Origin of the sequence: Asaia prunellae JCM 25354 (genome assembly GCF_000613885.1) — a bacterium.
In the GTDB taxonomy this organism is placed as follows: Bacteria; Pseudomonadota; Alphaproteobacteria; order Acetobacterales; family Acetobacteraceae; genus Asaia; species Asaia prunellae.
Window position 1 is genome coordinate 57,672 of record NZ_BAJV01000004.1, and the last position, 56,914, is coordinate 114,585.

General features: G+C 54.2%; 57 protein-coding genes and 3 pseudogenes (2 of these 60 only partly in view). 38 read left to right on the forward strand and 22 right to left on the reverse strand.

Features of this window, described 5'->3' with window-relative positions; translation table 11 throughout:
• The 3 genes from JCM25354_RS19910 to JCM25354_RS04380 all read left to right on the forward strand — a co-directional run.
• Window positions 1-813, forward strand: the 3' portion of a protein-coding gene (locus tag JCM25354_RS19910) for a hypothetical protein (protein WP_025885104.1). Its footprint begins 507 nt before the window's first position; only the last 813 of its 1,320 coding nucleotides appear in the window; the start codon falls outside the window, past its left edge; it ends in the stop codon at window positions 811-813.
• A 99-nt stretch (window positions 814-912) separates the two neighbouring features.
• Window positions 913-1,215, forward strand: a complete 303-nt coding sequence (gene mobC / locus JCM25354_RS04375; RefSeq protein WP_025885105.1) for a plasmid mobilization relaxosome protein MobC — start codon at window positions 913-915, stop codon at window positions 1,213-1,215.
• Window positions 1,212-3,104 (forward strand): relaxase/mobilization nuclease domain-containing protein, encoded by a 1,893-nt coding sequence (locus JCM25354_RS04380; protein WP_025885106.1) that lies wholly within the window; start codon window positions 1,212-1,214, stop codon window positions 3,102-3,104. Before mobC ends, JCM25354_RS04380 begins: the two co-directional genes overlap by 4 nt.
• Window positions 3,105-3,147: 43 nt before the next feature.
• Here JCM25354_RS04380 and JCM25354_RS04385 read toward each other — a convergent pair whose 3' ends face one another.
• The 3 genes from JCM25354_RS04385 to JCM25354_RS04395 form a co-directional block, all read right to left on the reverse strand.
• Window positions 3,148-4,008, reverse strand: a complete 861-nt coding sequence (locus JCM25354_RS04385; RefSeq protein ID WP_025885107.1) for a hypothetical protein — start codon at window positions 4,006-4,008, stop codon at window positions 3,148-3,150.
• Window positions 4,005-4,397: a hypothetical protein gene (locus JCM25354_RS04390; protein ID WP_025885108.1), complete on the reverse strand. Its 393-nt coding sequence runs from the start codon at window positions 4,395-4,397 to the stop codon at window positions 4,005-4,007. The genes JCM25354_RS04385 and JCM25354_RS04390 overlap by 4 nt, the downstream gene beginning before the upstream one ends.
• A gap of 70 nt (window positions 4,398-4,467) precedes the next feature.
• Window positions 4,468-5,106: a hypothetical protein gene (locus JCM25354_RS04395; RefSeq protein WP_025885109.1), complete on the reverse strand. Its 639-nt coding sequence runs from the start codon at window positions 5,104-5,106 to the stop codon at window positions 4,468-4,470.
• 199 nt (window positions 5,107-5,305) lie between these two features.
• On the opposite strand from JCM25354_RS04395, the gene JCM25354_RS04400 reads away from it, so the two are divergent.
• Entirely contained in the window at window positions 5,306-5,866 is a 561-nt protein-coding gene (locus JCM25354_RS04400) for a recombinase family protein (protein ID WP_025885110.1), read from the forward strand.
• A 118-nt stretch (window positions 5,867-5,984) separates the two neighbouring features.
• Here JCM25354_RS04400 and JCM25354_RS04405 read toward each other — a convergent pair whose 3' ends face one another.
• Both JCM25354_RS04405 and JCM25354_RS04410 read right to left on the reverse strand, forming a co-directional pair.
• Complete coding sequence (locus tag JCM25354_RS04405) at window positions 5,985-6,821, reverse strand: macro domain-containing protein (RefSeq protein WP_025885111.1); 837 nt, start codon at window positions 6,819-6,821, stop codon at window positions 5,985-5,987.
• Window positions 6,822-6,831: 10 nt separating this feature from the next.
• A complete protein-coding gene (locus JCM25354_RS04410) occupies window positions 6,832-7,398 on the reverse strand; it encodes a TIR domain-containing protein (protein WP_025885112.1) in 567 nt (188 codons plus the stop codon).
• Window positions 7,399-7,614: 216 nt separating this feature from the next.
• On the opposite strand from JCM25354_RS04410, the gene JCM25354_RS04415 reads away from it, so the two are divergent.
• From JCM25354_RS04415 to JCM25354_RS16610, 8 genes and pseudogenes are all read left to right on the forward strand, one after another.
• On the forward strand, window positions 7,615-8,172 hold the full coding sequence (locus tag JCM25354_RS04415) for a recombinase family protein (RefSeq protein ID WP_035446713.1): 558 nt from the start codon (window positions 7,615-7,617) through the stop codon (window positions 8,170-8,172).
• A gap of 214 nt (window positions 8,173-8,386) precedes the next feature.
• Window positions 8,387-10,030: a DUF6538 domain-containing protein gene (locus JCM25354_RS04420; protein ID WP_025885114.1), complete on the forward strand. Its 1,644-nt coding sequence runs from the start codon at window positions 8,387-8,389 to the stop codon at window positions 10,028-10,030.
• A gap of 173 nt (window positions 10,031-10,203) precedes the next feature.
• Window positions 10,204-10,335: pseudogene (locus tag JCM25354_RS20945) on the forward strand (IS3 family transposase); the annotation flags it as partial.
• A gap of 69 nt (window positions 10,336-10,404) precedes the next feature.
• Window positions 10,405-12,420, forward strand: a complete 2,016-nt coding sequence (locus JCM25354_RS04425) for a hypothetical protein (RefSeq protein WP_025885115.1) — start codon at window positions 10,405-10,407, stop codon at window positions 12,418-12,420.
• A 5-nt stretch (window positions 12,421-12,425) separates the two neighbouring features.
• The gene (locus JCM25354_RS04430; protein WP_025885116.1) at window positions 12,426-13,649 is read left to right on the forward strand and encodes a hypothetical protein; all 1,224 of its coding nucleotides are present in this window, start codon (window positions 12,426-12,428) and stop codon (window positions 13,647-13,649) included.
• A gap of 8 nt (window positions 13,650-13,657) precedes the next feature.
• The gene (locus JCM25354_RS04435; protein WP_025885117.1) at window positions 13,658-14,038 is read left to right on the forward strand and encodes a hypothetical protein; all 381 of its coding nucleotides are present in this window, start codon (window positions 13,658-13,660) and stop codon (window positions 14,036-14,038) included.
• Between the two features lies 1 nt (window position 14,039).
• Entirely contained in the window at window positions 14,040-14,399 is a 360-nt protein-coding gene (locus tag JCM25354_RS21585; protein ID WP_199899901.1) for a hypothetical protein, read from the forward strand.
• On the forward strand, window positions 14,399-15,790 hold the full coding sequence (locus JCM25354_RS16610) for an AAA domain-containing protein (RefSeq protein ID WP_199899902.1): 1,392 nt from the start codon (window positions 14,399-14,401) through the stop codon (window positions 15,788-15,790). Before JCM25354_RS21585 ends, JCM25354_RS16610 begins: the two co-directional genes overlap by 1 nt.
• 349 nt (window positions 15,791-16,139) lie before the next feature.
• Here the strand turns inward: JCM25354_RS16610 and JCM25354_RS16615 are convergent, their stop codons facing one another.
• On the reverse strand, window positions 16,140-17,837 hold the full coding sequence (locus tag JCM25354_RS16615) for an AAA family ATPase (protein WP_243443897.1): 1,698 nt from the start codon (window positions 17,835-17,837) through the stop codon (window positions 16,140-16,142).
• A 307-nt stretch (window positions 17,838-18,144) separates the two neighbouring features.
• Between JCM25354_RS16615 and JCM25354_RS16620 the strand changes: the two genes are divergently transcribed.
• Together JCM25354_RS16620 and JCM25354_RS22155 are read left to right on the forward strand one after the other, a co-directional pair.
• Entirely contained in the window at window positions 18,145-18,642 is a 498-nt protein-coding gene (locus JCM25354_RS16620) for a MobC family plasmid mobilization relaxosome protein (RefSeq protein ID WP_025885118.1), read from the forward strand.
• Window positions 18,643-18,669: 27 nt separating this feature from the next.
• Window positions 18,670-20,622, forward strand: a complete 1,953-nt coding sequence (locus JCM25354_RS22155) for a hypothetical protein (protein WP_025885119.1) — start codon at window positions 18,670-18,672, stop codon at window positions 20,620-20,622.
• Window positions 20,623-20,672: 50 nt separating this feature from the next.
• On the opposite strand, the gene JCM25354_RS04460 is transcribed toward JCM25354_RS22155, so the two are convergent.
• The 6 genes and pseudogenes from JCM25354_RS04460 to JCM25354_RS22165 form a co-directional block, all read right to left on the reverse strand.
• Window positions 20,673-21,401 (reverse strand): M48 family metallopeptidase, encoded by a 729-nt coding sequence (locus tag JCM25354_RS04460; RefSeq protein ID WP_025885120.1) that lies wholly within the window; start codon window positions 21,399-21,401, stop codon window positions 20,673-20,675.
• 2 nt (window positions 21,402-21,403) lie between these two features.
• Window positions 21,404-24,677 (reverse strand): annotated as a pseudogene (locus JCM25354_RS16630) (type I restriction endonuclease subunit R).
• A 7-nt stretch (window positions 24,678-24,684) separates the two neighbouring features.
• Window positions 24,685-25,890 (reverse strand): restriction endonuclease subunit S, encoded by a 1,206-nt coding sequence (locus JCM25354_RS04470; RefSeq protein WP_199899903.1) that lies wholly within the window; start codon window positions 25,888-25,890, stop codon window positions 24,685-24,687.
• Window positions 25,874-27,399 (reverse strand): annotated as a pseudogene (locus JCM25354_RS16635) (type I restriction-modification system subunit M). Before JCM25354_RS16635 ends, JCM25354_RS04470 begins: the two are co-directional and overlap by 17 nt.
• A 162-nt stretch (window positions 27,400-27,561) precedes the next feature.
• Window positions 27,562-27,987, reverse strand: a complete 426-nt coding sequence (locus tag JCM25354_RS22160; protein WP_243443898.1) for a Fic family protein — start codon at window positions 27,985-27,987, stop codon at window positions 27,562-27,564.
• Window positions 27,987-28,682, reverse strand: a complete 696-nt coding sequence (locus JCM25354_RS22165; protein ID WP_243443899.1) for a Fic family protein — start codon at window positions 28,680-28,682, stop codon at window positions 27,987-27,989. The genes JCM25354_RS22160 and JCM25354_RS22165 overlap by 1 nt, the downstream gene beginning before the upstream one ends.
• Before the next feature lie 383 nt (window positions 28,683-29,065).
• Here JCM25354_RS22165 and JCM25354_RS23315 point away from each other — a divergent pair, with 383 nt between their 5' ends.
• A complete protein-coding gene (locus JCM25354_RS23315; protein ID WP_369345725.1) occupies window positions 29,066-29,674 on the forward strand; it encodes a DUF6538 domain-containing protein in 609 nt (202 codons plus the stop codon).
• Here JCM25354_RS23315 and JCM25354_RS04485 read toward each other — a convergent pair.
• Together JCM25354_RS04485 and JCM25354_RS04490 are read right to left on the reverse strand one after the other, a co-directional pair.
• Entirely contained in the window at window positions 29,611-29,829 is a 219-nt protein-coding gene (locus JCM25354_RS04485; RefSeq protein ID WP_025885122.1) for a type 2 periplasmic-binding domain-containing protein, read from the reverse strand. The genes JCM25354_RS23315 and JCM25354_RS04485 overlap by 64 nt on opposite strands.
• Window positions 29,829-30,563: a LysR family transcriptional regulator gene (locus JCM25354_RS04490; RefSeq protein ID WP_025885123.1), complete on the reverse strand. Its 735-nt coding sequence runs from the start codon at window positions 30,561-30,563 to the stop codon at window positions 29,829-29,831. The genes JCM25354_RS04485 and JCM25354_RS04490 overlap by 1 nt, the downstream gene beginning before the upstream one ends.
• Window positions 30,564-30,713: 150 nt before the next feature.
• Here JCM25354_RS04490 and ltnD point away from each other — a divergent pair, with 150 nt between their 5' ends.
• The 6 genes from ltnD to JCM25354_RS04520 all read left to right on the forward strand — a co-directional run bounded on the left by ltnD (window position 30,714) and on the right by JCM25354_RS04520 (window position 36,701).
• On the forward strand, window positions 30,714-31,634 hold the full coding sequence (gene ltnD, locus JCM25354_RS04495) for an L-threonate dehydrogenase (protein WP_025885124.1): 921 nt from the start codon (window positions 30,714-30,716) through the stop codon (window positions 31,632-31,634).
• Window positions 31,631-32,923 (forward strand): 3-oxo-tetronate kinase, encoded by a 1,293-nt coding sequence (gene otnK, locus JCM25354_RS04500; RefSeq protein ID WP_025885125.1) that lies wholly within the window; start codon window positions 31,631-31,633, stop codon window positions 32,921-32,923. Before ltnD ends, otnK begins: the two co-directional genes overlap by 4 nt.
• A complete protein-coding gene (gene otnC / locus JCM25354_RS04505) occupies window positions 32,916-33,557 on the forward strand; it encodes a 3-oxo-tetronate 4-phosphate decarboxylase (RefSeq protein WP_025885126.1) in 642 nt (213 codons plus the stop codon). Before otnK ends, otnC begins: the two co-directional genes overlap by 8 nt.
• A 47-nt stretch (window positions 33,558-33,604) precedes the next feature.
• Entirely contained in the window at window positions 33,605-34,975 is a 1,371-nt protein-coding gene (locus JCM25354_RS04510; RefSeq protein WP_243443900.1) for a GntT/GntP/DsdX family permease, read from the forward strand.
• A 25-nt stretch (window positions 34,976-35,000) separates the two neighbouring features.
• Complete coding sequence (otnI, locus tag JCM25354_RS04515; RefSeq protein ID WP_025885128.1) at window positions 35,001-35,798, forward strand: 2-oxo-tetronate isomerase; 798 nt, start codon at window positions 35,001-35,003, stop codon at window positions 35,796-35,798.
• 303 nt (window positions 35,799-36,101) lie between these two features.
• Window positions 36,102-36,701, forward strand: coding sequence for a hypothetical protein (locus tag JCM25354_RS04520; protein WP_025885129.1), 600 nt, complete (start codon window positions 36,102-36,104; stop codon window positions 36,699-36,701).
• 239 nt (window positions 36,702-36,940) lie between these two features.
• On the opposite strand, the gene pcaDC is transcribed toward JCM25354_RS04520, so the two are convergent.
• From pcaDC to pcaH, 6 genes are read right to left on the reverse strand one after another with little or no spacing between them, the layout of a single operon-like run.
• Window positions 36,941-38,116, reverse strand: a complete 1,176-nt coding sequence (gene pcaDC, locus JCM25354_RS04525) for a bifunctional 3-oxoadipate enol-lactonase/4-carboxymuconolactone decarboxylase PcaDC (RefSeq protein ID WP_025885130.1) — start codon at window positions 38,114-38,116, stop codon at window positions 36,941-36,943.
• Window positions 38,117-38,119: 3 nt separating this feature from the next.
• The gene (locus JCM25354_RS20950) at window positions 38,120-38,440 is read right to left on the reverse strand and encodes a lyase family protein (protein WP_159103446.1); all 321 of its coding nucleotides are present in this window, start codon (window positions 38,438-38,440) and stop codon (window positions 38,120-38,122) included.
• Window positions 38,397-38,831, reverse strand: coding sequence for a lyase family protein (locus JCM25354_RS22940; RefSeq protein ID WP_148301377.1), 435 nt, complete (start codon window positions 38,829-38,831; stop codon window positions 38,397-38,399). The genes JCM25354_RS20950 and JCM25354_RS22940 overlap by 44 nt, the downstream gene beginning before the upstream one ends.
• Window positions 38,831-39,523, reverse strand: coding sequence for a lyase family protein (locus JCM25354_RS22945; RefSeq protein ID WP_148301378.1), 693 nt, complete (start codon window positions 39,521-39,523; stop codon window positions 38,831-38,833). Before JCM25354_RS22945 ends, JCM25354_RS22940 begins: the two co-directional genes overlap by 1 nt.
• The gene (gene pcaG / locus JCM25354_RS04535; protein WP_035446715.1) at window positions 39,498-40,097 is read right to left on the reverse strand and encodes a protocatechuate 3,4-dioxygenase subunit alpha; all 600 of its coding nucleotides are present in this window, start codon (window positions 40,095-40,097) and stop codon (window positions 39,498-39,500) included. Before pcaG ends, JCM25354_RS22945 begins: the two co-directional genes overlap by 26 nt.
• A complete protein-coding gene (gene pcaH, locus JCM25354_RS04540; protein ID WP_025885132.1) occupies window positions 40,094-40,798 on the reverse strand; it encodes a protocatechuate 3,4-dioxygenase subunit beta in 705 nt (234 codons plus the stop codon). Before pcaH ends, pcaG begins: the two co-directional genes overlap by 4 nt.
• 161 nt (window positions 40,799-40,959) lie before the next feature.
• Here pcaH and JCM25354_RS04545 point away from each other — a divergent pair, with 161 nt between their 5' ends.
• The 14 genes from JCM25354_RS04545 to JCM25354_RS04600 all read left to right on the forward strand — a co-directional run bounded on the left by JCM25354_RS04545 (window position 40,960) and on the right by JCM25354_RS04600 (window position 53,564).
• Window positions 40,960-41,796 (forward strand): AraC family ligand binding domain-containing protein, encoded by an 837-nt coding sequence (locus tag JCM25354_RS04545; RefSeq protein ID WP_025885133.1) that lies wholly within the window; start codon window positions 40,960-40,962, stop codon window positions 41,794-41,796.
• A gap of 149 nt (window positions 41,797-41,945) precedes the next feature.
• A complete protein-coding gene (locus JCM25354_RS16650) occupies window positions 41,946-42,737 on the forward strand; it encodes an IclR family transcriptional regulator domain-containing protein (protein WP_159103447.1) in 792 nt (263 codons plus the stop codon).
• Window positions 42,738-43,029: 292 nt separating this feature from the next.
• Window positions 43,030-43,665 (forward strand): 3-oxoacid CoA-transferase subunit A, encoded by a 636-nt coding sequence (locus tag JCM25354_RS16655; protein ID WP_148301379.1) that lies wholly within the window; start codon window positions 43,030-43,032, stop codon window positions 43,663-43,665.
• 70 nt (window positions 43,666-43,735) lie between these two features.
• On the forward strand, window positions 43,736-44,329 hold the full coding sequence (locus JCM25354_RS16660; protein WP_456303680.1) for a 3-oxoacid CoA-transferase subunit B: 594 nt from the start codon (window positions 43,736-43,738) through the stop codon (window positions 44,327-44,329).
• Window positions 44,322-45,287, forward strand: coding sequence for an acetyl-CoA C-acyltransferase (locus JCM25354_RS16665; protein WP_456303681.1), 966 nt, complete (start codon window positions 44,322-44,324; stop codon window positions 45,285-45,287). Before JCM25354_RS16660 ends, JCM25354_RS16665 begins: the two co-directional genes overlap by 8 nt.
• Window positions 45,203-45,526, forward strand: a complete 324-nt coding sequence (locus JCM25354_RS23800) for a hypothetical protein (RefSeq protein WP_456303682.1) — start codon at window positions 45,203-45,205, stop codon at window positions 45,524-45,526. Before JCM25354_RS16665 ends, JCM25354_RS23800 begins: the two co-directional genes overlap by 85 nt.
• A 106-nt stretch (window positions 45,527-45,632) precedes the next feature.
• Complete coding sequence (locus JCM25354_RS21300; RefSeq protein ID WP_159103448.1) at window positions 45,633-45,938, forward strand: hypothetical protein; 306 nt, start codon at window positions 45,633-45,635, stop codon at window positions 45,936-45,938.
• Complete coding sequence (locus tag JCM25354_RS16670) at window positions 45,823-47,022, forward strand: MFS transporter (RefSeq protein ID WP_051537220.1); 1,200 nt, start codon at window positions 45,823-45,825, stop codon at window positions 47,020-47,022. Before JCM25354_RS21300 ends, JCM25354_RS16670 begins: the two co-directional genes overlap by 116 nt.
• Window positions 47,019-47,849, forward strand: coding sequence for a shikimate dehydrogenase (locus JCM25354_RS16675; RefSeq protein WP_035446716.1), 831 nt, complete (start codon window positions 47,019-47,021; stop codon window positions 47,847-47,849). The genes JCM25354_RS16670 and JCM25354_RS16675 overlap by 4 nt, the downstream gene beginning before the upstream one ends.
• Window positions 47,850-47,999: 150 nt before the next feature.
• Window positions 48,000-49,877: a bifunctional sugar phosphate isomerase/epimerase/4-hydroxyphenylpyruvate dioxygenase family protein gene (locus JCM25354_RS04580; protein WP_025885134.1), complete on the forward strand. Its 1,878-nt coding sequence runs from the start codon at window positions 48,000-48,002 to the stop codon at window positions 49,875-49,877.
• A gap of 116 nt (window positions 49,878-49,993) precedes the next feature.
• On the forward strand, window positions 49,994-51,580 hold the full coding sequence (locus JCM25354_RS04585) for a carbohydrate porin (RefSeq protein WP_025885135.1): 1,587 nt from the start codon (window positions 49,994-49,996) through the stop codon (window positions 51,578-51,580).
• 429 nt (window positions 51,581-52,009) lie between these two features.
• Window positions 52,010-52,642 (forward strand): Gfo/Idh/MocA family oxidoreductase, encoded by a 633-nt coding sequence (locus tag JCM25354_RS22950; RefSeq protein ID WP_279379542.1) that lies wholly within the window; start codon window positions 52,010-52,012, stop codon window positions 52,640-52,642.
• Window positions 52,639-53,079: a Gfo/Idh/MocA family oxidoreductase gene (locus JCM25354_RS22955; protein WP_279379543.1), complete on the forward strand. Its 441-nt coding sequence runs from the start codon at window positions 52,639-52,641 to the stop codon at window positions 53,077-53,079. Before JCM25354_RS22950 ends, JCM25354_RS22955 begins: the two co-directional genes overlap by 4 nt.
• Window positions 53,070-53,564, forward strand: a complete 495-nt coding sequence (locus JCM25354_RS04600; protein WP_025885136.1) for a heme-degrading domain-containing protein — start codon at window positions 53,070-53,072, stop codon at window positions 53,562-53,564. Before JCM25354_RS22955 ends, JCM25354_RS04600 begins: the two co-directional genes overlap by 10 nt.
• A gap of 55 nt (window positions 53,565-53,619) precedes the next feature.
• On the opposite strand, the gene JCM25354_RS19920 is transcribed toward JCM25354_RS04600, so the two are convergent.
• Together JCM25354_RS19920 and JCM25354_RS19925 are read right to left on the reverse strand one after the other, a co-directional pair.
• The gene (locus tag JCM25354_RS19920; RefSeq protein ID WP_051537221.1) at window positions 53,620-54,099 is read right to left on the reverse strand and encodes a Crp/Fnr family transcriptional regulator; all 480 of its coding nucleotides are present in this window, start codon (window positions 54,097-54,099) and stop codon (window positions 53,620-53,622) included.
• A 50-nt stretch (window positions 54,100-54,149) separates the two neighbouring features.
• Window positions 54,150-54,410, reverse strand: a complete 261-nt coding sequence (locus JCM25354_RS19925; RefSeq protein ID WP_148301381.1) for a cyclic nucleotide-binding domain-containing protein — start codon at window positions 54,408-54,410, stop codon at window positions 54,150-54,152.
• A gap of 104 nt (window positions 54,411-54,514) precedes the next feature.
• On the opposite strand from JCM25354_RS19925, the gene JCM25354_RS04610 reads away from it, so the two are divergent.
• The 3 genes in view from JCM25354_RS04610 to JCM25354_RS04620 are tightly spaced (at most 60 nt apart) and all read left to right on the forward strand, a layout consistent with a single transcriptional unit that may run on beyond the window.
• The gene (locus tag JCM25354_RS04610; protein WP_243443901.1) at window positions 54,515-55,444 is read left to right on the forward strand and encodes an NAD(P)-dependent oxidoreductase; all 930 of its coding nucleotides are present in this window, start codon (window positions 54,515-54,517) and stop codon (window positions 55,442-55,444) included.
• Complete coding sequence (gene denD, locus JCM25354_RS04615) at window positions 55,441-56,430, forward strand: D-erythronate dehydrogenase (RefSeq protein ID WP_025885138.1); 990 nt, start codon at window positions 55,441-55,443, stop codon at window positions 56,428-56,430. Before JCM25354_RS04610 ends, denD begins: the two co-directional genes overlap by 4 nt.
• A 60-nt stretch (window positions 56,431-56,490) precedes the next feature.
• Window positions 56,491-56,914, forward strand: the start of a protein-coding gene (locus JCM25354_RS04620; protein ID WP_025885139.1) for an MFS transporter. The gene runs 974 nt beyond the window's last position; the window shows 424 of its 1,398 coding nt (coding positions 1-424); it begins with the start codon at window positions 56,491-56,493; its stop codon lies beyond the right edge, outside the window.

The window sequence follows — 56,914 nt, forward strand, 5'->3', positions numbered from 1 at the left end:
ACCCTTCATTTCAGGGTGGTGAAGGATTTCAGGGTAACAAACACACCCAGGGTTTCCATGATTTCGAAGGCGCCGAAGCAGGAGAACATAGTCTCTCACTCTGGTCCTGTTCCAAAGTGTTTATATAAGAACCAAGAAGGTGTTCGAGCCTGCGGTCTGCCTTGCGAATGTATGGGATTCCTTGGACAGCCCCCTCCTGGAAGAGATACGCTTATGGCCCACTGCACCCGTTATTTTACCAATGATGATATGAGACTCATCTATTCCCTTGAGGGACAGCAGGTTATCCAGACAAAAACCGATAGAGTCTTTGAAGTCGAAATCCGTCTGGAAACAGGCACAATCATTACGGCATCCCCTGACGAGGAAATAGCACCTTTTATCGATGACACATATGGGTTGTTCGTGAAGTTTGTTGACTTTCGCGATACGTCGAGACGTATCCAACAGACGAAGGACGATGATTTACTCGACCTCTCTATTGCAGGGCCTATCCGCAACGTTTGGGCTCTACGAACGGCGTTTGCCTTTTACGATATCTATACGTCCCCCAATAATGAGTATCTCCGCATCGATACCGAGCAACTTCCTCTCTACACACAGGAGTGGGTATCAAACTTCCATCCCGACCTTGTTCCTGATTACGCTGATTATGCCATCATCGATAATGGTATCGTTCTGGATGTGGCGGGAAAGGCTGTATGTCTGGCAATCTTTGATAATGGCTTTCACATAGAACAGACCTTGAATAACGTCTCCGATATGTTTGAAGAACCATTCAGGTCTCAATACGCCGTACGCAAACTGTTTTAATGGGTCCGCCAAGGCGTAGCCTTGATTGAACGGATATCGTTGGACGCTCTCCTTTGCATAACCCGGTGTCACAATAGTCCTCAGAAATGAGGACAGCTTATGAGAACGGAGACATTACACATCCGGATCAGTCCGGAGGAACAGGAGAGATTAAAACGTATCGCAGGACCACGCAGACTGTCTGTCTGGTGTCGCAGGGTTCTGCTGGACGAACTGGCTGGAGGGATTTCGATTGCACAGGAGCTTCTGGCCCTGCGTCAGGAACTCTCAGCCATGGGAAATAACCTCAACCAGATTGCGAAACGTCTGAATGCTGGCGAACAGGTGGAGATCGCCTCCAAGCTTCCTGAGCTTGATGACCTCAAGGCCCGCATCAATCGCGTTCTGGGGAGAGTCAGATGATACTCAAGAGCAACCCCATCAGGACCGCATCCGGTTCCGGCGCCATATGGCATCATCTCGTCGGGAAGACCGGCGACAATGAACGCATCGAAGTATGGAAGGGCAGACGTCAGAACATAGAGGACTGCATTGCGGATGCCACGGCTTTCGGTCGCGTCAATGCTGTCCAGCATTTCCAGCTCTCATCACGCGAGAAACTGACGACGGAGCAGTTTGCAGACTGCATCACCATGCTGGCGCAGGAGTTCGGGTTCACCGCGTCAGATGTTGCCCTTGCCGTCATCCACACCAAGACACGCCATGATGGCGAGGCTGATAACCGCCATTGCCATATTCTCGTTCGCACCACGAACGCAGAGACAGGCAAGGTTCTGGATGTGTCACACCGCTATGAACGTCAGGAGAAAGTCGCGCGTCTGTTCGAGCTGAAGCACGGGCTGGAGCTAACCAAGGGACGCCACAATTTGGCTGTGTATCACGCCGTTCCAGAGGAGTACCGCGAGAGATTACAGACGCTCTGTGAGGGGCCTCTCCCGAACTCAGTCCTCTCCGACCCGCAATCCAGACGCAGTCAGAGACAGGGAGGAAAGCCGTTCGACATCAAATATGTCCTGCGTGACCTCTATGCCGGAAGCACAGACTGGCAGGCCTTCCAGAGTGCGATATCTTCGCAAGGCTGGTCTCTCATGGCAGGAGACAGAAAACCAGACGTGGCGCTTCTCAAAGACGAGCATGGCGTTATCGTGGGCTCACTCTCCCGCCTGCTTGGTGTTCGCAAGGCAGAGTTCAGCGCCTTCGTCCTCGGTCATGAAACATCTGAACAGAGCGTGATACGTCAGGGACGTAAGGAAGGCATAGCCAGCCCTGGCCCCCGTGACACATCACGAGACCCAACTGGCAAGGGGGAAACCCCCGTTGACCCCTCTGATGATAAACATGGAACACCTTCACTAGACCCATGCAAACCCTCTGAGGATTCCGTCAGCACAGCACCTGAACCGGCAAGCGGAAGAAAAATATCAAAGCCTGTTCTGAGAATCGGCGCCTCCGTTGGGAGTGTGGCTGGAACTGGAGCCATACCTGGGTCATCCCCCAAAACACGCGCCAGCATTACCCGTGGCATGACACAATCAGAGGTGCAGGCAGTCATCGATTTCAACGAGGCTCAGGCAGAGAAAGAACACCAACTCCGCGACCATCTCCATAACCAGAAGCGCTTTGCTGACCTGCTGACCGAGCTGGCCGAGAGCTTTCAGTCCCGCTGGTCCCATCTCCCAGCCGAACCTCATCCCGACCCAAAATCGCGTGATACAGCGTATATCAGGACTGGCCATGAGAAGCGTCTGGCTGGATTGAGACAGGACTGGCTGGATGCAGAAGCCCGCGTCACCCTATGGACGCCATGGCACAGAGTAGAAGCTCGCAAGGCCAGAGCCGTCTTCGATGAGGCGTTGGACGCTCTCGGCTATCACCGACACGATATCGGCAAGCTCGATATGAACGATGACAGCAATTTCTTATATGCGATGAAATGGATGGCGGACTGGATTGTGAGCAGTCGCGCGCACAAGCACCGCGACTGGATGAACCTGCCTGAGGTGAAGGACTATCTGAGAGAGAAGCAGGCCCTGAAAGAGGTTCTGGCCTATCTCGAAGAGACGCAGGATAACGAGGTCATGCAGATGGCCCGCATCAACCTTCTCTCTGCCAAGGCCCGTGTCACCACATTGCGCCAGAGAGCGGGGAAGCAGACGGTGGAAGCTCGTCATATGCAATCAGGCACAGGCGGAGGCGACAGGACACGCAATGCCTCACAGGCTCTTCCACCTATCCGTCCCACATCAGCCAATACCCGCCCGTCCCTGTCTGGCATCATGGGTATTGTGTGAGGGGCAAGTCAGCCGAGGGGATAATTCCCCCCGGATGACAGCGTCAAAGCTCGGGCTTCAGCGATGACGCCTTGCCGAGTTTCGCATCGACGGATGCATTGAGTTGCTTGAGTAATTCGCTCGCCACCATGCGCTCAGCCCGCATGTCGTGCAGGTCGAAGCTGATATGGCCGATATTGGCCGGATTGCCTGACACGCTCTGGAGACGCACCTGCAACAGCCCTGCTTCTCCCGGCACGTCATAGGTCGAGACATCCTCGCTTCGGGGCGAGACAGCGTGAATCACCCCCTCAATCTCCTGCCCCGCCATATTGGCATAGAGCTGGCGACTGGCTTCCCCATAGGGTCCGGGAACTGGCAGATGCAGACCGTATTTCCCGGCGACTTCCTCCTGAAACGTTGCAAAGGTCGGAGCGCTATCGGGAGCAAAGGAGACATTCCGCTCTATCTGTGTGACCACCGACCCCATCACAGGCGCGGAGAGCGTTATCTCGATGGTGTCATCGCCTTTGGAGCATTGCATCTGCCTCGGGAAGAATTGCGTCTCGACATGCGCGCCCTTGTAGGTGGTGGAGATGGCCGTGTTCACGATGTTCGGGTCACGCTGACACCAGTTCCTGAGCGTCTGCGTGGCCTTATCCTGCGTCATCCCCAGAGACAGACCAAGGATACTGGCATTCCCCAGACGATTGCCCAGAGGCATGTAGGAGAGCGTCTGTTTCAGATGCACCCCGCCATTATCCTCGGGAGGCTGGGCCGACCTGTCTGACAGGCCGAGCAGTTTGCCACAGGCAGGGCTTATCATGCCCTGATTACGCGCCAGCATGCATTCGGTCATGGTCTGGGCCTGAGCCGTGAGGGGCATCGTCAGGACGAGGAGGGCAAGAGCGTGCTTCATGGTCATTGCCTCACCCCGCTACCACCGCTGATATGCTTGACGGCAAAGCGATGGGACTGAACGATGTTGTTCCTCAGCGTGACATCAAGGGATTTGCTCTCATTATTGCTCCGTGTGCCGAGGAAGCCGAGACCCACAGCCTCCTGAGCCAAGGAGAGGTTATCCTCCCGGCCAGACGTGTAGGCATAGCTCCAGATGGTGGCCCCGTTCTCCTGAGAGATTTCCGAAGGCGCACCGAAACGACGCTGGACCTCATCACCAGTCGTGACACCATCATGGATGACGCTATCGACCTCCGATGCCGTGAGGTTTTTCATGGAAGCATCACCAGCCGAGGCACAGGCGGTGAGACCTGCAAGCATGAGCACAGAGAGCAGAGAACCGAAGGGTCTCATGGATGTCAGTCCTTATGAGGTGGGGAAGAGAAAGACGAGGCGCCGGAACGGCAAAGCCTGCCACTGTGCGTCAGGCCGAAAGCGACTGTTGAAGCTCGGGGTCATTCGCCACGGCTTTCTGAATGACGGAGAGGGCTTCGCTCTGATTGTCCCGTATCATCCGCATGCGATGCATGGCGCCGATAGCGACCAGAACCAGACACACGAAGAGACCTTTGAAAAAGGCGCCGGTACCAGCGTCGCTGTATGTAAGGGGGAAGTACAAGGAGACGCCGAACACCACAGCCAGCACGGCGAGATATTTCAGGGTCAGGCGCTTGATGCCATGGAAGGTCAGAGCACGAGGTAAATCCATCGGATTGGTCCATAGCTTCTGGAGCGTCCGGTTATGCATCACGACATGACCCGTTGTGGTTTGACCACCGAGCCCCGCCCAGAGAACACGCACTTCCTGACCCTCTCGCAGGGGATAGTTACCCCTGCCCTGCCACTCACGGCCCGAGGGCGCGATGACCCAGAAGCTCTGGTGATGGGTGGTATGGACATTGACCCTTGGCGCATCCACCTGAAGACCGCCGGGTCCGCAATCCCTGACCTGTCCTCCCGAGGTTGTGGTGTGGGTGTGGGTCTCGGTCCATGACCGCAGACCGCTGACCCGTCCCTGGATTCCGTAAATCCAGACCTTGCGACCGAAAATCTCGACATCCATGCCGGGTGCATCCCCTCCGATAAACAGGGGAAAAACAGACGCTCATTCCGAACAGAACGAGGTCGTCACACACCCTGTGCAGTGCTGAACCTGCCCCCAGGATATCCCGTAAACACCTGATTCTGTTACGATAATGGGAGGATGGCGAAACCGGGTGCAGACGTACCGAAAAGCTGTCCCGCAATGACAGGACGGGAATATGGGAAAATATGGCTATGCGAGGGTAAGCACATCGCGACAACAGACAGACAATCAGGTGAGCGACCTGCTCCGTGAGGGCGTGAGCGAGGACAGCATCGTGACCGAGACCATCTCGGGGGCGACCTCATGGAAGACGCGACCGGCGCTCAGGAAACTGGTGCGAAAGCTCCATGCAGGAGACACGCTCATTGTGGCCAAACTGGACCGGCTCGGGCGCAATGCACTGGACGTGCTGACCCTCATCGATGTGCTGAAAAAGCGAGGCGTGGCGGTGCGTATCCTCAATCTCGGCATCGACACCTCAGGCGCCGGAGGCAAGTTGTTCCTGTTGCTTCTCGCAGGCTTTGCGGAGTTCGAACGCAACATCATTCGTGAGCGCGTGCTGTCTGGGCTGGAAACGGCAAAGGCGAAAGGAACACGTTTGGGAAGACGCCCCTCCCTGCCCGAGGAGGACCTCGCTCAGGCCAGACGCCTTAAGGCGCAGGGGCTGTCAGCAAGGGAGGTGGCAAAGCTCCTGCACGTCTCCAAGATGACGGCATGGCGAGCCATGAACTCCTGAAAACCTTATCACAAACCCCGTCCCGTAATCGCATGACCGGACTCACAGCCATGCAAAATTGGACTATTCCCAAAACAGGTGTTTTTGGGACGAAAATGACTATAAGAAATAAAAATAATTAGACGCCGTTTCTAACAGATTTGATGTCCAGAAGATTTATTTTTTCAATCTTATCTGCACTTATAACGATAGTTAGTTTTGCGGGATATTTAAATCTCATTTCACTGATCCTAAATGTCCATAGCATTATTTTCAATAAATCTTCGTCTGAAATATTTTTGTGTCCCTTTATTCTGGTTATTCCAGACCCAAATATAGTAGTGGAAACATTTTTTTGAGCGTATATTTTATTTACCTCATCCCAAAAATTTACTAAAAATTCCAGATATTCAGGCATTGTTAGAAATGCTCTATTACTTGAATCAAATTTAGAAAATGCAGTCAAAAGATAATCTTCATATTGACAAATTGTACCAATTTTAAATTTTTTTTTGTTTCCGTCCAATCTTTTTTCATTACAAGAAAATTCTTCTTCAGATTCAAACTTATAATTTTTTATATAAGTGTTCAATTCGGACGCTGTAATATTAAGATATTTGTTTATAAAAATACCATTGAGAGAATTTTCAGAAATTATTTTATTATCTACTTTGGTGTCGAAATATTCGTTGAAAGCAATTGCCTTCAATCCATTTTGCTGAAAAATATCTCCAACCTTGATGGCAACATCACTCCCTTCAACATCAATCGTTATTGAATTTAGATTTTTAGACCATATCCATATTATTAAATAGCAGCATAGCAATAAAAACACAAAAATACATCCCAGCTTTATCTTCCACTCTGCCGGGATATCAATAAATAATACGACAGCTGAAATTGCACTACTCACTGCCGATGTTGTGGTGAGAAAAATCTTTACAATTCTTTTGTCAAAAAATCTTACCCTAGCCACAATACTACCCTTACGATGCCTTAAAATAGAAAGTATTGGGATTTGTTTTACTTCCGACCATAAAGTCGCTATCTTTCAGTGACTTTATTATAACATCTTTATTCATGGGGACATGAAGTGTTGGTACTTTTCCCATTGAATCCCTAAAAATTGGAAGATTGTTCCATAGATTTTTTACTGAGGTTTTTAATTCATTGTTGATCAATAAATCTGCTTTGGTGGAGTACTCAGGATAGACTACAATAATTGGTAGCCCTTGATTGTTTATCCCGTAATCGATTTCCTCTCTAAGAGCAGAGGAATTTTTTGTAAAGGAACTAAGTATTAAAATGATATTTTTTGACTCGCGAATCCTTTCTCGCAACCTCGGTTTTAATGTTAACTCCCAATCACTTCCATCCCGCACATTATAAGTTTTTTCATGCGCGTCTACAAATGGAAAAGTCGTATCTCCTCCCTTCCACATTTTCAAGGTATTATAATATTGGAAGTCCTTAGTTGCATGAGCTCCTAAGGCACTAGCATGGAACGGTTCGGAAACATAAAATGCTGTATAGTTGGCATTTCTATAGGTCATGACCTTGCCTCAAAAGTATTGATTATAGAAAGAAGATACTAAATCTACGTCCCACGATAGGAAAAGTAAAGTAAATTATAATATTTATACCCTCACTCACAGATTTTTGATTTTCTTCCGCTACATTGCCGCTCTATATCAAGAGATATAACGGTGTTATAAAATCGCAGAAAATGGACCACCATAAATCCCCGCCAGAACTATAAGGGGAATTGTGTGAAATATGGCTATTGCAGAGTATCGACTTTAGGACAGGATTTACAGGAACAGAAAGACGCTTTGATGGCCTTAGGTGTCCCAAGGGCCGACATCTTTAAAGAGAAGATTTCCGGCGCCGTGAAATCTGATGACAGACCACAACTCGCGAAATTGCTGAAGAAACTCCAGACAGGTGACGAGCTTGTCGTCATGAAGCTCGACAGGCTCGGAAGGTCCACCCTCGACATCCTGACCGTCCTTCAGAATATCAGACAGCAGGGCATTGCCATAACCATCCATGGGGTTGGCACCATCAGGGATGACATGATGGGAAGCCTGACGATGAACCTCCTCGCCTCTTTCGCCGAGTTCGAACGCGCCCTCATCATTGATCGCACCCAATCTGGCAGGAAGAGAGCCATGGAGAGTGGCATCAAAATGGGCAGGAAACCCAAGCTCAGCAGGCAAGCCCAAGAAGCTATCCCTAGGCGCTATGGAGAAGAAACCGGGACCGCATTAGCCAAGGAGTATGGGGTCGGACTGAGAACCATTCAGCGCCTCGCAACACGCATTTGACGCTTGAGGATGTAGCAAACTCTGCTACACTCTAGTGCAACATCGCTTGAGAAACATGGTTGTTTTTCAGTGCCTTATCAGGGTGCGTTTCGAACCTGTATGGTTTCGAGTCCCATAGTTCGCACCACTATCTCATTGAAAATCATAGGTTTTTTGGCTCTCGACGCGTTAAACCGGGGTTTTTCCGGAATTCTTCCCAGAACGGGAAAGTTTGATGCTGCGTCTGATAGGGTCCCGCTACCATTTTCGCAGGGCCGTGCCGAAGGATATCCAGCCTCTCCTTAAGCGGTCCGAGATCTCCCTTTCGCTTGATACTTCGGCTAAACTCGAGGCTCGCAGACGGGCGGCACAGCTATATGACCGGACCGGACAGTTCTTCGACAAGGTGCGCGCCATGAGTGACTCGAAAGCCCGACCGCCCACACCAGACGAGATCATCACTTTTTATGAGAGCTTCGTTCGCGATACCGAGTCTGCCCATGCCATCAAAATGCGCCTGCTCGAACTCAAGCATGAAAGGGAAATGACAGAGGTTCAGGTACGCTTCCTCGAGTTCAACAACCTCGTGACGCGTTTTCTCTCCATCATCGGCCCCTATCTTGCCAAGGATACCGAGCGGCTCGAAACGATGCGGAAAATCGTGAAGAAGGATCTGCCTGAAGCGCGTGCGGAGGCCGCCAATCTGGCCGCTCAGGTCGATCTCCTGAAAAGCATCGTCGTCGACATTGGAACCGCTACGAAGAGCGAACCTATCGCCCCAGTGCCGCTGACTGCTGAACCAGACCCACGCAAACCATCCACGCCGAGGAAAAAGCTTGCAAGCTCCGGTTCCCGCTCAAAGCTTCTGACGGTCAGCATGGCTGCGGAGCGTTTTATTTACCCAGATACCAATCGCTCGGAGGATACGAAACGCGGCACGCGCAAAGCGCTTAACCTGTTCATCGATGCCTTCGGCGACATGGAGGCCGAACGGATTACCGGCGAGACGGCAGGCGAGTTCCGTGATCTCCTCTTCCGCCTTCCCTCCACCCATGGCAAGGAACGCAACGGCCGCTCGATCCGTGACGAGGTCGCTCGCGCTGAAACCGAGAAGCTCGAGACCATCAGCGCCAAGACGGTCAAGAACCACTTCTCTCGTCTCTCCGCTCTTTGGGCGCTCCTCTTGCAGCGTGATCTGGTGTCACGCAACGTCTGGGCAGGCTGGGACTACCATGTCACGAAGAAGGTCGAAAGACGCTGCTTCAGCGACGCTGAACTGGCGCAGCTCAGTGCGACACCATGGTCAAGCCGCATACCCTCTGCACGCGCGGCAGCCGCAATCATCAATGTTGCTGCCTGCACAGGTATGAGACTTGGTGAGATCTGCAACCTGCGCTGCACCGACATCGAGATAATCGAGGGTGTCGCCTGTTTCCAAGTCCGCCCGCACAGCGAGACTGGATGGTCCCCAAAGACACAGGCTGGCACACGCATCGTACCAATCCACCCTGAGCTGATTGCAAAGGGTATTCTGTCTTTCATGAAGCCCGATCAGGTCTGGCTATTCCCGGATCTGGTCGTCACAAAAACGGGCGACCGCTCGACGAGCTTCTCTCAGGCCTTTGCGCGCCTACGAAGCAGAGCCGGTCTCCCCAGGGAAGTCTGTTTCCACAGCTTCCGGCACACAGTCTCGACCAAGCTGCGTAATACCGGGCATGAACTGCGCGAAATCTGGATTGATCGTCTCCTGGGGCATGAAGCGACGCATCGCAGCCAGGGGACCATGAACTACACCTCCACGATTGACGTCCCTAACCTCAAGCGTGTGGTCGAAGCGATCAGTTACGAGACGCTTGATCTAGCAATTCCCGAAAGTTGAGCAGAGATCCGTCTCAATATTTCCAGGTGGTCCGCTTTCGCCTACATGACGGACATACGTGTCTATAAGCTGCTTTCCGAAAAGTGGACATGGGTGCGTGGTATCAGTGCGTCGACCTCTATAAAGCCGAGGTTACCTGGCAGCATCCGTCATAGCCCAGTGCACCCGTTACCGAGATGGCAACACTGCGCTGGGTCGACTGGTACAACAACCTGTGCCTCTTAAACACCATCGGATTCATCCCACCGGCCGAGGCCGAGATAAATTACTATGCGGGTATAAAAACGCTTGATATGGTTGTATAATCCAGTCGAGACTGCTTTCACAAAAACCCGAGACGCGCTACTCTGTCAATCAATTTAATGAAGAGATCCATGTTGTCGTCAAAGGATAAAGAATTAAAACGTAACTCAGATAGTATAGCATTTGGTTCATTTTTTATTTTTGGAAATTTTAATCAACTTCAAGGCGACGCTCTCAACAAGGCACTTGCCGATTACAAGACTGGCATCATAAATTCGGTCACTGCCAAAAGCGGTAACCTGACAAGTCAATCCCTCGATATTCAGCAGGGATTCACTGCTGAAGCTCACCATGTCGGCTCGTTCAACATTGAAGCGGCCGCCAAAGGGCAACTCAACCACAACGCTACGCTCGATGTCGGCCAGGTCAATCACCCTGTGGCAGATATTCGCGTAAACACTCCAAGTAGCAGCCACGATTATCAGGTGAAGTTCTACAAAGATGGGGACTCAACAGCTGCAGCACTGTCCCCAAAGAAGTACGACGCCGTTGGCAAGGTGGTCCCCAAGGATCAAGTCCAGGATGTAAAGGACGCCGCGTCCAAGCGCGCAGCAAAGGCAGAGGGGAACCGCCCTGAAGTCGCCCATAGCTACAAAGACACGGCAGCCAAGGCTACCGACACGCTGTCGTCCAACGATGACCAGAACATCCAAAGCACAGGACTCAATCGCAAGGGCGAGGGAAGCGCTGAAGAGCTGGCCAAGGAGGCAAAGGAAACGGGTAAGGGGCCTGACTACAAGGAAACTGCACGGGTCAGGGCAGAGTTCAATGGTATGCAGTATCGCAATGCCGCTAAGTCTGGAGCATTGTCGGGAGCCACATTTGCCGCGGCAGGCGAATTGTACGGTATTCTGAGCAGCAACGAGCCGATGAGCAAAGAGCGCTGCATGGAGGCAGCACAGAATATCGTGTTCAGCGCACTCAAAGGGGCTGGCCGTGCTGTAGCTGTAACCGGCGTGCAGCACCTCGGCCAGATGATGACTGATGCCGCGGCACAAGTGGCGTCTAAAACCGCCGCTAAAGCTGCAGGCGGCGCTGCTGCCAAGGCCGGTGCTTCATCTATCGGTGGGAGTATTGGCCAGCAGTTGAATAAAGGAAACGTGGCTGCTGCAACTGTGGCCATCGCGATCTCGCTCGGCGAAAATCTCTACAAATTCTGCAACAGTGAAATCGACAGCATTGAGTTTGCATCGTTCTCCATCGGTAGCACCATACAAATTGTTGGTACTACCTGCGCCACTGGCCTAGCCGCGCCAGCGTCGGCTTTCCTTGGACAGCTCGTTGCTTCCAGCGTATCATCGACAGCGGTAATGGGGACGACTCTGGGCGCTCTCGGACCTATCGCTCTCGGCGCAGTGTTCGCAATCGGGTTTTCGCTGGCGATTGGATCGTTTATTGGCCATTTCCAAAGCGTTGGGTCCAAGATCGCGATCAAGGACATCATGGATGCAGCTGCCAAGCTCGAATCTGGGCAAATTATCCTGACCCAGTACGCAACTTCAGTTGGTACCTTATCGGAAAACAAATTCGCCTGGACTGATTGCATCCCATTTGCCGGTGCAATTTCGGTGCTTTCCGAGTACAGCACCCGGAAGGGCCAGCTCAAATCCATCCAAGCTGACATGTACAGTCGCTTTGATCAGATCGATCAGGCAGAGCGCAGGCAGATGGAAGAGATAATGGAGCAGTTCAAGTATCAGATCCACGCAATGGACTTGCAGTACGAGCAAACAAAACTGGAATTTATCACCCAAGCGGCTGACAAATTCGGTGAGATACGTACCGACTTAGATAAGCATCTTGAGCTAAACTATCTATTGTTTATCCCTGTGATCAAGCAGTATCAAAACGACACGAACTTTATTACGGCCGAAAGGCAGAAGGAAGAGCAGATCCGGGCCCGAAACCATTCCTATATGAAGGAGATCGAGCATCTGAGGGCAATGATTGATCAAGGCCTAATCAACAACGCTGAGGATCTTCAGCTCAAACTGGAACTCGATGGAGCACTGAAAGACCGGATGGACCTGATCCTTCCGGCGATTACTGGATTTGACCAAGCATATGAGTTCTTGCTGCAGGCATAGTTAATATGATTTTAAAGAAAATAATGCGCTTTTTCTGCGGTCGATCGCTCGAAAAAGAAATATCAAAGACAAATTCCCTAATCTACAAAGTAGAGCAGCACGAAAAGGCTGCAATGGAGCGACTGAAGACTCAGGCTGGTAATTATCAAACCCAGGTTGCTACATACAAAAAGGAGCGTGATATCGAGTTCAAAGAATTCATCGTATTCATGAATAAGCAGTTGGGTTTGGCGGACGCCTATGTAACCCATCTAGGTGACTTCCAAGATAAGATGTTTGTCTGCTGTGACTCATGGATGAACACGTCTATCGCCGAGCAGGAGATTCAACTGCTTTCCGCACGAATCACCACCAAGCTCCATTTGCGGGAATTCATTACTGCCTTGCAGATGGAGATGAACAAGCTTAGCCAGCGTAAGGAACGCAACGAGTGGCACCACATGATCAAAGAGCGCCCCGTTCTCGTTAGCTCGGAGTTCATTCAGCGCACCGTGTGCCAAGTGAACAACAACCAAAAGAGCAACAGTAAATCGATCAACTGTAACCTAAGCCGTTTAAAGAGCCACCTCACGGCGCTCCGGAGGGAGATCGAGGAGCTGCGTCACAAACGCGACCAGCTGATAACCTCTTCGCGAGACCTCATTGAGAAGCATCAAACCCAGAAGGCTAAGCTCAATGACCAGTACAGAAATTGCAATAAACTCTTTCGCGAGATCCAAGATGGGTTCAGTAACCATTTCGGGTCCGTCGCCACAGGAAACAGCCTCGCTGACTCGTGGATCGCCAAAATTGAGGGTGCCGTCACCCTATCCAAGCTGTTCTCAACGCACAAAGGGACTGCTGATATACAGAAAGAAGTCCAACATGAGCTCAATGATCTAAACAATGACTTCCAGGACATTTGCTCCAGAATTAAAGCAAACCGTCAAAGCGGTGATTTCTCCACCCTCAGCGGGGACAAGGCTACACGGGATAGACTGTACCACGAACGCGAACAGGCCCATAAAAGACGACGTGAGATCAGCGCGGCCAGAGACGTGATCTATAAGCGTGGCAATGAACTGAAAGAAATGCTGGGCAAGTTCGACACACTGGAGCCGGACAAAAGTATTCGCCGCTTCGTGGAGATTTTCGGCCTAGGCAAGGACTTCGATGTGCATCGCGTCATCGGGATCAGCACCCGAGAAAGCCGCCGTAAGCACTACGAACTCAAGAACCAAAACAGATAAACCTCCGTATGAAAACCAAAATCACTTTCCATTGGCGCAAACGCAATCTCAATCTCAAAGAGTCGATCCTAGCTATCTGCTACGCTGTGCGTCTGGGCTACACCTCACGCGATCAACTTCTGAGCGCACTGCCTCAGTTCTCCAAATCTAGAATTTTGCTGTCCCTCGATGCGCTGTTCTCAGCCAATATGGCCGACGTGAACATGGGTGTACTCTCCATCAACTCAGATATGGCCATCGTAGAAGAGATCATCGGCAATCCCATCGAGCTTCCCATCCCAGTAGTAGAAGATAAGGATAAGCCTAAGTTGATCCGTAGCATCACGATCAACCTCGGATTGAACAATCCAGCCGGCGTAGAAACTCTCCTGAAAGCTAGGGTCAACTGACATGGATCGCGCAAACGATCACAAGCTGTCCCAATCCATGCCTGAAGACTGTGTCTTCGACTTCATTGACCACATTGATGACTGGCTGGAGTATCTAACCAAAGTCTTAGAACTGTCCAAGGATGACTGGAAAACGTGTATCAAATACAAGCGCCAGATCGAGTACCTGATCCGCTTTCGCCAAGGCGACAACAGCAATATCAACCACAACCGGCTACTATACCACTACTACAGCAATAAGAGCTCGCAGGAGGCAACGACATCGGACTCAACGGGATCGATGCCAGTCGCCAGCACCGCCAGCCGAGCAAAGAAGCTGCGCAGAAGGTCAAAGAGATCATTGCCGAAGCACATCAGGTAATGGCTCTGGACAGTATGGCCTTGAAGGTCGGCGCACCCATTCAGAAGGGCTACACCGGCCCCGGTGAGAATGCCTTCGACCTCATCAAGGAAGCGATGGCCGCGGAAGACCTGTACTTCCTGCAGGGGCCACCAGGCACGGGCAAGACCACAGCGATCGTGGAGATGGTCCTGCAAACGATTAAAGCGAAACCGAATGCACGCATTCTGGTAACTTCGGAGACGCACGTGGCCGTCGATAATGCACTGGACCGCCTTTGCCTCATTGGAGGCGAATCCATTTATTCGAAGACGATGCGCTATCCGCGCTACGCCATCACCCAGTACGAATGCCCGCACACGGCAGGTACGGCAGCGGAGATCCGCGGCAACGAAGTGTGGAATCAGGCATTGGAATTCGCTCCTCAACTCACGAACTTGCTCTACACCGTTCTCGAACAAGGTGATGTCGAGAACGGTGAGGTGAAAGTGCCGCGCTGGCAGTTCAAGAACTTGGCTGACAACCACCAGATCATTGGTGTCACCTGCAACCAGATCAATCACCTGCTGGATGAGGACAGTGAGGGCTTTGATCTGGTCGTCGTGGACGAATGCTCCAAGGCAACTCTGCCTGAATGGATCACGGCCTTGTGTGTTGGCCGTAAGTGCATATTGGTTGGCGACCACAAACAGTTACCCCCCACATTCTGTGAAGACGAGAGCAATGCGTTGGATACGCTGGTCGAAGCAAAGGCTCGGCTGATTAAGGATGGCGTGATCGACAAGATTTTCGAGAACCTACCAGTCACTATGAAAGGCCAGCTTGCAGAGCAGTACCGCATGCTGCCCCACATCGGATCGTTCATTTCCGAACACTTCTACCATGGAAACCTTGGTCACCATCGTACGGAGACCGACCATGAATTCACGCACTTTGGCTGGTTCACATACGAATCCCGCGGTTTCCATGTGCCGGCGCAACATGGGGGTGTGCTAAAAAATCAACTAGAAATCGAAATCATCACGCACAGCCTGGTCGAGATGTACAGGCGCCATAAAGAGAAAGCTGCTAAATGCAAGCAGAGAAAACTCAGCGTCGCTGTGATCACCCCTTATCGCGCGCAATGCAATGCGCTGAATAACGCAATCAAGAAGCTCGACATCAAAGAGCATCTTGCAGTCGAGGTGGATACGGTTGATGCGTTTCAAGGGCGCCAAGCAGACATCGTATTCTTCTCCTTTGTCCGCACAATAGGGCCCGCAACCTTCTATGCTGATCCGCGCCGAATGAACGTGGCTGTTTCGCGCGCACGTGATGCCGTCTATTTAATTGGGGATATGCATTACATCAAAAGCAAGAATATCAAGATACTAAATTCGTTATTGCGACTAGGCATATTATACGTCAAATAGACACATACATTATTATGGAGTTTTATATACGAAAATTTGTCGGTTTCATAAAATAAACTTGTTATATTGGTACAAGTAATTTATATTTTATTGATACCACTCGCTAATTGACAGAAGCCATCAAATATCATTTGCAGATCGAAAAAGCCGACCTTCCTCACCTGCCTGCAACTTGGACATAAATTCGCTCCGTTTGTTTTCCTAATAGCGGACACTACAGGGACCTCGCTCTAGACTTTCACGATCCTACGGCGTTTTCGGACGGAATGCCTCAGGATCTCGACGTCCGGAGTAGATCAGGCGCAAAGACCTCTAAGTCGCCTCAGGTGCTTCTCATCGACCTTTTCCATCATATCAAAGAGCGCATCGGCGTTTCCTCGAGGGTCATCGTCGAGAAGGACAGCAGGTCATCGAGGTTGTCGGAGTGGGATTCGACCTGAGCGAGCCGCTCAAGCGCCGCTAGTCTCTCCCTGTCGAGATGCGGGTAGTCGGCGCACAGCGTGTTGAGCTGGCCGGGCAGCCCTCCTCCACCTAGTCTTTTGAAAGCGAGGAACACGTCGAGCACCCTACGAATTACATTGGGCATCATATAGCCGTGGTCGTCGTAAGCGCTGGGCTGCTCGACGAAGCGTAGCACGTGGCTGAAAAGTAAGTGGTACTCCGATTTATACTCTCGAAGCAGTTTCGACATCTCAATGATCCTAGAGGAGCGGCGGTGCTCTCCGTCAGGGATTGTAACGTCGATATAAAGGAACGTGGCGGTCGGATCCTTGCCTGTCGGAGGCCGGGTCTTACCCTTCCACGCCTTTTTGAATTCGTTCATGCACTGGAGGTTATGCGTGAGGACGAAAACCTGGGCGGCCTTTTCGAGCCGCGTCTTTACTAAGGAGCAGGCGAAGTTCAGCGCCTTGGTGTCTAGGCTCGAGACCGGGTCGTCCACCACTACAATCATGTCCTTCAACTTCCGATTGTCCGCCTCAATGGAGGAAAAGAAGTAGGAGATCGCGATTGCTGTTTTTTCGCCCTCGCTTGGCACGACGGTGATCGGTGTGCCATGGCGGTGCAACTCATAGCCCTCGTCGGCGGGATTGATAGTCAACTCGCTGTGGCCAAGGTATGCCGCGATGAGCTTATTGATGACGGCCGCCGCAGGGCCGTGCGTCCGGATGCGCTGGCGCAATTCGCGTGCTCTCTCCCGCAGGGCGGCCAACGTTTCGGCAGCGACCTCAAACCTAGCGATGGCGTCGCCGACGTCCTTCGCCGTCTGGGCATACTCTTCGCGGCAGTCGACAATGAAGTGGCGGCGGATGGACGTCTCCGCCTCATCCTTCCGCTTCACAAAGTCGGTGATGCCTTGGTTGTGGGCCATGATCGTCTCGTTAACTCTCGCGACGCTGACTGCCAAGCGCTTGGCGGTGGCGCACACATCCGCTTCGGCAGCGACGTCCTTCATGTCCGCAGGAGATGCGGGCCGCTCCAGCTTAGCGGATAACACGCCTTGCAGCGTGCGCAACTGCTCCGCGAGCTGGCGCGCGTTCTGCGACGCGTCCTGCCTCAGGTCCCTGAAGCCGGGCCGCAACTCGCTGGTTAGGTCGTCCACCTTAGGCAACAGGGCAACCAATTGACTGATAGACTCAAGGAGACCGTCGAGACGATCGGCGGTTCTCTTTAAACGAGCGACGAACTGGTCGACCTCGTCGTCGAGCGCGGCTGTCAGCAAGGCGCGGCGTTCCGCCAGGATCTCGTTCCCGCACAGAAGGCAGTGGGCCAGCCCATGGGCGCCGTGGTATTCGTTGCCGATCTTCAGCCAAAGAACCATGTCCGGGTGCCGTTGCACTTCCTCGAGCGCGACGGTCGCTAGCGACTGGCCGCAGACCTCGGCGATAAAGCGGTAGGCCGTCTCAATCGTGGCCTGTTCGAACGAAAGCCGATTGAGGCGGGGCATCGGCTCGTCTAGCCTACGCGTGTCCTCTGCGGTCTTGAGCTCGTCATCCGTCAGCTTGGGGCCGCCATGGTCCTTCCACCAGTCGAAGTCCTTAGCGAGCACCGGCGCCGCTGAGACTACGTTACAGGAGAGCGAAGCAAGCCGAAGAAAATCCCCCGGTGACCGTACGCAACGGACAGCAGGAGAGCGGATTTTCCGAGGCTGGAAGGCAGAAAATTCCTCTCATTCTGCATGGGGTTTATCAGAAGCCGCCTGCTCCATCCGGCATTCGTTCCTGTCTTGTTCTATCATAAGTTCGTGGGTTGGCTCCCCTGAGCCAGCAGTGCTTCGTGGCTACCCGTTGGGAGCACGAAGCAGCTGGCAAGGGGGCTATCGCCCCCGTTGACCCCCCTGATGGAAAGCGCATCCCATGTCTGCTTCGCCCCATGTTCCTGCGTCAGTGACGCCTCCCGTCTCCAGCCTGTCCCGCCCTACCCGCTCCTCCCGCCTGTCCGTCCGGGCCTCACCTGAGGAGCTGGCTGACTGGGCCGGTGCAGCGCGTCTCCTGGACCATGAGACCACTGCCCTCTGGGTACGCTCCCTGCTGAAAGAGGCTGCCCTGACCGGTCATAACGGGATGGCGATGGGCGTCTCGTTGCACAAGCTGCGAGGCGAGCTTGGGCGCATTGGCAACAACCTCAACCAGTTGGCCCATTCTGCAAATTGCGGTGATGCCGTCCGGGCGGGGGATGTTCTGGATGCGCTGGAAGCGACAAAGGACCGCACCGATGTCCTGCTTAAATCCCTGCGTGTGACGAGGACAAGGAAGACGTCCCGACCGCGGAAGATGGTGGAACCAAAGATAGGGATAGAGGAGCGAGCAGAAGTATCCCGGCCGATAGCGACTTCGCTCCCAACGCTGCACTAAGCCTCCTCAAAGTCCGGAGGGGAACGCATGATTGTGCAGGAAACCCGTATCCGGACGACCAGCGGTCATCAGGCCGTCTCACGCCACGTGCTACAGGGCGCGAGGAATGAGGCCATACGCGTTCTCTCTGGCAATGATTGGTGTCTTGCGGACTGGATGAAGGAGGCAAGACGTGAGGGTATACGCTATGGTCTGCGTCATATAGCTTTCAACCCTGCCGAGCCCATGAATGACGAAGCCCTTGCGTCTTTTGCCGCCAGGCTCTGCGATGAGCTGCAGGCGGACAGGGAACGCATGACGCTCGTCGTGCATCAGAAGGATGGCAGCACCCATGGGCATCTGCTTCTGCCCGAATGGCAGGACGACCATGTGCTGAGCTCGCGCTTCTCCTGGCAGCGTCTGGAGAAATGTGCCCGTCTCGAGGAAATCCGACTGGGGCATCAGCTGGTGCCGGGGCGGCATGACCGGGCCATTGCCAAAGCATTGCGTCAGGAAGGAAAGACGGCAGAAGCGGAGCGCGTTGAGGTACTCATAGAAAGACCTGTTACCATTAATGAGCAACTATCAGTCCCAGCATCTCCTGACACACCGTCCTTTCTGACCGAAGCACATCCCGCGTCACGGCCCCTTCCACGTGCAGCCTACACCTCGCAATCACGTCGTATGGCCGAGCGACAGGGGCTGGATCTTGTGGAAGCAAAGAAGACCATCGCCTCTCTCTGGGCGCAGTCGGATAATCAGCTGCATCGCTTTCGCGCCCTGCTGAAAACGAAGGGCTGGGTCATGCGTGCCGGAGACCGGCAGGATACAAGAAAGGATGCGCATATCATCGAGACGGTTGATGGTGTTCTGATCGGGTCTTTCACGCGCCTGACGAAAACGCGCATGAAGGATTTCCGCCAGCTTCTGGTGGATGAAGCAACCAGACCAAAGCGCGGCGATATCAGGGTAGTAGTCAAACCACTTCTGGAGCGTGCCCCTCTGGAGACGGCCGCGATGGAACGTCACGCGGAGCAGAGCGGTCTGCTTCTGCCGCCCTTCGAGGAACTGAGGCTTGACCCGGAAACACTTGCCAGAGCGGCTGTAAGAGCAAGGCCGTCACCGCCCTCGTCAAAACAGCCGAGGATCGTTTCGCTGGATCGTATCGATAAGCTGCCACCGAACTTTGCTCACTACATCCGGCAGTGGAAATGTGAAGCCAGGGCGTGCCGCACGGTACTGAATGCAAGACCGCCTATGGCGTATGGTCCACGGCGCTCTGTCGATGAACAAGGCGCAGCGCTGTTCGTGCAGATAGAAGACACGCGCAGGCAGCTCTGGCAGACCGGAAAACAGCTGCAGGAAACCCGACAGGAGCGTGACGCTCTGCGTGACAGGGTATTTATTCTTTCAAAGCAGAAACGCCTCTCCCATCTCGACGAGGAAATCGAGCGGCTTTCGAAAATGCTGGCCGAGATCCTGCGTTATCTCCTGAAGACCGTATTCTGGCATCTCGGCCTGCGCTCTACGCCGCCTGAACCGCTTTGCCTGCCTGTTCCGACAGAACGCGAGGAGGCCAATGCACGCCTGCGGAGAGAGAATAGTGAGTTGCTTCAGCAGATCGTCAGGCGGGACACATGCAGGGAATGGCTTGTCACGCTCTGCCGCGAGGCCGACAGGCGCAGGCAGGAGGAGATCACCGCTTGGAAAGCACGCCATGTCGCCCAGTGCGATAGGGCCAGGAGAGATCTGGACCTGCTGAAGGCCACCTGGATGCCGCCAGCAAAGCTGCCTCGCGCCACACAGGCAGAGATCATGAAATGCAAGCTGACCGGAAATCTTGAGAAAGCCAAATACGTGACGCGGGTCGCTTTGAGGAAGTTGGACGAGGCTGAAGCAGAACGACTGGCAACGGGGCTGGAGAGCGAGAACGCCGCGCCCATTGCCAAGGCCCCAGCTCCCTCCTCGGTGAAACCATCTCCCACCTTCGATCCATGGTAACGTGGTCCAATCCGGATGCAGCACAAGCTTCCATCCTGCACACGGCAAGATCATGTCTGGAGGAGAAGCTCGGCCATATTATCCAGCTTTGTCTTGTGCCGCTCCCAATCGGGCATAACGCGGTCCAGCAGAGACCAGAAAGCCGCACCGTGGTGATGCTCCTGTATATGACAAAGCTCATGAAGAATGACGTAGTCGATACAGTCGCGTGGCGCTTTCACGAGCCACGGGTTGAGCGTCACCGTACCGTCAGGCGAGCAATTGCCCCACTGGGTCTGCATGATCTGCAATTTCAGCGCGGGTGATGACCTCACCCACAAGGCCGAGGGCAGTACGGCCTGGAACCGCGCGCGAAACACTTCCTGCGCCCTTGCAAAATACCATAATTCCATCAGCTTTCGGATACGCAGGGCATGGCGCTCGCACACCCTGACCTCGAGACGCCCACGAAGCAAGCGAACGGTTTCGGATGCATCCGGCGCAATCTCGACTTTCAGCAGATGTCTGCGCCCCAGATAGAAGTGACTTTCACCGCTGACATAATTGCGGGCCGTCGCATGTTCCTGCACTGCACGGAAATCACGCAGCTTCTGCCAGATCCAGCGTGTTTTTGCCGCAAGAGCCTTTTCCAGTGCCTCCTGTGTCGTGCCTTCGGGCACCAGGGCCTGCACGCTCAGGTCAGGATGGACCTTGACCAGCAGCCTTGTACCTGGCCGACCTCGCGACAGCAGCGCCACGCGGATCTGCTCGCCACCATAGGTCAGGATATGTTCTTCCAGCGTCACGGCGCGGCGCTGGCAGGGCCGACGCGCATGATCTGGATAACGTGTTCGGCAATGACACCGCATTTTGCAGGATCGACACCAGTCCCGAACAGACGCGGAAGCAGCATGAGCCTGACTTTCTTCTCCATATCGGGCCGATTGAGCGAATGTTCCTGCACCGCCTGCTCAACTATGCGGTCGATCTCGAAGGCCAGATCAACCCAGTCCTTATGGGCATCAGGCTCTCAGTCTCTGGTTTGTCCGAGAGCGTCTGCAGCAACACGCCATAATAGCCCTGCGCATAACGTCGCCCTTCAAAAACCGGAGGGATGGCATCCAGCTTGCGTCGGGCGACCTGCTCCTCGAATTCCTGAAAAAGCATGAATTGCTTCAGAGGGTGGTCAAACAGGCTCTCGGTCTGTTCGATCACCTTGCGCAGCAGCGCCGAGAAAGCCTCTTTTGCATAGGGATCGTCCTGCATCTCGTGTTCGATGGTTTTTGTGATGCGTGTGCGGATCAGATCGGTCTCGTTACGGGCTTTTTCTTCACTCCAGTCCTCAGGCGCTTCATCGTTTTTCTGGCCCATCTTGCCCACGGCATACACGCCGGAGGAATCCTGCACGCGCACGCCTGCCACATGACGGTCGAGCAGCTTTTTCACCTGATCGGCATATTGATCGAAATCGATCCGCTCGCCTGTATCCTGCAGGATCATCTGACGCAGGTTCGTGAGCTGCTTCAAGGTCTCCTTATACGTGCGACGATCCTTTTCGGTAACGCTGCTATCCTGGAAAAAAGCCAGTGACTGCAAGGCCACTTTCAGGCAGGTGGCAAATTTCGTCAGAGCCTCGTAAAAATCGTCACGCCGTTTGAGATTGGCGTCTACCATCTGACCGTTCTCTTCGGTCATGCGGGGCATGAGCACGCTGCGCAGCTGTTCGAGATCGCTCTTGTTCTTCACGCCATCGAAAATCGCCCAGAGCGCTTTGTGCAGCGCAGGCAATTCGCGGTATTCCGAACTCATCTGGCTATAAAGCCCGACAAGATCGGCCGGATCGTAGCCACCGACATTCTGTGCTGCGAGCTGGTCATAACGGGCGAGCGTCGTATCGAGCTCTGCCAGAATGCCGCGATAATCGATCAACAGGCCGAATTTCTTCTTTTTATGCAGACGGTTCACACGCGCAATGGCCTGGAGCAGGTTATGCTGCTTGAGCGGCTTGTCGATATAGAGCACCGTATTTTGCGGCTCATCGAACCCCGTCAGCAGTTTATCGACCACAATGATCAGCCTGAGTGCCGGATCTTCCTCAAAACGCGCAACCGTCTCGCGGGTGTAATCTTCCTCGTCCTTGTCGCCAATATTCTCTTTCCACCATAGCTGGATCTCGGGCAGCTTGCGTTCGTCCACCTCCTCATGCCCCTCACGCGTATCGGGCGGCTCATGACGACAGCACTTTCGAACAGACCGACTTCATCCAGATAACGCTTGTAGCGTATGGCCGAGAGCTTGCTGTCGCAGGCCAACATGGCTTTGAGCCCGTCATCGATATTGGCGTCGAGATGAACCGCCAAATCATTGGCGATAAGGCGGATGCGATCATCAGCCTTGTAGAGCTGATTGGCGCGGCTGAAACGCTTTTTGAGATCGGCTTTCTGCTCATCACCCAGATCCTGCGTGATGCGCTCAAACCAGGCATCAATAGCCCGGTCATTCACATCCAGATCGGGCTTGCGCTCTTCGTAGAGCAGAGGCGTGACGGTTTCGTCCTCCACCGCCTGCTGCATGGTGTAGGAATGGATGATCTTGCCGAAGCGACTGGTCGTCTGCTGCCCCTTGAGCAAAGGCGTGCCGGTAAAAGCGATGAACGCCGCATTGGGCAGCGCCGTTTTCATGCGGTTATGGCTTTCACCGCCCTGCGTGCGATGCCCCTCATCCACCAGCACGATGATATCGGCGCTGTCATTATGGCATTCGGGATAAGACGTGGCCTTGAAGAATTTATGGATCAGCGAAAAAACAATGCGCTCATGACTCTGACCGATCTGCTGAGCCAGATGACGGCTTGAGCTGGCAAAGACGTCGCTTTTGTTTTTCTTGTCTCCCAGTTCGCCCCCTGTCGCAAAGGTGGCGCTGAGCTGACGTTCGAGATCCTTGCGGTCTGTCACCACCAGAAGGCGACATTGCTTGAGCGTGTCATCCAGAAGCAGCGCCCGGCTGAGAAAAACCATGGTAAAGGATTTTCCCGATCCGGTCGTATGCCAGATCACCCCTCCTTCGCGTCCGCCATCGCTGCGCCGTGTCTTGATGCGCTCCAGCAGCCGCTTGATGCCAAAAACCTGTTGATAGCGTGCGACAATCTTGCCCGCCTTACGGTCCACCAGCGTAAAGAACCGGGCCATCTCCAGCAGGCGCTCAGGCGCAAGCAGGCCGATAAGCAGGCGATCCTGCCCCGTGACGGAAAGCGGGCGCGAGGCCCAATCATCGAACCAGGTACGATCTGATGGCTTGCGCTCAGCGAAAATCGCCTGTTTCTGCTCAGGCGACAGAGGCGTGTTCTTGAGCGCGTCCATCTGCGCCTCTGACACATCTTCTTCTTTCCACCGTGCCCAGAATTTCTTAGGTGTGCCGCAGGTGCCGTAACGACCTTCGTGTCCGGTGATGGACAAAAGCAACTGGCTATAGGCAAAAAGCTGCGGGATTTCTTCCTTGTGCTGGTTGCGCAAGGATTGCGAAATCCCCTCATCCACCGTCGGGCCTTTACCCGGTTGACCATCAGGGCGCTTGGCCTCGATCACAGCCAGCGGCATACCATTGACGAAACACACGATATCGGGCCGACGGGTGGCCGCCTGATCGGTGCGCAGCACGCTGAATTCTTCGGTGAAGCTGAAATCGTTGTTCTGCGGGTTTTGCCAGTCGATCAGGGGGATGGTGGGCGTGGCCTTGCGCCCATCGATAAATTCCGTGACTGCTATGCCGTAGAGCAGATGGGTAGTGATGCCTTCATTCGCGCCCTTCAGTCCGCTGACGAAATCGGGTTGGGTGATACGAGAGACCAGCGTATCGATAGCTTTGTCCGAAAGAGCGCGTTCCTGCCCCTCGAAGCTATAGCGCCGCTTTTTCAACTCTGTCCGCAGGATCGGTTCGAGCACCACACGGCTGCGGTTATTGTCCCGCAAGGCCAGCGCCTGGCCGGGCAAGAGAAAGTGCCAGCCTAGTGTGCTCAACAGCGCCAGAGCAGGCAGTTTGGCGCTGTACTCTTCCTGAAATTTCGGGCTGACACTCATGGCTGGATTATCCCGCGTCCGCTTCGATCTTTACCCGGCGCTTGCCGGTCAGAAGCTGCTGCATTAGCGCCTTCTTTTCCTGACGCAAGCGGGAGAGATCGGATTTAAGAAGCGTGATTTCTTCGTCTGCTTTGGTAAGGACGGAGGCGATAGCCTTTTGTTCAGGAAGCGTAGGTAGATAGAGGATAGTTTTACGCAAATCGTCGCCGCTTACCGCCTCGAAAGTACTTCCCTGAGACACGGTGCTCCAGCTGTCTTCGAGATTCAAAAAAGACTGATAAATGAACGATGACAGATTTTCATCATTCGTTTGAATACAAGCTATCCCTCTACCGATACATGCATGGTGCGCCGAGATCGCCACATTTCCGACAGGAGCGCGAACACTTAGTAGGATATCCCCAACTTTACATGTCTTCGTAACATCGGTCGTATAAATACGCGGCGCGGACCTTCGGTCTTTGATATCTGCGTTACCTTGTAATAAGGGTAGCCCTACCCCTGCATCATTATAAAATTCGGATTTTGGTGACGATCCCATCTGTACATAGCAACAGTCGCTCAAACGTCTCTTGTGCCACTCCCCCGTGAACCCCGGCAGGCGTTTTTTGCCCGTGAGGAGCTGCTGCATAAGGGCTTTTTTCTGCCGCTGGCTATTGGCCAAAAGCTTTTCCATCACCTCAATCGCCCGATCCCACGTCGAAAGGATCGCTGCGATCTTTTTCTGTTCCGGGAGGGGGGGGAGAGGGATAACGAACGAGCGTATCGTTGATAGATTAAGGCCTGCTTTAGCCCCGGCATCATTGAGACCATTCAGCTTCTTATTCATTCCCTCGGAGGACAACAGATGCGCCACGAATTCGCTCACGGCCTTGTGTGGCTCCATCCTTACAAGGGCTAAATGCTGATTGATGAATGCCGTCCCAAAACCGGGCGGTACGAGACCAATCTTCCCTAGCTCGGCGGTTATCGAAATGAGAACATCACCTGACTCAAGAGAAGTCCGCCGCCCTTCACTGGAAGTAACAGGCAAGGAGACGTATTTCATATCATCATTTGATACCCTAATTCCTTCCCTTCCTAAATTCGTCATACGAACGAATTTGTCTCCTTGGTTCGCGTAGTATTGCGACCAATCGCGAGATCCGCTGGTAACTATTTTTGATATCTTATCAATAGTAACCGCATCCCACCCTTCAGGAAGCATAGCCAAGCTCCTTCAGATAAACATCCATCTGCGCCTCAAGCGCCAGAAGCTCTTCGCGAATGGCAACGCGCTCCGCACGAATGGCGGTCAGGTCGATTTCCTCTTCTTCCTCAAACGTATCCACATAACGCGGAATGTTCAGATTGCAGTCGTTCTCGGCAATTTCTTCCGGTGTGGCGAGATGGGCGTATTTCGGGACGTTTTTCCGGGCGCGATAGGTGGAAACGATTGTCTCGATTGCCTCCTCGCTCAGCGTGTTCTGGTTCTTGCCCGGTTTGAATTCCCGACTGGCATCGATAAACAGCACGTCCCGTGTTTTGCGGTCCTTGCGGAAGATCAGAATAGCCGCCGGAATGCCGGTACCGAAAAAGAGCTTTTCGGGCAGGCCAATCACGGCATCGAGGAGATTCTCCTCGATCAGCTTGCGCCGTATCTTTCCTTCCGAGCTGCCGCGGAACAGCACGCCATGGGGTACCACCACGCCCATGCGCCCGGTGCGTTCCTTTAGCGTCGCGATCATATGCAGGATAAAGGCGTAATCGCCCTTCGTTTTGGGGGGAATGCCACGGGCAAAACGATGATAGGGGTCGTGTTCAGCCTCGTCATGGCCCCATTTATCAAGGCTGAAAGGCGGGTTGGCCGTCACGATATCAAAGCGCAGGAGATGATCCTTGTCATCCAGCAGTTTGGGGCTGCGTATGGTATCGCCCCACTCGATGCGATGGTTATCCTCACCATGCAGAAACATGTTCATTTTGGCGAAAGACAGGTGGAGCCAATCGCCTCTTGCCCCAGCAATGCGTAGTTCTTGCTGCCCTTGTGGTTCTGCGTGACCTGACGCCCGCATTTCATGAGCAACGAGGCCGAGCCACAGGCAGGATCACAAATGCTATCACCCGGCTGCGGATCGAGCAGACGGGCCAGAAGTTCGCTGACTTCGGGCGGAGTGTAGAACTCCCCCGCTTTCTGCCCGCCGCTGGCGGCGAAGTTCTTGATGAGGAACTCATAGCCATTACCGATGACATCGAGATTGCCCACGCGTGACGGACGCAGATTCAGGCTTGGCTTGGCAAAGTCTTCCAGCAGATGGCGCAGGATGCTGTTTTTCTGCTTTTCATCGCCAAGGCGGTCGGAGTTGAAGCTGATATCCTGGAAGACGCTCTTCCCGGCGTCCTTGAGCTTGGTGCCATTGGCTTCTTCAATGGCATGAAGCGCCTTGTCGATACGTTCGCCATTGCCGGGCGCGTTGCGTTCCTTGAACAGCGCGTAGAAATCAGCCCCTTTCGGCAGAACGAAGCGTTCTGATGCGAGCATGGACTCGATCATTTCAGGATGGTCGCCGAACTGGGCCTTGTAGCTGTCATAATGGTCCTGCCACACATCGGAGATGTATTTCAGGAACAGCATGGTCAGAACATAGTCACGATAAGTGTCAGCGCTAACGGTGCCACGAAACGTGTCGCAGGCGCTCCAGAGCGCCTTGTTGATGGTGTCCTGTGAAATCTGCTCAGTCACGTTCTCGGTCCTGCTTCGTCACGTCATGCTGGGCCGTTATCCGGCCCGTTGTTACACGCGATCTTATACCGATACCCGGCCAAGGGAAGCGTGGAAGCCGGGAGAGGCTGCTTCGCGTGACCCAGCCTCGCCATTCAGAAGCTTTTTAGTATGCGGTGGCGGTCAATCAGATCCGGAACGACGCTTGAGATTGAGAGAGTAACGGGCATAGCGGTTCTGTCCAGCCCTACTGAATGCTCCAAGCGCGACCAGCTCCGCCAGATCACGCGTAGCTGTGGCGGAGGTTGCTCCTGTGATCACGCGGTAGTTCTGGGCACTCAAACCACCTTGAAATCCGTCTATCCCTTCAGCCAGCATCCGAAGTACGACTTTCTCCTGGCGAGGGTTGAGCTGTCCTTTGAGACCATCCAGAAACCGCGCCTTTTCCACAACGAAACTGATCGTGGCAATTGTCCGGGATTGTGCTTCGAGAACGATGCTTGCGAACCATGCCATCCAGCTCTCAATGTAGTTGGATGTACTCGCCCGATGCAGCTCATCGTAATACGCTTTTTTATGAGTATTGATTGTTGCGGCCAGCCCCGTCACTACCGGGTTTCGAGGCTTTGCGCCAAGGCCTTTTCAGCGAGAGCCCGACCAAGACGACCATTCCCATCCTCAAAAGGGTGAATGGTCTCGAACCAAAGATGAGCGATCCCGGCCCGTTCCAACGCAGGCAACGGGTCTGCACTACCCGGCGCTGTCTCGTTATACCAATCGACAAATCGGGCCATCTCTGCAGACACACGCTGGGAAGGCGGTGCTTTAAAATGAATATGCGGCGCATGCACGGGACCAGAGATAATCTGCATCGCTTCTTTATGCTGGCGATAACCACCAATGACCTCCAGATCGCGGCGGCCATTCATCAACATGGCATGCCAGGCGAATAGGCCCTGGTCCGTCAGAGGCGTCGAGCAGTTTCTATAGAGATCAGTCATCAATTCCGCAGCGCCTGCTTCAGCAGGGCCGGAACGACGCCTGTCTGCGGCAAAGCCTAATTGTCGAGCTATCGACGATTGCACACTTGCACGATCAAGCACTTCGCCCTCAATAGCCGAACTCTGCACCATCTCTTGTGACAGCAGTTGCACGACGAGATGCTGAGTGGCCGTGTTGTCCAGATGTTGCATGGACCCGACGACGACGCCCGACCCTTTCAAAAGTCGCTTCTCAGCCTCTTCCAAACGAGCCCTGTCGAACTGGAAACATGTCCAGTCCTGAAGCTGCCAATTCCAGCGCATGATCGATGTCCCCACCACCTATCGATCACTATAAGCACATTTTATGATCGATAGAAGCGCTATCAATCGCTCATTCTCTCTGCGATCACCGGTCGAACTCTGACAACGCCTCACTCGATCATGACGAGTAAATCACAAGCCACGAGCACCTTAAAAATCGACTCTTGCCTTCCCGGATTGTTTGTCCAAGAATGCGAAGAGGAAGAAGCGCGTAGACAGCGATATACCTCAAATCATTGGGAATAGTGATGCATACCACCCATAGTATTGAGGTTCGAGTCCCACAGTTCGCACCACTATCTCATTGAAATTGATAGGTTTTTTGGCTCTCAACGCGTCAAACCGGGGCTTTCCCGGATTTCTTCCCAGAATGGCAAAGTCTGATGCTGCGTCTGATAGGGTCCCACTACCATTTTCGCAGGGCCGTGCCGAAGGATATCCAGCCTCTCCTGAGGCGGTCCGAGATCTCCCTTTCGCTCACCACTTCGGCTAAACTCGAGGCTCGCAGACGGGCGGCACAGCTATATGACCGGACCGGACAGTTCTTCGACAAAGTGTGCGCCATGAGTGACTCGAAAAACCGACCGCCCACACCAAACGAGATCATCACTTTTTATGAGAGCTTCGTTAGCGACACTGAAAAAGATAGTCGCCATAGGTTCGGCGCTGACAGTGCCGCAAAACGTGTTGCAGGCGCTTCAGAATTCCTTGTTGTTGGCTGTGAAACCTGCTCAGTCACGTTCAGGAGCCTGCTTCGTCACGCGATGATGGTCCGTTATCCAGCTCGCTATTGCATGGGATCATATACCAATGAACAGGAAGGAAAAGTGCAAGCGTCGACCGCGGGAGATCGCAGCGCTATCATCGCTGGGAAGAGCACGTCTTCGTATCATCTCAGAGTGCACGATTTGCGCAAAATAAACGCGTTTTACATGACAGGCGCGAGCACTGTGCACAGCTCATTCAAAACCGTTACTGTAGCTTGTGATTGATTGCGGGCTTTAAGTGTCAGAATTCCATAAGAGCTGATCGCTATCTCAACCTCTGATGGCAGGATTTGGATCTGTGCATATTTGGCCTGTTGATTGGCAACCGCTGCTGACAGAATTGTCAGCGCATCGGTTTTCTCCAGATAGGCGAGAGTCATCACCAGCGAATCACTGCCAATAATATCTTTTGGCAATGCAATGCCGCGCTCAGCAAACGCATCCTCGAGTTTCTTGCGTGATTTCCCGCCTTTGCGCTGCAAAATCCAGGATAAGACGCCATTTCCTCCAGTCGTATCGTCCTCCCCTTGAGCAGCAGCGGGTTACCCGGCCTTGTTGATATTACCATGGGCTCCTCCCCAATCGGGAGGTAGTGAAACGTGCCACCGTTCTCCTCCTCCGGCGGTCGCCCGATCATGATATCGATTTCGCCATTCATCAGATCATTAGACAAGGCGATGCTGGAGCCGGTTCGTATTTCCAGCTCGATGCCTGGATTATCGCTCTGGATATTGAGCACGGCTTGGGTAAGCAAATCAACGACGGGGCCATCTATTGCACCGATGGAAACGCTTCCCACGCCACCTTTTGATACGGTGTTGAATTCTTCACGCGTGCGTTCCAGCTCTTCCAACAGGTTTTTTGAGCGACGTGTCAAAAGCTCTCCATAGCTGTTGAGAACAAGGCGTCGCCCGTCGCGTCGAAAGAGCGGTGTGCCGATCATTTCTTCGAGATCACCAAGCAGGCGCGATGCGGCCGGCTGGGCCAGACCGAGACTGTCAGCTGCGTCTTGGAGCGTGTTGTGTCGAGACAGGGCCTGTAATAGCTGCAAATGTCTGAACTTCAGCCGGATATCCAGAAACCATGAAGGGGAGAGCTGAAGCGTTTGTTTCATCGGATATCCATAACACAGGTGATATGAACCATAACGGTTCGTGCATTAGACGCCTATCATCTTCTATGAATTACTCAGCCCCAAGAAATATCCATTCGGCAATGACTAATGATGTCTGCACGGAATCACGGATGAGCGAGGGTCAATACGATGCAGTCAGAACCAAAAGCGGCAAGGGTCGGAGTTGTAGGTCTGGGAGCCATGGGTCTTGGCGTTGCCAGGTCGCTGCTGCGCGCCGGCTTTGATGTCCATGCTTTTGATGTACGCCACGAAACGCTTGCGACGTTCGAAACATTGGGCGGGAGAGCCTGCATATCTCCCGAAAAACTGGCGTCTTTATGCGACGTGCTGGTCATCCAGGTGGTCAATGCCGAACAAACCGCGCAAGTGTTGTTCGGGGGTGATGGCGCTGTCTCTGCGCTCAAGCCCGGTGCTCTGGTCATCTCCTGCGCAACGGTCGCCCCTGCTTTTATCGAAGAACTGGATAAGAAACTCAGAGCCCATGAAATCTGGCTCCTTGATGCACCGATGTCCGGTGGAGCTGCAAAGGCTGCAACAGGTGACATGACGCTGATGACCTCAGGTCCGGCTGAAGCCTATGCACGGGCCGAGGCAGTTCTTGATGCAATGGCAGGCAAAGTCTACCGCCTGGGTGATACGGTAGGGATTGGCACGCGGGTGAAAATCGTCAATCAACATCTCGCTGGCATTCATATCGCAGCCGCTGCCGAAGCGATGGCGCTTGGCCTGCGCGAGGGTGCCGATCCGGCGACGCTCTACGAAGTCATCACGAATAGCGCTGGCAATTCATGGATGTTCGAGAACAGGGTTCCGCATATCCTTGCCGGTGATTACACACCGTTATCTGCGGTCGATATTTTCGTCAAAGATCTTGGTTTGGCGCTTGATACGGCGCGGCAGACGAAATTCCCGCTGCCACTGGCTGCGACAGCCCATCAGATGTTTCTCAACGCCTCGGCCGCCGGATATGGCCGCGAAGATGATTCTGCCGTGATCAAGATATTTCCCGGAATTACCCTGCCCGCAGAGAAGGCAGGATCAGAACAATGAGCTGTCAGAGACCTATGCTCGGTGTCATCGCTGACGATTTCACCGGTGCGACCGATATCGCCAGTATGCTGGTTAACCACGGAATGAGGACAATTCAGACGATCGGCATTCCCGATCAAAACGATCCTCTGATTGCTCAGGCCGATGCTGTTGTTGTTGCTCTGAAATCCCGGACAATTCCTGCGGCGCAGGCAATCGGGCAGTCTTTGGCCGCACTGAAAGCGTTGCAGGATCTGGGATGCCAGCAGTTCTTTTTCAAATATTGCTCCACGTTCGATTCAACTGCGGAGGGTAATATTGGACCAGTTGCCGAGGCTCTGGCTGCAGCACTCGGGCAAGCGGTCACGATTGCCGCACCGTCTCTCCCCGTGAATGGGCGTACGGTCTATAATGGCCATTTATTTGTGGGGCATGCGCTGCTGAGCGACAGCGGCATGCAGAACCATCCTCTCACACCGATGACTGACGCCAATCTAGTGCGATGGCTTCAGGCACAATCCAGAGGGCGGGTGGGCCTGGTTGATCTGGCTGCTGTGCGCGCCGGAGACCAGACGATACGGGCGTGCTTCGACAAAGCCAGGGCGGATGACACCAGCCTGCTGATTATCGACGCGATATCGGATGCTGATCTTCTTGCGATAGGACATGCCTGCCGTGACCATGTGCTGGTGACTGGCGGTTCCGGTGTCGCGATGGGTCTGCCTGATAATTTTCGCACCCTTTCGGTACTCGCGGGCGCAGGCGCGGCGGCCTTGCCCACAATCAAGGGCAAAAGCGTCGTATTGGCAGGTAGCGGCTCTCTGATGACGAATAAGCAGGTTGCCACCTGGAATGCGGCCTCCCGCCCGTCTTATCGCATCAACGTTCTGGATCTGGCGTCGGGCAAGCCTGTTATCGATGAAGCTATCAACTTTTTTGATGCTCATGCAGAGCAGGCTGTTCTGATTTATGCGACCTGCCCTGCAGAGGAATTGAAGAGGATTCAAGCCACCCTCGGTGTTCACAAAGCAGGCGAAATGGTCGAACACGCCTTGGGCGATATTGCGCGTAGACTGCTTGAACGTGGCGTGACTCATTTTGTCGTGGCCGGTGGAGAAACGTCCGGCGCAGTCGTACAGGCACTCGACGTCAAGGGCCTGCTCATCGGCAGGCCAATTGCGCCAGGTGTTCCGGCCACTGTGTCGCTCGGCGCCAAGCCGATCGCCCTGGCGCTGAAATCAGGAAATTTCGGGGATGCAGATTTCTTCACCAAGGCGCTGAACGCCTTTGAGGAAAATTACGATGCTTGATGAAAATGTATGCAGACGCGAAATTTGTGCAATCGGCAGAGATCTCTACGAACGTGGTCATACGACAGGGAGCGCGGGCAATATCAGTGCACGGCTATCCGATGGCTGGCTCATTACACCGACAGACATTTGCCTAGGGCGTCTGACGCCAGACGGAATAGCCAAGGTTGATCTGGATGGTCATTGGATTTCCGGACCAAAACCTTCGAAAACCGTTGTCTTGCATCGTAGTATCTACGATCAGCGGCCGGACTGTCATGGGATCATTCATACACATTCCACGCATCTCGTCGCACTGACTCTTGCGGGTGTATTCTCTGATTCTGCAATTATACCCCCAATCACGCCCTATCAGGTTATGAAAATCGGGCGCGTACCGTTGATAGCCTACGAGCGTCCGGGCTCACCAAAGGCTGCACAGCGTATCGCCGCATTAGCTACGACAGTTCAAGGGGTGATGCTGGAGCGTCTTGGGCCTGTGGTGTGGGGAGCCACCGTCACGAAAGCTGCGGACGCTTTGGCAGAGCTCGAGGAGACGGCGCGTCTCTGGTTGCTGACTAATCCAAAGCCCCAACCGCTCTGCGAAGACGCTTTACGTGAAATTGCGGAAGTCTTCGGCACCAGCTGGGGTTGATATAAACGCCAAAAATACAAAGGTTCATCATGACCCCCGTTCTTCTGATGGCCGGTGCGATCTCAGGCATAGGTTTGATGCTCGTACTCATTATACGATTTAAGCTGCAGCCCGTACTGACGTTGCTCATCGTCAGTATTTTCGTTGCCCTTTTGTCCGGCATGCCTGCCGACAAGATCGTCCCCGCCATTGAGGCCGGGATGGGCAAGACGATGGGCCATATTGCCATCATTATCGCGCTGGGCGCCATGATCGGCAAAATTGTCGAGATTTCAGGTGGCGCACAGGTCTTGGCACGAGATTTGATTGGAAAATTTGGTGATCGCCGTATTCCGCTGGCTCTTACGCTGGCGGGATTTCTGATTGGCATACCAGTTTTTTTTGAAGTTGGCGTCATTATGGTCATGCCGTTGCTCTATGGTGTTTCGAACGTCACCAGGCGATCATTGATGGTATTTGCTTTGCCCATGTGCGTGGCTATGCTGACGGTGCATTCATTTCTGCCACCCCATCCAGGGCCTGCCGCTGCCTCTGTGCAGATCGGAGCGGATATGGGACGGATCTTGGCGTTCGGCGTGCCAATTACCTTGCTGGTTTGCATTGTGGGATATTTTATCTCCCAGCATATGACGCGTCGTGACTTTAATTATTCGGTGGATATTCGTCTGGCGGTCAGTGGATGCGATGACGGGGGCGTTCCTGCTTCATTAGAGGCATCTGGTGAGGCACTCCCTGATGCTCCTGCGCCTGAATTCTGGCTTATTGTCGGGCTAATCCTGTTTCCCATCGTGCTGATTATGTGTGGGACAACAGTCTCCATCTTCCTGCCGCAGAAATCTTTTTATTATGCCGTCACACAGTTTCTGTCCGCTCCGGTAACAGCGCTGCTCGCAGACACAGTCCTGGCTGGGTACTGCCTGGGCTTGCGACGTGGCTGGAGTTTCGAGCAGGTTTCGAGCGTGATCGGTTCGGCTGTACCCGGCGTCGCAATGGTTATCCTGATTGCCGGTTGCGGGGGCGTGTTCGGTAATATTCTTGTACAAAGTGGTATCGGGCACGTCATTTCAGATACGCTGCGTAATAGCGGGCTGCCAGTGCTGGCTTTGGCTTATATCCTCTGCCTGATACTGCGCGCCGTTCAAGGATCAACGACTGTCGCACTCGTCACGACGGCCGGGATTCTTGCTCCGCTGATCGCCACCTTTCATTTTGGCCCTAATCGTCTTGCCCTACTGGCTCTTGCAATGGGCGGCGGCGGCCTTTCAGCATCTCACGTCAATGATGCTGGTTTTTGGATTTTCACAAAACTCACAGGAATTTCGGTCGCGGACGGTCTCAAAACATGGACGGTCCTCACCACCGTTCTTGGCTTTTTGGGCTTTCTCACCACAGCAGCAATGTGGCTGTTTTTTTCCTGACCTTAAAATTATGGAGTAGTGTTAAATGCCTGCTTTTGCCGCAAATCTGACAATGAATTATCCCGAATTCGGGTTTCTTGATCGCTTCGACGCTGCCGCACGCGATGGTTTTAAGGGAGTGGAGTTTCTCTTCCCGTATATGTGTTCGAAGGAAGATATCGGGGTGCGTATTGCCACCAATGATCTGCGCGTGGCCCTGTTCAACGCGCCTCCCGGTGACTGGGACGGTGGAGAACGTGGTTTGGCCTCGCTGCCAGGGCGCGAGGACGAATTTCGTCGTGCGATTGATACTGCCATGGAATATAGTGCCGTACTGAAAAATCGCCTTTTACATGTCATGGCAGGCCTGCGTGTACCGGAAATCACACGGGAAAAGCAGATGGACATCTACCTTGAGAATATAGAGTACGCAGCTCAGCAGGCTCGCACTTCGGGCATTACAATTGTATTGGAAGCAATCAATACGAGAGATATGCCTGGATATTTCTTAAATTACCAGGAGGACTCAAAAAAAGTTTGCGATCTGATCGGCGCGGATAATATCAAACTACAGTTTGATCTGTATCACGCGCAGATCATGCAAGGTGATTTGTCCACCCGTCTCAATATTCTATTTGATTCAATCGCGCATATTCAGGCAGCAGGCGTGCCACTGCGCAATGAGCCCGATACAGGAGAAGTCAATTTCAACTATCTCTTCGAGCAGTTGGATGACCTCGGGTATCGTGGTTGGGTGGGATGTGAATATCGGCCCCGCGCGTCAACGTCAGAGGAGCTGGAATGGTTGGCCCCTTGGCGCGGACGTACTGCAACAGGGTGGTAATAGGGTAAAGTCCTCATATGCTTTCATCGTTTCGGACGGATTCTTGCAAAGAGGCATCAGTCCGAAGTCTCGGAGGTTTGACAGGAAAGAAAGTGGCCACAACCATCAATACTCATGTTTTTGTATGCCTTACACTTTATGGTGATAAAGGATTTCAAAGGAACAGAAACAGGACAACACAGCCTCACACCTTGGTCCCGTTTTAACTTGTTTGTATAAGAACCGCGATAATGTTCGAGCTTGTGGCCTGCCCTGCGAGTGTATGGACTCTCTTGGACAGCCCCTCCTGTAAGAGATACGCCTATGGCCCACTGCACCCGTTATTTTACCGATGAGGAGATGAGACTCATCTACTTCCTCGAGGGACAGCAGGTTATCCAGACAAAAACCGATGGGTCCTTGCTAGTCGAAATCCGTCTTGAAACAGGCGCAATCATTACGGCATCCCCTGAAGAGGAAATAGCACCTTTTATCGACGACACATATGGGTTGTTCGTGAAGTTTGTTGACTTTCGCGATACGTCGAGACGTATCCAACAGACGAAGGACGACTATTTACTCGACCTCTCTATTGCAGGGCCTATCCGCAACGTCTGGGCCTTACGAACAGCGTTCGCTGTTTACGATATCTATACGCCCCCCGATAATGAGTATCTCCGCATCAATACCGAGCAACTTCCTCTCTACACACAGACGTGGGTATCAAACTTTCACCCCGACCTTGTTCCTGATTATGCTGATTATGCCATCATCGATAATGGTATCGTTCTGGATGTGGCGGGAAAGGCTATATGTCTGGCAATCTTCAATAATGGCTTTCGTATAGAACATACCTTGAATAACGTCTCCGATATGTTTGAAGAACCATTCAAATCTCAATACGCCGTACGCAAATTGTTTTAATGGCTCCGCCAAGGCGTAGCCTTGATTGAACGGGTATCGTTGCATACTCTCCTTGGCACAATCCGGCATTACAATAGTCCCCAGATACGGAGACAGAGTCACACCGAATACGCTATCAACTCGTGCAGAAACAGGTGCCATCTGTAAATCACAGATAGCGCTCTCATCGTCCGCTTCCGGGCGCACCCGAGTTCATGCGACAGCCCTCCTGATAAAATAGGAATAACTTGGGATACGACCTATCTATTTTGCTGCTCGTCAGGATCTGAGAGGAGTCTTTTTGCGCGATGCATGGCGCTGTTTGCACGGGGAATTCCGGCATAGAGGGCAACGTGCAGAAGCAGTTCGGCGATATCCTCGTCTGTACAACCGGTATTGCGTGAAGCCTTTATATGGAGCTCGAATTCCTCTTCGCATCCGAGCCCGGCCAGCAAAGCGAGCGTGACGATTGATCGTGTCCGCCGGTCGAAATGAGGGCGCGACCAGACCTGCCCCCAGGCAGTGCGCGTTATGAAATGCTGGAAAGGCTCATCAAATCTGGTGATCCTGGCAAGAGAACGACTCACATGCTCCCCTCCGAGCACGGCGCTTCTCACTTTCAAACCTGTTTCGTACAGATCTGCTGCCGGCTCATTACTTTGCTCGCCCGCGAGAAAACAATTCATCAGCGTTGAAATCCGCGTTCCTGCTTCCATCACCGGAATATGTCTCAGTCCCTCCAGCTTTACCAATGATGCCTCGGGCATTTCAGCCACCATGCGCCGGGATACTTCAGGCGGAGTGGCCTCATCATTCTCGCCGACGATGACAAGGCTGCGTATCGCCAGATGCTTCAACCCGGCAGAGAGGTCACAGGAGGCAAGCGCTTCGCAGGCACCAGCATACCCTTCTGACGCTGTTCGAAGAAAAATCTGCCGCAGCCCTTTTCCGTTTGGAGTTCCCTGCTCCTGAGGCGTAATCCAGCGGTCGAGCACTGTATCCGCGATCACGGCGACACCTTCAACCCTGACGAGTGCGGCGCGCTCTCTCCAGGAGCGTGAATCAGGAAAAACCGGAGCCGTATCAAGCAGGGTCAACGTATCGACACGCCCGGAAGCGACATGGCCGATCTGCTGTGCGATCAGACCGCCAATCGATATGCCAGCAATATGGGCTTTGCCAATGCCCAGCCTGTCCATCAGCGCGAGAACATCCTCCGCAAGCCCGGCAATCGTGTACGGCCCCTGGGTTACGTCAGTAAGCCCATGGCCGCGCATATCGGGCTGGATCACCCTGTAAACCTGCGCAAGCCTTTCGGCCACCTGATCCCATATGACAGACGAAGTGCCGAGCGAATGGAGCAGGATCAGCGCGGGTGCACCTGCAGCGCCACGTTCACGATAATGTACGTTCAGATCAGGCAGTGCGATAAACATGGATCAATTCCCTTTCTGCCAGCATTCCAGAGCCCGGGCGCAGAACTCCCGCGCATTACCGAGATAATTTTCAGGCTTGAGCAGCTCGGCAATTTCCTGAGGTGCCAGCAATGCCGTAACCCGGGGATCACGCGTGATGACATTGCCGAGCGTCTCATTGCGGGACAGGGCATCATGACTTGCCTGCTCGAGTATTTCATGAGCGGCCTGTTTGCCCAATGACGGAGCCAGAGCCATCGCGACCGCCTCTGCCATGACGACCCCATGGGTCAGAGCGCAGTCACGACGCATCGCATCGCTGTGAATTTCCATGGTTTCGATCATATCGGCCATCTGGGATGCTGAAGCTGCGGCAAGTCTCACGAGAAGGTAAAGTCTGCCATTCTGCATGCCAGCCTCCCAGCCCTCGTTCATGTTCCTGCACCATTGCCGAAAGAAGTGTGGACACCAGCCCCGGAGCCTGAACTGCAGCAGAGAGCGCAATAGCACATCCGACCGGATTGCGTTTATGCGGCATGGTGGACGACCCGCCCCTGCCCTTTCCGCCGGGAGGCAGTAATTCCCCGATTTCGGTCTGCATCATCAGCGAGGCATCCCGGGCGAGCTTGCCGAGTGCACCGCAGAGAAGGCCAAGAGAGGTACCGCATCGGACGAGATCGCTGCGTATGCTGTGCCACGGAAGAGCTGGCAAACGCAGCTTGAGTCTCTCAGCCATCAGGCGCCGACTTCCAGACCATGTCCCTGGAGCGAGGCCAGAGTGCCGGCAGCACCACCGAACTGAAGAACGGATGCGCTCTCAAGCGCCGCGCTGAGCGCCTTGCGGCTTGCTGCAATATTTGTGAGCCAACCCGCCGCCTTGAGGCCCAATGTTGTGGGAACTGCATGCTGCAACCAGGTGCGGCCCGGCAGGATTGTCCCGGAATGATCGGCAATAATTGCGGCCAGCCTCGTCTCGAGCCGCTGCACATCCCTCAGAATGTACGATGCGGCTCGGCGAAGCTGAAGGATCGTGGCCGTATCGATAACGTCCTGACTCGTTGCGCCCAGATGCACATATCCGGAGGCCATTCGATCCTTTTCAGCGACCTGTTTTGTAAAGGCAGTTACAAACGGAATGGCCAAGTTCCCGGCACGCCCGGCGGCCTGAGCCAGAATGGCACGATCAAATGCCTCCGGTCTTGCCGTCTGATTTATCAGGTCAGCCGCTTCCTGCGGAATGAGCCCTGTTCCTGCTTCAGCCGCAGCCAGCGCCACCTCAAAATCGAGCATGGCCCGCAACCTGCCCCGATCGCCGAGGACGGCCGAAACCGCAGGCGTGGAAAACAGGCCCTCGAGAAGCTCATCCCCCCCGCAGGAAGCATGAGCATAATCATCCTCATACTCAGACATCGAAGAAAACAGTTTCACAATCTCCCTGAAAACGAAGATCGAGACGAAAGACCGGAATACCGTCCACAGGAGGCTCGGCACTGGCGATCACCGTCGCCACACGCTCAGGTGTTATAAGACCCAGAACCGGATCGGCCTCGTTGAGTGGGGAGTCCGGGAAATAGGCCCGTGTCACGAGACGGCGCAGCAGACCTCGCCCAAAGAGTCCGATCGCAATGTGAGGGGCCTGTACGCTGTTACCAGGTCCAGAAACCGGACCCGGACGCACCGTTTCAAAACGGTAAAAACCTTCTTCATCCGTCGGGCAGCGACCGAACCCTATAAAATCCCGATCCTTGATCTCGGCGTGCCTTGGATCATCCGGATGATGGTAATACCCCCCGGCATCTGCCTGCCAGATCTCGACCATGGCATCGGGGATGGGCGCGCCATCTGAATCGACAACCTGTCCGATAAGCACGATTTTCTCGCCCGAAACGTCCGAACCAACCAGAGTGTTACCGCCCTCCCAGGGCAAGGCGTAGTGGAAGAACGGGCCAACCGTCTGCCATGGTGTCAGACCATGGGTGAGGGCTTTCTGAATATGGCTCATTTGACGTTCTCCATTGGCGTCTCATTCCGCCCCCTGAGCACGATGTCGTAGACATAACCCAGAGCCCAGCCACTCTCTGTCGTATCGATATCGAAGCGCGAAACCATACGCTGACGCGCTTCAGGCGGAACGGCACAGGCAATCGGATCAATATCTATCAGTGGATCACCGGGGAAATACATCTGCGTGATCAGACGCGTGGCAAAACCCCGGCCGAGCAGGGAAAAATGGATATGGGCAGGCCGCCAGGCATTATGATGGTTACGCCAGGGATAAGCACCGGGCTTGATGGTAATGAAGCGGTAACGCCCCTCCTCATCAGTCGTGATACGGCCCTGTCCCGTAAAATTGGGATCGAGCGGCGCATCGTGCTGATCCTTCTTGTGGATATAGCGACCTGCTGCATTGCACTGCCAGATTTCGACCACTGTACTGGGTACGGGGCGACCGCGATCATCCAGAATACGCCCTGAAACAATGATCCGTTCGCCAAGCGGCTCTCCCTTGCCCTGACGGGTCATGTCATGGACCGGCGGACGAAAAAGCCTGTCGCCAAATGCCATGGGACCTGTGACCTCAGTCAGCGTCTGGGGAATAGTCACAAGCGGCTGACGTGGTGAACGCGAAACTGTACTGGTATAGGCTGGATAGAGCGATGGTGGCTCGGACAGTATCTGACGGGTATAGGGGAGCACGTCCATGACAGTCTTTCCTCCTCAATCTTCCGGCTTCAATCTGGTCAGAACCGCGCCGGTGACGGCACCATGGGACAGAGACGCTGAGCTGGTCGATGGACAAAAACATACAAAATTGTAATTTTCTTACATCTCACGTAAATGCCATCGCAGGGAATTCTGGCTTCATGGAAGAGATATCTGTTTGCGGAGAAGGAAGCCCGTTTCTCAAAACAGATCGCATAGGTCATATCGGCCTGACCCGCTTTTTTGATATCGAGCCCATAGAAAGACGCTCACGCCCGGTGAACTGGCATGTGGACCGTCACAGTCATGCCTCACTCGCGCAGATTTTCATGCTGACCGCGGGCAAAGCCGAAATCGAACTCGCCGGAACCACCTGCCTCTATGAAGCCCCTCTGCTTTTATGGATACCGGCAGGTATTGCGCATGCCCTCGTCTATCAGCCGGGATCACGGGGTCATGTCGTCACGCTCGGCCACGGACATGTTGCGACCCTGCATCAGCGGGCTCCGCAGACCCGACCTCTGACCAGCCAGGCCAAAGCCCTGAAGACCGATCTCTCTGATCTGGACAGGATTGTTTCCCTGACACGTCTCATGCCGAAAATGACGGCTGAACTTGACGCGGTTACGAAAGATGCGTGCGCGCAGATGATTCTGGCCGCGATGACCCATCTTGTCAGCCGCAAAGCGAAAGCTGTGCTGACACGCCGCGACGAAAACCTCGTTTCTGCATTCCGAAACGCTGTAGAAACGCGCTTTGCAAGTCGCGACACGCTCGAATCCTATCTCGACAGGCTCAAGACGTCTGAACGCATCCTGCGTCGTGCCTGTCTCTGCGTCACAGGACAGACGCCAAAAGACATTATTCAAAAAAGACTCGCAACAGAAGCAAGGCGCCTGCTTCTGTTCACCAATCTCGGGGCTGCACAGATTTCCGAACGCTTGGCTTCAGCGATCCGGCCTATTTTTCCCGCTGGTTCCGTGGGCAGGAAGGCGTGACAATCACTGTTTTCAGAGAGGAACGACGCTCTGAACAGTAAAGCCCTCTTTGTTTTCGATAGGGCCTGCAGGCAAATCGTGCCATCATCGGTTCGATGGACCACTTACACGATAACCACGCGGCGGACGCAAGCGAGAACCGTGAATTCGTGACTGCGCTGGCCAGAGGACTGGACGCACTCAGGATATGCGCCCGATATCCGAACGGGATGACACTCTCCGCAGTCGCGCGGGAACTCTCACTGCCCAGAGCCGCGGTGAGGCGCTCACTCCTGACCTTGTCTGCCATGGGCTACGTGTCGCAGACTGGTGCCATTTTCCAGATTACGCCGAAGGTACTGGATCTGGCGGCAGGCATGATGAATTTACCGCTCCCCAAACTGGCGCATCCTGTACTGCAGCAACTGAGCGACACCTTGCAGGAAAGCGCCTCCGTAGCGATTCTGGACGGGCTGGATATTCTCTATGTCGCACGTTCGGAATCCAGAAGGATCCTGTCTGTCGACCTCGGCATAGGAGCGCGCCTGCCAGCCTGGTGCACCTCCATGGGACGGGTGCTTCTTGCCTATCTCTCGGAGAGCCAGCGTCGGGAACATATGCCGATTGAACTCGTCGCCAGAACGCCCAGGACGATTACCGACAGGGTGCTCCTCTCCACTCTGCTCGACCGGATACGCGACGACGGATACTGCATTCAGGATCAGGAACTCGAAATGGGACTGCGATCGGTTGCCGTTCCTATATGGGGTGCGGAAGGCAGGGTCGTCGCGGCGCTGAATGTCAGCACCCAGCTGCAAGAACACCCTTTTCCCAACTCGAGAAACAGGTGGTCTCTGCCGCCAAACGCTCAGCTGCCGAGATCGGTCAGAGATTGCGGAATTCCGGATCCGGGACGATCCGCAGCTGAAGCTTGCGCTGCATCAGCAAAAAATTCCTCCTGATAATCAGGAGAAAAGCGCGTCTCTATTGCTACAACATGGCTGATTACATGCGCGATTTATATAAAATCTAACCAGACCAATATCTTAAAATAATAACATATCAATGTTCTAAATCACATAAACGAGACTGAACAAATAACTTCTTGCCAGAAGACACCTGATACGCGTCTAGTATGTTCACTATGCGACCGTTTGTTCGACATGCGAACACAGGTGGGGAATAAAAAATGATCAACAAGGAAGTCAGATCCATTGCCGATGCCTTGCCGGGATACGCGATGACTCCGTGATCATGGTGGGAGGTTTCGGTTCGGTAGGACAGCCGGATGCCCTGATCGAAGGACTTATCGAACAGGGCGCCCGTGACCTGACGATTATCGCCAATAATGCCGGTGCCGGACATGTAGGGCTGGCCAAGCTGATGGCAGCTGAACGCGTCCGCAAAATTATCTGCTCATTTCCGCGCTCGGCAGGATCGGTGGTCTTCGAAGAGCTGTTCCAGGCAGGCAAACTGGAACTTGAAATCGTCCCTCAGGGAACGCTCGCCGAACGGATACGCGCTGCAGGAGCCGGTATTCCTGGCTTCTATACCGCCACGACTGTCGGCACGCAGCTGGCCGAGGGGAAAGAAAGCAAGATTTTCGATGGCAGGCCCTATGTGCTTGAGCGTGCTCTCCAGGCCGATATTGCTCTGATCCAGGCATGGCGCACCGATCGCATGGGCAACTGCCTCTATCGCGAGAGCGGCCGCAATTTCAATCCGGTCATGGCCATGGCGGCACGTATGACCGTCGTCCAGAGCTGCGGCATGGTCCCGCTTGAGGATATGGACCCCGAAGCAATTGTCACTCCTGGCATTTTCGTCGAGCGGATCGTCGTGGTGCCGGACGAGACCCGCGCAGCATCTCTCGACAGAAAGGCAGCATGATCATGACCAGCTACAAGCCTCTCTCCCGTGTTGATATGGCAACGCGTATCGCACGCGATATTCCTGAAGGATGGTATGTCAATCTCGCATCGGCATTCCAACTCTGGTGGCCGATGCCATACCGGAGGGGCGTGAAATCATTCTTCACAGCGAAAACGGCATACTCGGCTTCGGCCCCGCTCCAGCTCCGGACAAACTTGATCCGTGGCTAATCAATGCAGGCAAGCAGCCTGTCTCACTCAATCCCGGCGGCAGTTTTTTCAGTCATACCGACAGCTTTGCCATGATCCGCGGGGGACATCTCGATCTCTGCGTTCTGGGTGCCTTCGAGGTGGCGGCGAATGGCGATCTCGCCAACTGGACCACTTCCGCGCAGGATGCTGCCCCTGCCATTGGCGGCGCCATGGATCTGGCCGCCGGAACACGCCGCATCTGGGTCGCGACCGAGCACACGACCAAAACCGGTACGCCAAAACTTGTCGAACGCTGCTCCTATCCCCTTACCGCCCCGGCAGTCGTCGACCGGATCTACACAAATCTCGCTGTCATCGACGTTCGTGATAATGCTTTCACAGTTATCGACATGATTCCTGGCCTCACCCGTGAGGAACTGCAATCAAAGACAGCAGCGCCTCTGTTTTTTGAGGTGCCCGAATATGCGTGAAGCCTATATCTGCGATTTTACACGCAGTCCCATCGGTCGCTATGCAGGCGCTCTCAGTCATGTCAGGGCCGATGACCTCGCCGCGCATCCCATAAGGGCATTGCGCGAGCGACACCCCAATATTGACTGGGCCGCTCTGGACGACTGTTTCATGGGCTGCGCCAATCAGGCTGGCGAGGACAACCGGAACGTGGCCCGTATGGCTGTCTTGCTTGCAGGATTACCGGTCTCCGCCCCTGGAACCACAATCAACCGTCTCTGCGGTTCCGGACTGGATGCTGTCGGACAGGCCGCACGCGCCATCAAGGCAGGCGAGGCTGATCTGGTACTGGCCGGCGGTGTGGAGAGCATGTCCCGCGCACCTTTCGTCATGCCGAAAGCGACAAATGCCTTTTCGCGCGATAACACCGTATATGACACGACAATAGGATGGCGTTTCGTCAATCCCGCCCTGAAGGAACTCTGGGGGTGCGCGTCAATGCCCGAAACCGGCGAGAATGTCGCCGCCCAATTTGGTATCTCACGCGCAGACCAGGATGCTTTTGCCCTGCGTTCGCAGCAGAATGCCGAGAAAGCGCGTCTTGCCGGTTATTTTGCCCGGGAAATAACACCTATCAAGGTGACTGTCGGACGCATCGAGAGCCTGGTTGAGACCGACGAACATCCACGGCCGGAAACCACATCAGAATCATTGGCACGGCTCAAGGCGCCGTTCCGCAAGGAAGGAGGAACCGTCACGGCTGGAAATGCCTCCGGCGTCAATGATGGTGCTGCATGCCTGATCCTTGCGAGTGAAGAGGGCATCCGCCGCTTCGACCTTACGCCCCGAGCCCGCGTCGTTGCAATGGCAACTGCGGGCCTTGAGCCGATATCATGGGGTATGGCCCTGTTGCCGCCACGCAGCGTCTTCTCGCCAGAACAGGTCGGTCTCTGTCCGATGTCGATCTTGTGGAGCTGAACGAGGCTTTCGCCAGTCAATCGCTTGCGGTCATGCGTGGACTGGGTCTCCCGGATGACTGTGACAAGGTCAATCCCCATGGCGGTGCGATTGCACTCGGGCATCCGCTTGGCATGTCCGGGGCCAGACTGGCCATGACAGCGATCAACGGTCTGGAACAAAGGCAGCAACGTACAGCTATCGTAACCATGTGTATTGGCGTAGGCCAGGGCATCGCAGCACTTATCGATCGCGTGTAGTCCTTGCCAATATAATTGTTATTTCATGCGAATTTGATCGTCCTGTAGAGAACGGCAAGAATAGTTATTTTGGAATGACATATCACGTCGTTCCATGGAGGCCGATATGTCAGGTTCTTTTTTGCCGGAGGTGAAATCCACCGCCGGACCATCGGCACGTTTCACGGGAAGTGCCTCATCCTCAATGCGTGCCGATACCACGGTCAAGACGGGATGGACGCCCATGCGCGCCATCATCATCATGCTCTGCTTCGGCGTGAACATGGTCGATGGCGTCGATGTACTTATGCTCTCCTATGTTGCACCCACCCTTCGAAAGGCTCGGCCTGACATCCGGGCAGCTTGGCATGCTCTTCAGTGCCGGCCTCGCCGGCATGGCAGTGGGTGGCCTTCTGCTCGCTCCTCTATCTGACAAGACAGGCCGCAGACCGCTGATCCTGTTTTCTGTTGCCCTGATGTCGATCTGCATGATTGCCAGCGGCTATGCGACGACCATGTGGCATCTGGTGGTACTGCGGCTGGGCGTAGGCGCCGGAATCGGTGCCGCCCTGGCAAGCATCTCCACTCTCGCCGCAGAATATGCCCCACCAAAGCATCATGATTTTGCGGTTGCGATGCTACAGGGCGGCTACCCGATAGCCGCCACGATCACCGGATTCATTGTCGCCCCCCTGATCAATAGCTGGAGCTGGGAATCCCTGCTTCTTGGAGCAGGCCTGTTTTCTGCTTCCGCTATTCTGCCCCTGTTTTTTTTCCTGCCTGAATCGACGGCCTTCCTGGAACAACGCCAGCCACGCGACGCGCTCGGTCGCATCAATCGTATCGAGAAGCGCCTCGGGCTGCCTGTTTCTACCACTTTGCCGGAAAAACCCGCGTCTCAACAGAATAATACGGGCGTCTCAGGCCTGTTCAGTGACGGCATGCTTCCCAGCACGCTTCTGCTCTGGCTGACAACGATCTGCGGTTTCATGACGCTCTATTTTATCATCAGCTGGATACCGAAACTGGCCATCGAAGCCGGGCTCGATATTTCCCACAGCATCTATGCTGGGGCGCTTTATAATATCGGTGCCTTCGTTGGGTGTGCGACGATCGGAATCGTTGCCCTGCGTCTGACCCTGCACCGCACAATCATGCTGTATCTGTTCTGCGCGGCAATCGCGCTCAGCCTCTTCGGTGTCATGTCTATGTCGCTGGCAGGCGTGTTGATCATGGCGTTCCTGATCGGTGTCTTTCTGCAGGGTGGATTCAACGGCAGTTATCCTCTCGCCGCTGGTCTTTACCCCGTAAAAGTCCGTTCAACCGGAATGGGTTGGGCGATGGGCGTAGGCCGGATCGGTGCCGTCATTGGTCCCTATCTGGGCGGGCAATTGCTTCAGCATCATGTACGGCTCTCGATCATCTTTCAGATCTATGCCGTGCCCCTTCTCATCTGCATCGCCTGCGTCTTTGGCCTGTCTGTCTACAAACGCATGAACAAGGGAGTTCCCTCATGAAATGGCTATGCGGCCTCATCGGTGAGGATATCCGGCAATCACGCAGCCCTGCCATGCATGAACGTGAAGCACGTCATATGGACATGGCACTCGAATATCGCCTGATCGATATGACAATGCCGCAATACAAGACGTATTCACTTGCGACGATGCTGGATGAAATGGAGCAAAACGGCTTTGCCGGCACGAACATCACGCATCCCTTCAAGCAGAAAGTCATTGCACTTCTTGATGACGTTTCCGATGCGGCCCGACAGATTGGCGCGGTGAATACAGTCCTGTTTCGAGATGGCAAGCGCATCGGGCATAATACCGACTGGTCAGGGTACAGAGAGAACTTTCTACGCGGCTTGCCTGGTGTAGCCTTGCACTCAGTCGCACAAATTGGTGCGGGAGGTGCAGCAGCAGCCGTTTCTTATGCACTCCTGACACTCGGGGTCAGGCAGTTATCGATATTTGATCTGGCATCTGATCGGGCCGACGGCCTCGCGGCAAACCTGACGACGCAATTTCCGGATGCAGAAGTGAGATCTGTCAGATCAATCGAGACAGCGCTCAAATCGGCTCAGGGCGTCGTTCAATCGACCCCCATCGGTATGTATGCCCATCCTGGCACGCCGTTCCCGCCCGATTTTCTCACGCCGGATCAATGGTTCTCTGAAGTTGTCTATTTTCCGAGAGAAACCCAGTTGCTCAAGGCAGCAAGAGATCGTGGCTGCAAGGTTCTCGATGGCGTCGGTATGGCGGTCTTCCAGGCGGCAGATGCCTTCGAACTCTTTACCGGCCGCGTCCCTGACCGCGAGCGCATATTAAGAGAATTCGACTGAGATCCTCTTCGCCTTTCTCTCAGGATCACTGACGCGCCAACTTCCCGAAACGGTCACCCTTGTCTGGTGCGATACACATCACTCTGAAAACCGGGGCATCCGGCCAGAATGCCGCACTCCCGGCTCGAGCGTTCTGAAAGGAACATCACGATGCTGAACTCAATTGCGACAGTCTCCCTGAGCGGGACCCTGCGTGAAAAGCTTGAAGCCATCGCCGAAGCCGGTTTCAGAGCCGCCGAGATTTTCGAGAATGATTTCCTGGCCTCTGATCTCTCGGCGCAGGATGTGCGCCTTCTCATGAGCGATCTTGGGCTTGCCAATGTCGTCTATCAGCCTTTTCGCGATTTTGAGGGGCTTTCAGGCCTCGACAGAATACGTGCCTTTGACCGCGCCGAGAAAAAATTCGACCTCATGCAGCAGATCGGTACCGATCTGCTGCTGGTCTGCTCGACAACGATAAGGGACTCCAGCGCAGACCCTCAGAGAATTGCGGATGATTTCCGCGAGCTGGGCGAAAGGGCCGGGAAACGGCAATTGCGCATTGCCTATGAGGCGCTCGCCTGGGGGCAGCATATCAATGACCATCGCCAGGTCATCGATATCGTCAGGCAAGTCGACCTCCCATCGGTCGGTCTCGTTCTCGACAGCTTTCATTCCCTTTCGCGTGATATTCCCGTTTCTTCTATCGACGACATCGATCCGGAAAAAATATTCCTCGTCCAGATGGCGGATGCGCCATTGATGAAAATGGATCTTCTTCAGTGGAGCCGGCATTATCGCTGTATGCCGCTTCAGGGCGGTTTGGCTGTGACCGAGTGGGTCGCTGCACTGATGCGTATCGGATACAAAGGACCGCTCTCGCTCGAAATCTTCAATGACAGCTTCCGCGCCGGATTTGCAAAGATCATCGCCGAGGACGGCCATCGTTCGCTGGTCGCTGTAAGAGGAGAGGCAAGCCAGCTTCTGGACCAGAAAACCCGTATCGTTGGAAGACCCGACGTAAAACTGGAGTTCGTCGAGTTTGCAGCAGCTCCGGAAACCGAACCCGTCCTCGAGAAAATGCTTCGTGGCCTTGGACTCAAACGCGTGGGACGTCACAGAACGAGGGCGGTTCAGCTCTGGCAAGGCGCGGGAAAAGCCCGCATCATCATCAACAATGACGGCGCGTCACTTGCGGGCAGTTTCAGTCTCATGCATGGCCAGGGTGTCTGCGCGATCGGCGTCAGAGTGCCGGATCGTAAAGCCGCAGCATCCCGGGCCGTCACACTTGGTATCGCTACCCATCATGAAACTGCCGACAGTCTGAATCAACTCGATATTCCTGCATTGCGTGCGATCGGGGGAAGCCTGATCTATCTGCTGGATGATGAAACCGAAGAGCATCTGTGGGAGCGTGAATTCATCATTGAATCTGCCTCACCTACACAGGTGAGAGGTGGAATATATGATTTTGATCATCTCTCTTCTGTCGTCAGGCCCGACGAATTCCTCTCATGGGTTCTTTACTGGACAACAGTTTTCAAGCTGGATGCCTGCCCGGTTGTCGATGTGATCGATCCGGGCGGTATGGTTCAAAGCCGGGCGATCGAAAACAGGACCGGTGCATTGCGCATCACGCTTGGTGCCGCGCAGGGGCAGCATACTCTGGCCTCTCGCTTCGAACGCAATTTCTTCGGATCCGGCTATCAGCATCTGGCCCTCGCCACCGATGATATTTTCGAAGCCGCAGAAAGAATGAAACGTGCCAGTCTTCCGGTTCTGGAAATCGGACAGAATTATTATGATGATCTGCAGGCCCGGTTCGGTATCACGAAGGAGCTGGCGGACAGGCTGGCCGCCAGTAATATCCTTTATGATCGAGCACCGGATGGCGGCGAGTTTTTCCAGATTTTCTCACGCGCAATAGACCGCACGTTTTTCTTCGAGATCGTGCAGCGTGTCGGTACTTATGGCGGCTACGGTGCTCCCAATACCGCAATCAGGCTTACCGCGCAGCGACGCGCCGGAGCTGTGCCAGAGGCGCTGTGACGACTCACAGACGAATGTGGCCCCCTCCCCCTTCGTGAATTGACTCAAATCCGGAAAACGACGACGTCACCCGTCTGACCCTGTGCTGAAAAGCTGCAGAAGGCGACGTCGCTCCCGTGACTGGTGAGCATCAGATGATCCTGTTCTGTTCGACACGATGCGTGGCGCTCAGCCTCGCCGCTTTTTTTTGCACCGTGATTTTCGCCCCAGCATCGAACGCTGCAACGCGAGCGCCACAACATGCCGACACCAAAACCATGGCGGCAATTGGCCCCAGAAATCTGCCTGCGAAAAATGATTCTTCGCAGGTCCGGGGTTACAGCAATAGTCCTTATGAAAGGATCCTGAAGGACCTGGAGGATGCAACGCAGGATTCCGTGGCCTCGACACCAAGTGAACGCAAGAGTACGGGCATGAACGCCTCCGCTCTTGGCTCCTCCTGGCCAGAAATACGCATCGTGCCGGAAAATGACCGACTGCTCGGCTCAATCTGGGGATGGCGTAAAAAGCTTTCACAGTCGGGCTTCGATTTTACACTCACTTACCTGGCTGAAGGTGTTGGCAATGTCAGCGGCGGGCGGAAACGGGGATTTACCTATTCTCATCAGATCGTGTTTGGCACTGATTTCGATCTTGGGAAAATGGCCGGGCTTCGCGGGTTGTCATTTCATATGCTCGGGATCAACCGGGCCGGTCGCAGTGTAGGTCGTGATTATCTGGGCGATACCAGCCTAATCCAGCCGCAGCAGGATTATGGCGTTGGTGGAAACGTCGTTTACAAACTCGTCTACATGTATCTGGAGCAGACCTTGTGGCACGGCAAGGTTACGATCGATGCCGGTCATATGCCAGCCAATCTGAAATATGGAACGGCCTATTTCGGCTGCTATTCCCTTAACAGCATTATCTGCGCCCATGAGACTGGATTGTCCGTTGCGTCGAAATGGCGCTCCTGGCCATTTTCCCAGTGGGGAGGCACAGTCAAGATCAAACCCGGTCATGATCTCTACATGCAGGCTGGTTTCTATGAAGCCTCCGCCACTGAAGGCGGACGTGCGGGTTTTGATTTCTCATTCAGGCCACTCGGCTATGTCGTTCCCATGGAGATCGGCTGGGAACCCTCTCTGGGCCGTCATAAGCTTACAGGCCATTACAAACTGGGAGGATATTTTGATACCTCCAATCACCCGGACCCTTTCACAGCTTATGACGGGACACCCATCCCTCTGACGCGCCGTGCGCCGAAAATTGAACGTCAGCGTGGTGCTTGGTACGTTGGTGCCGACCAGATGATCGCCCGGTTCGGGCCCGCGAAAGATCAGGGCCTGACCGTGTTCGGAATAGCAGGTTTCAACCAGGGCGCCTCGCTCGCCGGACAGAACCAGTACACGGTCGGAATCATCTCACAGGGCATGTTTCCCAGCCGGATAACGGACGCCATATCCCTCTTCTGGTCCTGGCAAAGTGTGAACAGGAAGATCACACGCGCGCAGGAAATGCAGCAGGATCTGGGTTACAGTACTCTTCGCGGCGGCGTTACCATGCCTCAGTCGAGCTTCCAGGTTCTTGAACTGACTTATACCGCCTTCATTACCCGAGGCCTGAAACTTCTTCCAGACATTCAGTATATCGTACACCCGGACGCCAATACAAAATACCCGAATGCTGTCGAAATGGGCTTTCGATTGCTGGCGCAATTCTAAGATATTTGTCTCAAGAGGCCTTCCATATCGCGGCGCAGCGGTAAAAAATCTGTTGCCGATACGTCGCTTGAGGCATCGGGTGATCTTGCCTCAGGTTTCAGGGCCAGAACGTGATTTCGATGTGGTTGCAACGTTTGTATTTTCGCTTGTCATATTGGACTGTTTTGCCGAGGGATATCCTTTCTGTGATGCAGGGACTGATCCCTCAGGACCTGATAAAAACCGGTCTGGTCAATATCATCTATTCCTTGCGTTGTTTTTCTTTCATTGGTCTGATCAGCATTGCCACTCTAATCATGCTTTGCTCGATCCTTTTTTGATCCCTCTGCCTGTTAGTGACCGGCAAGCGTGATCTGATCAGCTTCTGATGCGTATTGTCTGTAATGGAATGGCTGCCGCCATTCGTTTTTGACAGGGAGTGCGCGAGCAATGAACCTTCAAGCAGAACCGATTGGTGTCGGTCTGGTCGGCTATGGCTTTGTTGGCAAGGCCTTTCATGCCCCTCTGATACGTGCTGCAGGTGGATTGAAACTACGGACTGTTCTGTCCAGCGATGCACAGAAAGTGCACGCCGATCTGCCAGATGTCGCTGTGCTCTCCGAGTTCGACACCCTGCTGAGCGATCCAGCAATAGATCTGATCGTCATTGCAACGCCAAACGAGACACACGCGCCTATGGCCCTGAAAGCACTTGCAGCAGGCAAGCACGTTGTGATCGACAAGCCTTTTACCCTGACGCTGGAAGAAGCCAGGACAGTTGTGCAGGCCGCTCATGAGGCCAATCGCATACTCTGTGTTTTCCATAACAGACGCTGGGACAGCGATTATCTGAGCATTCGCGGCGCTATCGAGAGTGGTGTGATTGGCGAGGTCGTACATTTCGAGTCTCATATTGACCGTTTTCGACCGGGCGTACGCGATCGCTGGCGTGAACATGCAATCCCCGGAGCCGGTATCTGGTTCGATCTCGGCCCTCATCTGATTGATCAGGCCCTGCAACTTTTTGGCTTGCCGGATCAGGTTCTTGCCTCTCTGGCAACACAGCGGCAGGTGCACAGGTGACTGACTGGGCCCATGTCATTCTGCATTATGGTGAGCGGAGGGTTATTCTTCACGGCGGCATGCTGGCGGCCGGAGGCGTACATCGTTTTGTCGTTCACGGCACGCGTGGGAGTGTTGTCAAACATAGTCCCGATCAGCAGGAGTCTCAGCTTCTGGCCGGAATGCAGCCCGGTGAGGATGGCTGGGGAGAGGACCATGATCCGCTAGTGTTTTATGATGGTAAAAATCCACCGCGCGAGCAGCCTGCCAGAGCCGGTGATCAGAGAGAATTCTATGTCAGACTGGCAGCAGCTCTGGCAGGAACGGCACAACCGCCCGTGACATCCATTGAATCGCTGGCAGTCATGGCGGTGATTGAGGCCGCCGGGCAATCAGCTGAAGAAGGGCGGCACGTTGCGCTGTCGCTTACAAAGGAGGAGCGTGACCAATGGATCTGAATGCACTGGTAACCGCCATAAAGCGGCAGGAAGAAGCGCTTGTTTTTGACCGTTTTGACATGGAGACCGCATGGCAGATCGGCTCGACATTACGCAGCTGGGCTGAGACAGGTTTTATGCCGGTTGTCATCGATATCAGCCTGTTCAACCGCAGGCTGTTTTTTGCGGCCCTGCCCGGATCAGTTCCCGACAATGAGGAATGGGTTCGGCGCAAGCGCAATGTCGTGCAGCGGTATCACCAGTCGAGCTACCGGTTCGGCAGAGATCTGGCAGCCAAAAACGATACAATGACCAATCGATACGGGTTACCTCAGGCTGATTATGCCGAGCATGGAGGGGCATTCCCGATCACTTTAAGCGGCACAGGTGTGATCGGAGCAATCGTGGTCTCCGGTTTACCTCAGGAAGAGGATCATATGCTCATCGTCCGTGCCCTGTGCGACGTACTGGGACATGAGTTCGCGCATTTTTCTCTTCAGGGATAGACAAGGCACCTCTTCTACAGGCCGTTATTCCTGACACGGCTCGCTCTTCCATGAGCTAGATGATGACTCCGGAAGCGCCAGGGGTGAGCTCGGGAATCTCAGGACGCATCTCACCCTCACGGGTGAGACACGAACGCAGGGCTGCGGGATCAAGAATGAGAATTTCTCCGTAATGAACCGAGATCCATCCGAGTTTGGCCCATTCCGATAGTTTCCGGTTGACAGTCTGACGCGTGGTTCCCAGCAGCATGGCCAGATCCTCCTGTGGAAGACGCAGACGGATAACGGTTCCTTCACCGCGTTTCTCACCATAGCTGTCGGCCAGAGTAAGCAGCTGCTTGGCCAGACGGGCTGGCAGGCTCAGAAGCGCGGTATCCTCGATCAGGGCAAAGGAAAGACGCAGCAGGCGGCAGAGCATAAGGGCGATATAACGGTACATCTCCGGCTCGGCCTTGAGGAGCATGTTGAAATCACGATGGTCAATATTGACGAGCAGTGAGTCTTTCTGTGCGTGAATGTCATGGGTACGCGTCAAACCGTCAATCAGCGCAATATGACCAAACCAGTCTCCTGGCCCGTGATAGGTCAGGATGCTTCACGCCCGGCTGCTGAAGTCGAACTCACTCGTACAGCACCCTCAACAACCCCGTGCAGAAAGGTACCTTCGGACGCCTTGGAATGAACAAGGTCGCCCGCCCCATAGCGTCGCAGTACCGCGATTTCCGCCATCTGATTGATCAACCGGTCTGGCAGATCACCAAAAAGGCTGTTTGCGGCCAGAATGTTGCGAATTGACCGATTGGATACTTTTCCTGAGTTCGCCTCGGAGAAGGAACGCTCTGTCATATCTGGCATTTTCTTGCGCTCACGTTCGAGAGATTGTCGTCCGGATGACAGAGTGTTCATCCCGCCCCTGTTTATTCCATTAGCGGGCAGGAATGAAACAGGGATTGATAGGTCATCTCATGGCGCACAAACCGCATATCGCGTTTCTGGGAACGGGTATCATGGGGGCGCCTATGGCGCGTCATCTCGCAGAGGCGGGCTTTCCTCTGAAGGTCTGGAACCGTACCCCCGAAAAGGCGGAAGCTCTCGCGGCTTGCGGAGCAACAATAGCGTCCTCAGCCAGCGAGGCGGTTGCGGACGCAGATGTCATTGTCTTCATGGTGACGTCTGGTGAGGCTGCAGATGACGTCCTGTTCGGTACGGGTGAGGTTGCAACGCATCTGAAGAGCGGTGCCATTGTTGTCATGATGAGCTCGATCGCTGTGGATGTCGCCCGGGCCCAGGCCAGAAGGCTGGCGAGGTACAATGTCGGTTACGTCGATGCGCCCGTCTCCGGAGGCGAAACCGGAGCCATCAACGCCACCCTCGCTATTATGGCGGGGGGGACCGACCATGATTTCGAGGCGGTTCTTCCTGTTCTGAGCGTATTGGGACGGGTTACGCATATCGGTCAGGTTGGCGCTGGTCAGCTGACCAAACTTGCCAACCAGATCATCGTTGCAGGAACAATCGCCCTGATTTCAGAGGCTTTCACACTTGCTGCACAAGGTGGTGCGGATCCGGCGCAGGTAAGACAGGCGCTCACCGGCGGTTTTGCAGATAGTATCATCCTTCAGCAACAGGGACTGAGAATGATTGAAGGGCGTTTCACGCCCGGAGGCAACGCCTTCAATCAGGTCAAGGATTTCGATGCTGTGGCTCGTGTTGCGAGTGAAGTACAGCTTTCCCTGCCGACAACAGAATGCGTGTCGAAGCTGTTTCGCGCCATGGTTGCCGAAGGCGATGGTGCACTCGACCATAGCGGGCTCATTCGACACATTCAGCGTCTCAACGGTCTGTTGAAGACCGATATTCAACCGGGAGCGTCATCATGAGAATTCTTATCACCGGCGGTGCAGGATTTATTGGCCGTAAACTGACAGAGCGCCTGCTTGCGGCAGGAGCTGTTACACTTGATGGCGATCGTCGTGAACCCATTGAGCAGATCACCCTGCTTGATCCCTATGCAGATGAAACTGTGGCGCATGATCCGCGCGTCCGTATTCTCAGAGGCTCCCTTTCAGATCCTGGGACCATTTCAAAAGCTGTACAGGGTGTCGATCTGGTATGGCATCTCGCCGCCATTGTCAGCTCAGAAGCCGAAGCCGATTTTGATCTCGGTATGAACGTCAATCTTCATGGTCTTCTGATCTTGCTTGAAGCGCTGCGCCGCGAACCCGGAAGACCCCGCCTGGTCTATACCAGCGGCTTCGCCGTCTTCGGGCGTCCAATGCCTGATATCATTACCGATCACGTAATTCCGACCCCACAAAGCTCCTACGGTATGCAGAAGGCTGTGGGAGAGTTGCTGGTATCTGATTACAGCCGTCGGGGTTTTATCGACGGACGTGCAGTGCGTTTGCCCACGATCTCGGTCAGACCAGGCAAACCGAACAAGGCGGCCTCCACTTTCGTCAGTTCCATCATTCGGGAGCCTTTGGCCGGGCGGGAGGCGGTCTGCCCCGTCAAGCCTGAAACACTGGTCTATATTCTCTCGCCCAGACGTGCACTCGATGCTCTGGAGCGCGCTATGACGTTATCAGACGCGTCGATTGGTCCAATCCGGATTATCCCCCTGCCCGGAATTACCCTGTCAGTCGGTGACATGGTCTCGGCTCTGGAAAAACGGGCCGGGGACCGTATTACAGCGCGTATCCGCTGGGAGTTCGATCCGGAAATCCAGCGTATCGTCGAAAGCTGGCCCAGCACGGTCAAGGCAGAGCGCGCCCTGGAACTGGGCTTCGCGGGAGACAGGGATTTTGCGTCGATTATCGATGCGCATATAGAGGACGAGCTGAACGGCGTCTTGCCGCCTCTGTGACGAGAGTAGCCGGATGTGAAACAGAGCGCGCAAAAACTCAGTCTTGCAGGATCCCAAGCCATGGACCATCAGGCACTCCTGGCAGGTGCGATACGTAAATCATTATGGCGTATCATGCCGATGATTACGATCATGTTTGTCATGGCCTATCTCGATCGTGCCAATATCGGCTTTGCCAAACAGGCCTATCAGCTCGATACCGGTCTGAGTGATGCTGCCTATGGTTTCGGTGCGGGTATTTTCTTTATCGGGTACGCTCTTTTTGAAGTGCCCAGTAATATTTTTCTCTACCGCACCGGAGCACGCCTCTGGCTGGGGCGCATCATGATCACATGGGGGATTGTCTCTGCCTGCATGATGTTCGCCCATACATCGTCAATGTTCTATGCATTGCGATTTCTGCTTGGTCTGAGCGAGGCGGGATTCTTTCCGGGTATCCTTCTTTATCTGACCTTCTGGTTCCCGCTCGCTGTGAGGGCGCGTG

Bases quoted from the DNA above. Each gene is read 5' to 3' on its own strand.
- mobC (WP_025885105.1), top strand. From the start codon at position 913: ATGAGAACGGAGACATTACACATCCGGATCAGTCCGGAGGAACAGGAG.
- JCM25354_RS04380 (WP_025885106.1), top strand. From the start codon at position 1,212: ATGATACTCAAGAGCAACCCCATCAGGACCGCATCCGGTTCCGGCGCC.
- JCM25354_RS04385 (WP_025885107.1), bottom strand. From the start codon at position 4,008: ATGACCATGAAGCACGCTCTTGCCCTCCTCGTCCTGACGATGCCCCTC.
- JCM25354_RS04390 (WP_025885108.1), bottom strand. From the start codon at position 4,397: ATGAGACCCTTCGGTTCTCTGCTCTCTGTGCTCATGCTTGCAGGTCTC.
- JCM25354_RS04395 (WP_025885109.1), bottom strand. From the start codon at position 5,106: ATGGATGTCGAGATTTTCGGTCGCAAGGTCTGGATTTACGGAATCCAG.
- JCM25354_RS04400 (WP_025885110.1), top strand. From the start codon at position 5,306: ATGGGAAAATATGGCTATGCGAGGGTAAGCACATCGCGACAACAGACA.
- JCM25354_RS04410 (WP_025885112.1), bottom strand. From the start codon at position 7,398: ATGACCTATAGAAATGCCAACTATACAGCATTTTATGTTTCCGAACCG.
- JCM25354_RS04420 (WP_025885114.1), top strand. From the start codon at position 8,387: ATGCTGCGTCTGATAGGGTCCCGCTACCATTTTCGCAGGGCCGTGCCG.
- JCM25354_RS04425 (WP_025885115.1), top strand. From the start codon at position 10,405: ATGTTGTCGTCAAAGGATAAAGAATTAAAACGTAACTCAGATAGTATA.
- JCM25354_RS04430 (WP_025885116.1), top strand. From the start codon at position 12,426: ATGATTTTAAAGAAAATAATGCGCTTTTTCTGCGGTCGATCGCTCGAA.
- JCM25354_RS04435 (WP_025885117.1), top strand. From the start codon at position 13,658: ATGAAAACCAAAATCACTTTCCATTGGCGCAAACGCAATCTCAATCTC.
- JCM25354_RS21585 (WP_199899901.1), top strand. From the start codon at position 14,040: ATGGATCGCGCAAACGATCACAAGCTGTCCCAATCCATGCCTGAAGAC.
- JCM25354_RS16610 (WP_199899902.1), top strand. From the start codon at position 14,399: ATGGCTCTGGACAGTATGGCCTTGAAGGTCGGCGCACCCATTCAGAAG.
- JCM25354_RS16620 (WP_025885118.1), top strand. From the start codon at position 18,145: ATGTCTGCTTCGCCCCATGTTCCTGCGTCAGTGACGCCTCCCGTCTCC.
- JCM25354_RS22155 (WP_025885119.1), top strand. From the start codon at position 18,670: ATGATTGTGCAGGAAACCCGTATCCGGACGACCAGCGGTCATCAGGCC.
- JCM25354_RS22165 (WP_243443899.1), bottom strand. From the start codon at position 28,682: ATGCGCTGGAATTGGCAGCTTCAGGACTGGACATGTTTCCAGTTCGAC.
- JCM25354_RS23315 (WP_369345725.1), top strand. From the start codon at position 29,066: ATGCTGCGTCTGATAGGGTCCCACTACCATTTTCGCAGGGCCGTGCCG.
- JCM25354_RS04485 (WP_025885122.1), bottom strand. From the start codon at position 29,829: ATGACTCTCGCCTATCTGGAGAAAACCGATGCGCTGACAATTCTGTCA.
- JCM25354_RS04490 (WP_025885123.1), bottom strand. From the start codon at position 30,563: ATGAAACAAACGCTTCAGCTCTCCCCTTCATGGTTTCTGGATATCCGG.
- ltnD (WP_025885124.1), top strand. From the start codon at position 30,714: ATGCAGTCAGAACCAAAAGCGGCAAGGGTCGGAGTTGTAGGTCTGGGA.
- otnK (WP_025885125.1), top strand. From the start codon at position 31,631: ATGAGCTGTCAGAGACCTATGCTCGGTGTCATCGCTGACGATTTCACC.
- otnC (WP_025885126.1), top strand. From the start codon at position 32,916: ATGCTTGATGAAAATGTATGCAGACGCGAAATTTGTGCAATCGGCAGA.
- JCM25354_RS04510 (WP_243443900.1), top strand. From the start codon at position 33,605: ATGGCCGGTGCGATCTCAGGCATAGGTTTGATGCTCGTACTCATTATA.
- otnI (WP_025885128.1), top strand. From the start codon at position 35,001: ATGCCTGCTTTTGCCGCAAATCTGACAATGAATTATCCCGAATTCGGG.
- JCM25354_RS04520 (WP_025885129.1), top strand. From the start codon at position 36,102: ATGGCCCACTGCACCCGTTATTTTACCGATGAGGAGATGAGACTCATC.
- pcaDC (WP_025885130.1), bottom strand. From the start codon at position 38,116: ATGTTTATCGCACTGCCTGATCTGAACGTACATTATCGTGAACGTGGC.
- JCM25354_RS20950 (WP_159103446.1), bottom strand. From the start codon at position 38,440: ATGATCGAAACCATGGAAATTCACAGCGATGCGATGCGTCGTGACTGC.
- JCM25354_RS22940 (WP_148301377.1), bottom strand. From the start codon at position 38,831: ATGGCTGAGAGACTCAAGCTGCGTTTGCCAGCTCTTCCGTGGCACAGC.
- pcaG (WP_035446715.1), bottom strand. From the start codon at position 40,097: ATGAGCCATATTCAGAAAGCCCTCACCCATGGTCTGACACCATGGCAG.
- pcaH (WP_025885132.1), bottom strand. From the start codon at position 40,798: ATGGACGTGCTCCCCTATACCCGTCAGATACTGTCCGAGCCACCATCG.
- JCM25354_RS04545 (WP_025885133.1), top strand. From the start codon at position 40,960: ATGGAAGAGATATCTGTTTGCGGAGAAGGAAGCCCGTTTCTCAAAACA.
- JCM25354_RS16655 (WP_148301379.1), top strand. From the start codon at position 43,030: ATGGTGGGAGGTTTCGGTTCGGTAGGACAGCCGGATGCCCTGATCGAA.
- JCM25354_RS16660 (WP_456303680.1), top strand. From the start codon at position 43,736: ATGGTATGTCAATCTCGCATCGGCATTCCAACTCTGGTGGCCGATGCC.
- JCM25354_RS16665 (WP_456303681.1), top strand. From the start codon at position 44,322: ATGCGTGAAGCCTATATCTGCGATTTTACACGCAGTCCCATCGGTCGC.
- JCM25354_RS23800 (WP_456303682.1), top strand. From the start codon at position 45,203: ATGGGGTATGGCCCTGTTGCCGCCACGCAGCGTCTTCTCGCCAGAACA.
- JCM25354_RS21300 (WP_159103448.1), top strand. From the start codon at position 45,633: ATGTCAGGTTCTTTTTTGCCGGAGGTGAAATCCACCGCCGGACCATCG.
- JCM25354_RS16670 (WP_051537220.1), top strand. From the start codon at position 45,823: ATGTTGCACCCACCCTTCGAAAGGCTCGGCCTGACATCCGGGCAGCTT.
- JCM25354_RS16675 (WP_035446716.1), top strand. From the start codon at position 47,019: ATGAAATGGCTATGCGGCCTCATCGGTGAGGATATCCGGCAATCACGC.
- JCM25354_RS04580 (WP_025885134.1), top strand. From the start codon at position 48,000: ATGCTGAACTCAATTGCGACAGTCTCCCTGAGCGGGACCCTGCGTGAA.
- JCM25354_RS22950 (WP_279379542.1), top strand. From the start codon at position 52,010: ATGAACCTTCAAGCAGAACCGATTGGTGTCGGTCTGGTCGGCTATGGC.
- JCM25354_RS04600 (WP_025885136.1), top strand. From the start codon at position 53,070: ATGGATCTGAATGCACTGGTAACCGCCATAAAGCGGCAGGAAGAAGCG.
- JCM25354_RS19925 (WP_148301381.1), bottom strand. From the start codon at position 54,410: ATGACAGAGCGTTCCTTCTCCGAGGCGAACTCAGGAAAAGTATCCAAT.
- denD (WP_025885138.1), top strand. From the start codon at position 55,441: ATGAGAATTCTTATCACCGGCGGTGCAGGATTTATTGGCCGTAAACTG.